General features: G+C 61.9%; 58 protein-coding genes (2 of these 58 running past the window's edge). 30 read left to right on the top strand and 28 right to left on the bottom strand.

Annotated features, from left to right (window positions below):
* Positions 1–16: the start of an accessory factor UbiK family protein gene (locus tag FW796_RS12090; protein ID WP_346633374.1), read on the bottom strand. 245 nt of this gene lie to the left of the window's left edge; the window shows 16 of its 261 coding nt (coding positions 1–16); its start codon is at positions 14–16; the stop codon falls past the left edge of the window.
* Positions 17–432: 416 nt separating this feature from the next.
* Here FW796_RS12090 and glnK point away from each other — a divergent pair, with 416 nt between their 5' ends.
* The 4 genes from glnK (at position 433) to sutA (ending at position 3,203) form a co-directional block, all read left to right on the top strand.
* The gene (gene glnK / locus FW796_RS12085; RefSeq protein ID WP_002555808.1) at positions 433–771 is read left to right on the top strand and encodes a P-II family nitrogen regulator; all 339 of its coding nucleotides are present in this window, start codon (positions 433–435) and stop codon (positions 769–771) included.
* Positions 772–804: 33 nt separating this feature from the next.
* Positions 805–2,142, top strand: a complete 1,338-nt coding sequence (locus FW796_RS12080) for an ammonium transporter (protein WP_346633373.1) — start codon at positions 805–807, stop codon at positions 2,140–2,142.
* A gap of 209 nt (positions 2,143–2,351) precedes the next feature.
* On the top strand, positions 2,352–2,777 hold the full coding sequence (locus FW796_RS12075) for a secondary thiamine-phosphate synthase enzyme YjbQ (protein ID WP_123726806.1): 426 nt from the start codon (positions 2,352–2,354) through the stop codon (positions 2,775–2,777).
* A gap of 102 nt (positions 2,778–2,879) precedes the next feature.
* Entirely contained in the window at positions 2,880–3,203 is a 324-nt protein-coding gene (gene sutA / locus FW796_RS12070) for a transcriptional regulator SutA (protein ID WP_123726805.1), read from the top strand.
* Positions 3,204–3,327: 124 nt separating this feature from the next.
* Here sutA and FW796_RS12065 read toward each other — a convergent pair whose 3' ends face one another.
* From FW796_RS12065 to lptM, 6 genes are read right to left on the bottom strand one after another with little or no spacing between them, the layout of a single operon-like run.
* The gene (locus FW796_RS12065; protein WP_346633372.1) at positions 3,328–4,032 is read right to left on the bottom strand and encodes an HAD family hydrolase; all 705 of its coding nucleotides are present in this window, start codon (positions 4,030–4,032) and stop codon (positions 3,328–3,330) included.
* Positions 4,032–4,928, bottom strand: a complete 897-nt coding sequence (xerC, locus tag FW796_RS12060) for a tyrosine recombinase XerC (RefSeq protein WP_346633371.1) — start codon at positions 4,926–4,928, stop codon at positions 4,032–4,034. Before xerC ends, FW796_RS12065 begins: the two co-directional genes overlap by 1 nt.
* Before the next feature lie 2 nt (positions 4,929–4,930).
* Positions 4,931–5,656, bottom strand: a complete 726-nt coding sequence (locus tag FW796_RS12055; RefSeq protein ID WP_446439391.1) for a DUF484 family protein — start codon at positions 5,654–5,656, stop codon at positions 4,931–4,933.
* A gap of 13 nt (positions 5,657–5,669) precedes the next feature.
* Positions 5,670–6,500 (bottom strand): diaminopimelate epimerase, encoded by an 831-nt coding sequence (gene dapF, locus FW796_RS12050; RefSeq protein WP_346633369.1) that lies wholly within the window; start codon positions 6,498–6,500, stop codon positions 5,670–5,672.
* 4 nt (positions 6,501–6,504) lie between these two features.
* Complete coding sequence (gene lysA / locus FW796_RS12045) at positions 6,505–7,752, bottom strand: diaminopimelate decarboxylase (protein ID WP_346633368.1); 1,248 nt, start codon at positions 7,750–7,752, stop codon at positions 6,505–6,507.
* A 9-nt stretch (positions 7,753–7,761) separates the two neighbouring features.
* On the bottom strand, positions 7,762–7,920 hold the full coding sequence (lptM, locus tag FW796_RS12040) for an LPS translocon maturation chaperone LptM (protein ID WP_011064184.1): 159 nt from the start codon (positions 7,918–7,920) through the stop codon (positions 7,762–7,764).
* Between the two features lie 239 nt (positions 7,921–8,159).
* Between lptM and cyaY the strand changes: the two genes are divergently transcribed.
* The 3 genes from cyaY to rnk all read left to right on the top strand — a co-directional run bounded on the left by cyaY (position 8,160) and on the right by rnk (position 9,286).
* Positions 8,160–8,492 carry an iron donor protein CyaY gene (cyaY, locus tag FW796_RS12035; protein WP_011064183.1) on the top strand — a complete coding sequence of 111 codons (333 nt, stop codon included), beginning with the start codon at positions 8,160–8,162 and terminating at the stop codon, positions 8,490–8,492.
* Positions 8,493–8,496: 4 nt separating this feature from the next.
* A complete protein-coding gene (locus FW796_RS12030; protein ID WP_346633367.1) occupies positions 8,497–8,730 on the top strand; it encodes a DUF1289 domain-containing protein in 234 nt (77 codons plus the stop codon).
* 142 nt (positions 8,731–8,872) lie between these two features.
* The gene (rnk, locus tag FW796_RS12025) at positions 8,873–9,286 is read left to right on the top strand and encodes a nucleoside diphosphate kinase regulator (protein ID WP_011064182.1); all 414 of its coding nucleotides are present in this window, start codon (positions 8,873–8,875) and stop codon (positions 9,284–9,286) included.
* 7 nt (positions 9,287–9,293) lie between these two features.
* On the opposite strand, the gene FW796_RS12020 is transcribed toward rnk, so the two are convergent.
* The 3 genes from FW796_RS12020 to FW796_RS12010 form a co-directional block, all read right to left on the bottom strand.
* On the bottom strand, positions 9,294–12,140 hold the full coding sequence (locus tag FW796_RS12020) for a class I adenylate cyclase (RefSeq protein ID WP_404937891.1): 2,847 nt from the start codon (positions 12,138–12,140) through the stop codon (positions 9,294–9,296).
* Between the two features lie 167 nt (positions 12,141–12,307).
* Entirely contained in the window at positions 12,308–12,553 is a 246-nt protein-coding gene (locus FW796_RS12015; protein WP_123726799.1) for a TIGR02647 family protein, read from the bottom strand.
* A gap of 193 nt (positions 12,554–12,746) precedes the next feature.
* The gene (locus FW796_RS12010; protein ID WP_102862226.1) at positions 12,747–13,031 is read right to left on the bottom strand and encodes a hypothetical protein; all 285 of its coding nucleotides are present in this window, start codon (positions 13,029–13,031) and stop codon (positions 12,747–12,749) included.
* A gap of 125 nt (positions 13,032–13,156) precedes the next feature.
* Here FW796_RS12010 and FW796_RS12005 point away from each other — a divergent pair, with 125 nt between their 5' ends.
* Positions 13,157–13,804 (top strand): glutathione S-transferase family protein, encoded by a 648-nt coding sequence (locus FW796_RS12005; protein WP_404937890.1) that lies wholly within the window; start codon positions 13,157–13,159, stop codon positions 13,802–13,804.
* Between the two features lie 60 nt (positions 13,805–13,864).
* On the opposite strand, the gene argH is transcribed toward FW796_RS12005, so the two are convergent.
* The gene (gene argH / locus FW796_RS12000) at positions 13,865–15,259 is read right to left on the bottom strand and encodes an argininosuccinate lyase (protein ID WP_346633364.1); all 1,395 of its coding nucleotides are present in this window, start codon (positions 15,257–15,259) and stop codon (positions 13,865–13,867) included.
* Positions 15,260–15,884: 625 nt separating this feature from the next.
* On the opposite strand from argH, the gene FW796_RS11995 reads away from it, so the two are divergent.
* The 7 genes from FW796_RS11995 (at position 15,885) to FW796_RS11965 (ending at position 22,208) form a co-directional block, all read left to right on the top strand.
* Positions 15,885–16,631, top strand: a complete 747-nt coding sequence (locus tag FW796_RS11995) for a LytR/AlgR family response regulator transcription factor (protein ID WP_123726797.1) — start codon at positions 15,885–15,887, stop codon at positions 16,629–16,631.
* A gap of 127 nt (positions 16,632–16,758) precedes the next feature.
* Positions 16,759–17,700 carry a hydroxymethylbilane synthase gene (hemC, locus tag FW796_RS11990; protein ID WP_446439390.1) on the top strand — a complete coding sequence of 314 codons (942 nt, stop codon included), beginning with the start codon at positions 16,759–16,761 and terminating at the stop codon, positions 17,698–17,700.
* Positions 17,697–18,464, top strand: a complete 768-nt coding sequence (locus FW796_RS11985) for a uroporphyrinogen-III synthase (RefSeq protein WP_346633362.1) — start codon at positions 17,697–17,699, stop codon at positions 18,462–18,464. Before hemC ends, FW796_RS11985 begins: the two co-directional genes overlap by 4 nt.
* 16 nt (positions 18,465–18,480) lie before the next feature.
* Entirely contained in the window at positions 18,481–19,620 is a 1,140-nt protein-coding gene (locus FW796_RS11980) for a uroporphyrinogen-III C-methyltransferase (RefSeq protein ID WP_346633361.1), read from the top strand.
* Positions 19,617–20,855, top strand: a complete 1,239-nt coding sequence (locus tag FW796_RS11975; protein ID WP_346633360.1) for a heme biosynthesis protein HemY — start codon at positions 19,617–19,619, stop codon at positions 20,853–20,855. Before FW796_RS11980 ends, FW796_RS11975 begins: the two co-directional genes overlap by 4 nt.
* A gap of 165 nt (positions 20,856–21,020) precedes the next feature.
* Positions 21,021–21,542: a disulfide bond formation protein B gene (locus FW796_RS11970; RefSeq protein ID WP_346633359.1), complete on the top strand. Its 522-nt coding sequence runs from the start codon at positions 21,021–21,023 to the stop codon at positions 21,540–21,542.
* Between the two features lie 207 nt (positions 21,543–21,749).
* Positions 21,750–22,208 (top strand): Rsd/AlgQ family anti-sigma factor, encoded by a 459-nt coding sequence (locus FW796_RS11965; RefSeq protein WP_011064170.1) that lies wholly within the window; start codon positions 21,750–21,752, stop codon positions 22,206–22,208.
* A gap of 61 nt (positions 22,209–22,269) precedes the next feature.
* On the opposite strand, the gene FW796_RS11960 is transcribed toward FW796_RS11965, so the two are convergent.
* On the bottom strand, positions 22,270–22,935 hold the full coding sequence (locus tag FW796_RS11960) for an FKBP-type peptidyl-prolyl cis-trans isomerase (protein ID WP_346633358.1): 666 nt from the start codon (positions 22,933–22,935) through the stop codon (positions 22,270–22,272).
* A gap of 193 nt (positions 22,936–23,128) precedes the next feature.
* Between FW796_RS11960 and FW796_RS11955 the strand changes: the two genes are divergently transcribed.
* Positions 23,129–24,229, top strand: a complete 1,101-nt coding sequence (locus FW796_RS11955) for an AlgP family protein (protein ID WP_446439389.1) — start codon at positions 23,129–23,131, stop codon at positions 24,227–24,229.
* Here FW796_RS11955 and FW796_RS11950 read toward each other — a convergent pair.
* A complete protein-coding gene (locus tag FW796_RS11950; RefSeq protein WP_346633356.1) occupies positions 24,226–24,690 on the bottom strand; it encodes a TIGR02444 family protein in 465 nt (154 codons plus the stop codon). The genes FW796_RS11955 and FW796_RS11950 overlap by 4 nt on opposite strands.
* A 50-nt stretch (positions 24,691–24,740) precedes the next feature.
* Between FW796_RS11950 and FW796_RS11945 the strand changes: the two genes are divergently transcribed.
* From FW796_RS11945 to FW796_RS11935, 3 genes are all read left to right on the top strand, one after another.
* On the top strand, positions 24,741–26,651 hold the full coding sequence (locus FW796_RS11945; RefSeq protein ID WP_404937885.1) for an ATP-binding cassette domain-containing protein: 1,911 nt from the start codon (positions 24,741–24,743) through the stop codon (positions 26,649–26,651).
* Entirely contained in the window at positions 26,651–27,232 is a 582-nt protein-coding gene (locus tag FW796_RS11940) for a mechanosensitive ion channel family protein (RefSeq protein ID WP_123726787.1), read from the top strand. The genes FW796_RS11945 and FW796_RS11940 overlap by 1 nt, the downstream gene beginning before the upstream one ends.
* Positions 27,233–27,347: 115 nt before the next feature.
* The gene (locus tag FW796_RS11935; protein WP_123726786.1) at positions 27,348–27,980 is read left to right on the top strand and encodes a LysE family transporter; all 633 of its coding nucleotides are present in this window, start codon (positions 27,348–27,350) and stop codon (positions 27,978–27,980) included.
* Between the two features lie 57 nt (positions 27,981–28,037).
* Here the strand turns inward: FW796_RS11935 and FW796_RS11930 are convergent, their stop codons facing one another.
* The 5 genes from FW796_RS11930 to FW796_RS11910 all read right to left on the bottom strand — a co-directional run bounded on the left by FW796_RS11930 (position 28,038) and on the right by FW796_RS11910 (position 32,877).
* Positions 28,038–28,781, bottom strand: coding sequence for a penicillin-binding protein activator LpoB (locus FW796_RS11930; protein ID WP_123726785.1), 744 nt, complete (start codon positions 28,779–28,781; stop codon positions 28,038–28,040).
* A 3-nt stretch (positions 28,782–28,784) separates the two neighbouring features.
* On the bottom strand, positions 28,785–29,372 hold the full coding sequence (lpoB, locus tag FW796_RS11925) for a penicillin-binding protein activator LpoB (RefSeq protein ID WP_123726784.1): 588 nt from the start codon (positions 29,370–29,372) through the stop codon (positions 28,785–28,787).
* 33 nt (positions 29,373–29,405) lie between these two features.
* Positions 29,406–29,777: a YcfL family protein gene (locus FW796_RS11920; protein WP_346633354.1), complete on the bottom strand. Its 372-nt coding sequence runs from the start codon at positions 29,775–29,777 to the stop codon at positions 29,406–29,408.
* 12 nt (positions 29,778–29,789) lie between these two features.
* Positions 29,790–31,283, bottom strand: a complete 1,494-nt coding sequence (locus FW796_RS11915) for a COG3014 family protein (RefSeq protein ID WP_346633353.1) — start codon at positions 31,281–31,283, stop codon at positions 29,790–29,792.
* 220 nt (positions 31,284–31,503) lie between these two features.
* Positions 31,504–32,877, bottom strand: a complete 1,374-nt coding sequence (locus FW796_RS11910; protein WP_404937883.1) for a COG3014 family protein — start codon at positions 32,875–32,877, stop codon at positions 31,504–31,506.
* 242 nt (positions 32,878–33,119) lie between these two features.
* Here FW796_RS11910 and FW796_RS11905 point away from each other — a divergent pair, with 242 nt between their 5' ends.
* Both FW796_RS11905 and FW796_RS11900 read left to right on the top strand, forming a co-directional pair.
* A complete protein-coding gene (locus tag FW796_RS11905) occupies positions 33,120–35,018 on the top strand; it encodes a cytochrome c/FTR1 family iron permease (protein WP_346633351.1) in 1,899 nt (632 codons plus the stop codon).
* A gap of 82 nt (positions 35,019–35,100) precedes the next feature.
* On the top strand, positions 35,101–35,556 hold the full coding sequence (locus FW796_RS11900; RefSeq protein ID WP_346633350.1) for a YaiI/YqxD family protein: 456 nt from the start codon (positions 35,101–35,103) through the stop codon (positions 35,554–35,556).
* Between the two features lie 42 nt (positions 35,557–35,598).
* On the opposite strand, the gene elbB is transcribed toward FW796_RS11900, so the two are convergent.
* Both elbB and FW796_RS11890 read right to left on the bottom strand, forming a co-directional pair.
* Positions 35,599–36,267: an isoprenoid biosynthesis glyoxalase ElbB gene (gene elbB / locus FW796_RS11895; RefSeq protein ID WP_346633349.1), complete on the bottom strand. Its 669-nt coding sequence runs from the start codon at positions 36,265–36,267 to the stop codon at positions 35,599–35,601.
* Positions 36,268–36,316: 49 nt separating this feature from the next.
* Entirely contained in the window at positions 36,317–36,943 is a 627-nt protein-coding gene (locus FW796_RS11890; protein WP_346633348.1) for a DedA family protein, read from the bottom strand.
* 207 nt (positions 36,944–37,150) lie between these two features.
* On the opposite strand from FW796_RS11890, the gene hemB reads away from it, so the two are divergent.
* Together hemB and ppk1 are read left to right on the top strand one after the other, a co-directional pair.
* Positions 37,151–38,164, top strand: coding sequence for a porphobilinogen synthase (gene hemB, locus FW796_RS11885; RefSeq protein WP_060841658.1), 1,014 nt, complete (start codon positions 37,151–37,153; stop codon positions 38,162–38,164).
* Between the two features lie 18 nt (positions 38,165–38,182).
* The gene (ppk1, locus tag FW796_RS11880) at positions 38,183–40,396 is read left to right on the top strand and encodes a polyphosphate kinase 1 (RefSeq protein ID WP_346633347.1); all 2,214 of its coding nucleotides are present in this window, start codon (positions 38,183–38,185) and stop codon (positions 40,394–40,396) included.
* A 173-nt stretch (positions 40,397–40,569) separates the two neighbouring features.
* Here ppk1 and ppx read toward each other — a convergent pair whose 3' ends face one another.
* The 5 genes from ppx to FW796_RS11855 all read right to left on the bottom strand — a co-directional run bounded on the left by ppx (position 40,570) and on the right by FW796_RS11855 (position 45,070).
* Positions 40,570–42,072, bottom strand: coding sequence for an exopolyphosphatase (gene ppx, locus FW796_RS11875; RefSeq protein ID WP_346633346.1), 1,503 nt, complete (start codon positions 42,070–42,072; stop codon positions 40,570–40,572).
* Positions 42,073–42,226: 154 nt separating this feature from the next.
* Entirely contained in the window at positions 42,227–42,961 is a 735-nt protein-coding gene (locus tag FW796_RS11870) for an amino acid ABC transporter ATP-binding protein (protein ID WP_446439388.1), read from the bottom strand.
* Positions 42,948–43,598: an amino acid ABC transporter permease gene (locus tag FW796_RS11865; RefSeq protein WP_346633344.1), complete on the bottom strand. Its 651-nt coding sequence runs from the start codon at positions 43,596–43,598 to the stop codon at positions 42,948–42,950. The genes FW796_RS11870 and FW796_RS11865 overlap by 14 nt, the downstream gene beginning before the upstream one ends.
* Positions 43,595–44,263, bottom strand: coding sequence for an amino acid ABC transporter permease (locus tag FW796_RS11860; RefSeq protein ID WP_213665230.1), 669 nt, complete (start codon positions 44,261–44,263; stop codon positions 43,595–43,597). The genes FW796_RS11865 and FW796_RS11860 overlap by 4 nt, the downstream gene beginning before the upstream one ends.
* 21 nt (positions 44,264–44,284) lie before the next feature.
* Positions 44,285–45,070: a transporter substrate-binding domain-containing protein gene (locus FW796_RS11855; RefSeq protein ID WP_404937880.1), complete on the bottom strand. Its 786-nt coding sequence runs from the start codon at positions 45,068–45,070 to the stop codon at positions 44,285–44,287.
* Between the two features lie 255 nt (positions 45,071–45,325).
* Between FW796_RS11855 and FW796_RS11850 the strand changes: the two genes are divergently transcribed.
* The 6 genes from FW796_RS11850 to FW796_RS11825 all read left to right on the top strand — a co-directional run bounded on the left by FW796_RS11850 (position 45,326) and on the right by FW796_RS11825 (position 51,409).
* Positions 45,326–46,030, top strand: a complete 705-nt coding sequence (locus FW796_RS11850) for a FadR/GntR family transcriptional regulator (RefSeq protein WP_346633341.1) — start codon at positions 45,326–45,328, stop codon at positions 46,028–46,030.
* Positions 46,031–46,150: 120 nt separating this feature from the next.
* Complete coding sequence (gene trxA / locus FW796_RS11845; RefSeq protein ID WP_016967174.1) at positions 46,151–46,480, top strand: thioredoxin TrxA; 330 nt, start codon at positions 46,151–46,153, stop codon at positions 46,478–46,480.
* 247 nt (positions 46,481–46,727) lie between these two features.
* Positions 46,728–47,987 carry a transcription termination factor Rho gene (gene rho, locus FW796_RS11840; RefSeq protein WP_017125454.1) on the top strand — a complete coding sequence of 420 codons (1,260 nt, stop codon included), beginning with the start codon at positions 46,728–46,730 and terminating at the stop codon, positions 47,985–47,987.
* Between the two features lie 125 nt (positions 47,988–48,112).
* Positions 48,113–49,579 (top strand): 4-hydroxy-3-polyprenylbenzoate decarboxylase, encoded by a 1,467-nt coding sequence (ubiD, locus tag FW796_RS11835; RefSeq protein WP_123726769.1) that lies wholly within the window; start codon positions 48,113–48,115, stop codon positions 49,577–49,579.
* Complete coding sequence (locus FW796_RS11830) at positions 49,579–50,547, top strand: CDP-6-deoxy-delta-3,4-glucoseen reductase (protein ID WP_346633340.1); 969 nt, start codon at positions 49,579–49,581, stop codon at positions 50,545–50,547. Before ubiD ends, FW796_RS11830 begins: the two co-directional genes overlap by 1 nt.
* 211 nt (positions 50,548–50,758) lie before the next feature.
* Positions 50,759–51,409, top strand: a complete 651-nt coding sequence (locus FW796_RS11825; protein ID WP_346633339.1) for a gamma-glutamylcyclotransferase — start codon at positions 50,759–50,761, stop codon at positions 51,407–51,409.
* Between the two features lie 16 nt (positions 51,410–51,425).
* Here the strand turns inward: FW796_RS11825 and FW796_RS11820 are convergent, their stop codons facing one another.
* The gene (locus tag FW796_RS11820) at positions 51,426–52,403 is read right to left on the bottom strand and encodes an NADPH:quinone oxidoreductase family protein (RefSeq protein WP_446439387.1); all 978 of its coding nucleotides are present in this window, start codon (positions 52,401–52,403) and stop codon (positions 51,426–51,428) included.
* Positions 52,404–52,561: 158 nt separating this feature from the next.
* On the opposite strand from FW796_RS11820, the gene FW796_RS11815 reads away from it, so the two are divergent.
* On the top strand, positions 52,562–52,969 hold the full coding sequence (locus FW796_RS11815; RefSeq protein ID WP_123726765.1) for a flagellar basal body-associated protein FliL: 408 nt from the start codon (positions 52,562–52,564) through the stop codon (positions 52,967–52,969).
* Between the two features lie 102 nt (positions 52,970–53,071).
* Here the strand turns inward: FW796_RS11815 and FW796_RS11810 are convergent, their stop codons facing one another.
* Both FW796_RS11810 and rbbA read right to left on the bottom strand, forming a co-directional pair.
* A complete protein-coding gene (locus tag FW796_RS11810) occupies positions 53,072–54,190 on the bottom strand; it encodes an ABC transporter permease (protein WP_123726764.1) in 1,119 nt (372 codons plus the stop codon).
* Positions 54,190–54,794, bottom strand: the end of a protein-coding gene (rbbA, locus tag FW796_RS11805; RefSeq protein ID WP_446439386.1) for a ribosome-associated ATPase/putative transporter RbbA. Its footprint extends 2,113 nt past the window's final position; only the last 605 of its 2,718 coding nucleotides appear in the window; its start codon lies off the right edge, out of view — the gene reads right to left on this strand; the stop codon is at positions 54,190–54,192. The genes FW796_RS11810 and rbbA overlap by 1 nt, the downstream gene beginning before the upstream one ends.

Below are 54,794 nucleotides of genomic sequence, written 5' to 3'. Positions count from 1 at the left end.
CTTTGGGCGCGAGCATGGGAGTGTCCTGAATAGCAGATGGGCCGCAGTGTATCACGCACGGCTCAAGGGCTTGGTGATGCCCGGTCTGCACGTTTTTCGCGCATTCGGGCGGGCGCTCACGCACCGTTATTGTGCGTATCCGCAGTGCCGATTTGTGGCAAGCCCGGGCGGCCCTGGGCAAAGGATTGAAATCACTGATTTTTCCCGAGCTGGCAAGCTTTCTGCTTAGACCCTGGTGACCCATGCACTGATGCAGTCGCTGTGACGAATGCAGTGCGGCAGGCGGAGCGGGGAGTGTTTCGTCAGAAGCGGTTAGCTGGCGTCGGTCTGGCTGAGGAAGGCCGACGATGCGTTACAAAGCCAGGCACTGCGCTTAGACTTGAGTCGGGTTTGTTTTCCTGGGGCAAGTCCACCAATTCGGGAGAGAGTTTCATGAAGCTAGTCACTGCCATCATCAAGCCGTTCAAATTGGACGACGTGCGCGAGTCGCTGTCCGAGATCGGCGTGCAGGGCATTACCGTCACTGAGGTCAAAGGCTTCGGCCGGCAGAAGGGTCACACCGAGCTGTATCGCGGTGCGGAGTATGTGGTGGATTTCCTGCCCAAGGTGAAGATCGATGTCGCCATTGACGACAAGGATCTTGACCGGGTTATCGAGGCGATAACCAAGGCCGCCAACACCGGCAAGATCGGTGACGGCAAGATCTTCGTGGTCAATCTGGAACAGGCTATTCGCATCCGTACCGGCGAAACCGATACCGACGCAATCTAAGCCGCCAAACCCAACGCCCCAGGAGAAAACAATATGACTCTGCGTAAATTCGCAGGGCTAGGAGCCCTTTTGTCCCTCGTAATGCCTGGCCTGGCCATGGCAGCAGACGAAGTGGCAGCTCCAGTCCTCAATTCCGGCGACACCGCCTGGATGCTGACTTCCACAGCCTTGGTGCTGTTCATGACCATTCCTGGCCTGGCGCTGTTCTACGGCGGCATGGTGCGGTCGAAAAACATTCTTTCGGTGATGATGCAGTGCTTCGCCATTACCGGCCTGATCAGCATTCTGTGGGTCATCTATGGCTACAGCATTGCGTTCGACACGACGGGCATGGAGCAGGGAGTCGTCAACTTCAACTCCTTCTTCGGGGGCCTGGGCAAGGCTTTCCTGGCGGGCGTGACCCCAGCCAGCGTAACCGGCCCGGCGGCGCTGTTCCCTGAAGCGGTGTTCATCACCTTCCAGATGACTTTCGCCATCATTACTCCGGCGTTGATTGTCGGTGCCTTCGCCGAGCGGATGAAATTCTCCGCCATGCTGATCTTCATGGGTGTCTGGTTCACCCTGGTGTATGCACCGATCGCGCACATGGTCTGGTCCGGCAACGGCGGCCTGATGTGGGACTGGGGCGTGCTGGACTTCGCCGGCGGCACCGTGGTCCACATCAACGCCGGTATCGCAGGCCTGGTGGCTTGCCTGGTGCTGGGCAAGCGCAAAGGTTTCCCTACCACGCCAATGGCTCCCCACAACCTGGGTTACACCCTGATGGGCGCAGCCATGCTGTGGGTCGGTTGGTTCGGCTTTAACGCCGGTTCCGCTGCTGCGGCCAACGGCACTGCCGGCATGGCCATGCTGGTGACACAGATCGCTACTGCCGCCGCGGCTCTGGGCTGGATGTTTGCCGAGTGGATCACCCACGGCAAGCCAAGCGCACTGGGTATCGCTTCGGGTGTGGTCGCCGGTCTGGTGGCAATCACTCCGGCAGCTGGCACGGTTGGCCCGATGGGCGCCCTGATTATTGGCCTGGCCGCTGGCGTGGTGTGCTTCTTCTGCGCCACCAGCCTCAAGCGCAAGCTGGGTTATGACGACTCCCTGGATGCCTTCGGCGTTCATGGCATCGGCGGTATTCTCGGCGCGATCCTTACCGGTGTGTTCGCCGCTCCATCTCTGGGCGGCTTCGGCACCGTGACCGACATCGCCGCGCAAGTCTGGATTCAGTGCAAAGGTGTGGGCTTTACCGTGATCTACACCGCGATCGTTACCTTCATCATTCTCAAGGTCCTGGATGCCGTCATGGGGCTGCGGGTTACCGAGGAAGAGGAAGCGGTCGGTCTCGATCTGGCGCAACACAACGAGCGTGGTTACAACCTGTAATCGCGGCTGAAAAAAAGCCCGGCTCCGGCCGGGCATTTTTTTGCCTGGCGTTTGTCATTGAGAAAGGCTGAAAGGTTTTTCTGATAGGCATTGGCGTGTTTGCCATGGCGATATCCAGCAGGGCAAATGCTTACACTAAAGCAGGATTATTCGGCGCTTTGTTTTTTCCCTGAGCGCGCTAGAATGCGCGCCGAAGCGTGGAGAACGGTATGTGGCAACAGACCCTGATTACCCTGCGGGCCAGGCCCCGGGGCTTTCATCTGGTGACGGACGAGTTGCTCGCCGGCCTGCCCGAGTTGAGGGCATGTCGGGTTGGTCTGCTGCATTTATGGCTACAACATACCTCGGCCTCGTTGACCATCAACGAGAACGCCGATCCGGCGGTACGGCGTGACTTCGAGCGTTTCTTCAACACCCTGGTGCCTCAAGGCATGGCCGGGTACGAACATGACGACGAGGGCGCGGACGACCTTCCGGCGCACTTCAAAGCCAGTTTGCTAGGCTGTCAGCTGACTTTGCCGGTAGCGGCGGGGCGCTTGGCGCTAGGCACCTGGCAAGGTGTTTATCTGGGCGAGCATCGCGATCATGGCGGTGCTCGCAAAGTCCTTGCCACCCTGCAGGGTGATGAGGCATAAGCCGCTGAGTATCAGTGGACGTTGATTTTTTTCCGGCAGCCTTCGACAGTCGGCGCAGCTGGGCTATAACTAATCTGCTTTTCGCAAGTCATGAGGTAGAACATGAGCGACGATGATCTGGAAAACGACGACCTCGAAGTAGGTGACGAAGACGATACCGAAGAAGGTCTTGAAGCGGCCGCCGAAGATGTGGCGGAAGACGATGGCAGTGATGTTCCTGCTCCGACCGCCAAAGGCAAGGCCAAGGCCGCCGTCTCGGTAGACGAGCTGCCGAGTGTCGAAGCCAAGAACAAGGAGCGTGATGCACTGGCGCGTGCCATGGAAGAGTTCCTGGCCCGTGGCGGCAAAGTGCAGGAAGTCGAGGCCAATGTGGTCGCCGATCCGCCCAAGAAGCCTGATAACAAGTACGGCAGCCGGCCTATCTGAGCCTTGCTACTTGCTTGCTGAAAAAGCCCGCCGTCGCTGCGGGCTTTTTCATGGGCGCGTGCCGGGTGAATGGCGCCGCATGGCGGCGATCGCGAGCAAGCTCGCTCCTACAGAACGAGCCGCATCAGGCACCGCTGTGCCAGCGGCCCAGCAGTGCTGGAAGCTCTTTGAGGCTGCGAATCTCGGCATCAGGGGCGCGTTCGGCTTCCCAGGTCTTGCCCGCAGGATTGAACCAGATGGCACGCAGGCCCGCCTGCTGGGCGCCGGCAATGTCGTCGCCCGGGTGATCGCCGATATGCACAGCAGTATCCGCAGTGGCGCCACCGCGCTGCAGGGCTTCATGGAACAGCCGGGCGTCCGGCTTGGCGATGCCAATGTCTTCGGCGCACAGTGCGAACTTGAAGTAGTCCGCCAGGCCCAGGCGACGCACGTCGGCATTGCCGTTGGTGACGACCCCGAGGGCGAAGTGATTGGCCAGGGCTTCCAGGGTCGGCTGGACCTCGGGAAAGATCTCCAGCTGATGCCGCGCATGCAGGAATACTTCGAAGCTCTGATCGGCCAGCTGGTTGGCTTGACTGTGCTCATACCCGGCCTCTTCCAGGGCATGAAACAGCACCTGGCGGCGCAGGGCGCTGATCCGGTACTTGAGGTGTGGTTGTTCGAGCAGCACGCGCTCGCGAATGGCCCACAGGTGTTCCACCGGTACGCCGCCAAGATTCGGTGCGTGGTCCGTCAGCCACTGACGCAGAGTGGCTTCGGCGCTGACGATCACTGGAGCGGTGTCCCACAGGGTGTCATCGAGGTCGAAGGTGATCAGCTTGATGGTCATTACTCACCGCCTTTGTTGCGTTTGGCCCGTGGATGGGCGCTGTCGTAGACCGCTGCCAGGTGCTGGAAGTCCAGGTGGGTATAGATCTGTGTGGTCTTGATGTCCGAATGCCCCAGCAGCTCTTGCACAGCGCGTAGGTCCTGGGAGGATTCCAGCAAATGGCTGGCAAAGGAATGGCGCAGCATGTGCGGGTGCAGGTTCTGTCCCAGTTCCCGCTCGCCGGCGGCCTTGACCCGCAACTGGATGGCCCGTGGCCCCAGGCGCCGGCCCTTTTGGCTGACGAACAGGGCGCCATCGGGCGGGTTGCTCAGGGCTCGCAGCGGCAGCCACAGCGCCAGGGCTTCCCGGGCCTTCTTGCCCACCGGCAGGACCCGGGTCTTGCTGCCCTTGCCCAGGACCTGCACCAGGCCGTCCGCCAGATCCAGCTGTTCGAGGTCAAGGCTGGTCAGCTCGGAAAGGCGCAAGCCGCAGGAGTAGAACAGTTCCAGGATCGCCTGGTCGCGATGGGCCAGGAAGTCGTCTTCCACCGCACCATCGAGCAGTTGCAGGGCGCGATCGGTATCCAGGGTCTTGGGCAGGCGACGTTCGCCCTTGGGCGGCGCCAGGCCGTTGGCCGGGTCGTGATTGCACAGCCCTTCGCGGTTCAGGTAGTGGTAGAGCCCGCGCACTGCGGACAGTAGCCGTGCGAGGCTGCGCGATGACTGACCTTGCTGGTGCAGGCGGGCAATCATGCTGCGCAAGCCCTGGATATCCAGGTCGGTCCAGCTGCGCACCTGCTGCTTTTCACAGAACCCCAACACCTTGTCGAGATCGCGACGGTAGGCCAGCAGGGTGTGGGGCGACACCTGGCGCTCACTGCGCAGGTGCGCGCAGTAGGCGTCCAGCTGTTGTTGCATGGTCAGCGTACCGAGCGCAGCGAGTGGGTGAAGCGCGGCAGTACGCGGCCTGTGACTTCGGCGATGTAATTGAGGAACAGGGTGCCTACCGAGCTCTTGTAGTGCTGCGGATCACGGCTGGCGATGGCCAGTACCCCGTGCATGCCCTGGTGCGCCAGGGCGACTACCGCCGTGGAGCCGATCTGCTTGCGCTGCTCTTCGCCAAAGAGAAAGTCCAGTTCGTGCTCGCGCAGGCTGCCACTGACACTCTTGCCTTCCGACAGCAGGCCGCCGATGGCGCCCTGAGCTTCGGCGGCCGAGACCCAGCGGCCTACCGGCATGGCGCTGTCGCTGAACAGGATCAGGCTGACGAAGGGCACCTGGAAATCCTGGCGCAGGCTGTCTTCGACACTCATCACCACCTCTTCCAGGCTGGTGGCATCCATCAGGGCGAGAATCAGGCGGCGGGTCTTGTCGAACAGCCGGTCGTTGTCCCGGGCCACGTCCATCAACTGCGACAGGCGATGGCGCATCTCGATGTTGCGCTCGCGGAGGATCTTCATCTGCCGCTCCACCAGCGACACGGTATCGCCGCGCTGGTGGGGGATGCGCAAGGCCGGAAGCAATTCGTCGTGGTCGACGAAGAAATCCGGGTGGGCTTCCAGGTAGGCGGCGACGGTCGCCGCCTCCAGGTTTACGGACGGTGACTCGTCGGGCTTTTCGGCGGGAACCTGAGGCTGATCAGTCATGGATTTCGCTCACTTAAAGACGCACCTGTCCTTCGTATACGCGGACTGCCGGGCCGGTCATCATCACCGGTTGGCCAGGGCCTGCCCATTCAATGGACAGGCGCCCGCCCGGCAGGTCGATCAATAGGGGCGAATCCATCCACCCCTGGCTGATCGCGGCCACAGCCGCTGCACAGGCGCCGGTACCGCAGGCCTGGGTTTCCCCGGCGCCACGTTCCCAGACCCGCAATTGCGCGCGCTGGCGGTCCAGGACCTGAAGAAAGCCCACGTTGACCCGCGCCGGGAAGCGCGGGTGATGTTCGATCTTCGGCCCCAACTCGTGCACCGGCGCGCTGTTGATGTCATCCACCCGCAACACAGCGTGGGGGTTGCCCATGGACACGGCTGCCAGCTCGACCTGACGGCCGTCGACGTCCAGCGTGTAGCTGTCGGCCTGGGCCGGTGCCTGGAACGGAATGTCCGCTGGCACCAGGCGCGGAGCACCCATGTTGACGCTGATCTGTCCGTCGTTGCGGATATCCAGTTCGATGACGCCGCTCTTGGTCTCGACGCGGATCTGACGCTTGGTGGTCAGGCGCTTGTCCAGTACGAAGCGGGCGAAGCAGCGGGCACCGTTGCCGCACTGTTCCACTTCGGAGCCGTCGGAGTTGAAGATCCGATAGCGGAAGTCCACGTCCGGGTTGCTCGGAGCCTCGACGATCAGCAGTTGATCGAAGCCGATTCCGGTATTGCGATCACCCCATTGTTTGGCGTGCTTGGGCAGAATATGCGCGTGCTGGCTGACCAGGTCGAGAACCATGAAGTCATTGCCCAGACCGTGCATCTTGGTAAAACGCAGCAGCATGGTCTTACTCCGGCAGCAGGCTTTCGCCAGCGAATAACTCGGCTACCGTCTCGCGGCGACGCACTTCAACAGCCTGGTCACCATCGACCAGTACTTCTGCGGCACGGCCGCGGGTGTTGTAGTTCGAGCTCATGACGAAACCATAGGCGCCGGCGGAATGCACCGCCAGCAGGTCGCCCTCGGCCAGGGCCAGGTAGCGCTCCTTGGCGAGGAAGTCGCCGGTTTCGCAGATCGGTCCGACAATGTCGTAGGTGCGGGGTTCGGCATCCCGTGGCTGGACGGCACTGACATCCATCCAGGCCTGGTAAAGCGCTGGGCGGATCAGGTCGTTCATGGCGCCGTCGACGATGGCGAAATCCTTGTGTTCGGTGTGTTTGAGGTACTCGACCCGGGTCAGCAGTACACCGGCGTTGGCCACGATGAAGCGACCCGGTTCGAACACCAGGGCCAGGTCGCGGCCATCGAGGCGTTCACGCACGGCCTTGATGTAGTCGGCGGCCAGTGGTGGCTCTTCGTCGCGATAACGCACACCCAGACCGCCACCCAGATCGATGTGGCGCAGGTAGATGCCGCACTCGCCAAGGCGATCCACCAGATCCAGCAGGCGGTCGAGGGCGTCGATGAAAGGGGCCAGGGTGGTCAGCTGAGAACCGATGTGGCAGTCGACACCGACGATGTCCAGGTTCGGCAACTGTGCGGCGCGGATATACACGTCCTCGGCAGTCGCAATGTCGATGCCGAACTTGTTTTCCTTGAGGCCGGTGGAGATGTATGGGTGGGTACCGGCATCGACGTCGGGATTGACCCGCAGCGAGATCGGCGCGCGAACACCCAGCTCGGCGGCCACCAGCTGCAGGCGCTCAAGCTCTTCGGCGGACTCGACGTTGAAGCAATGGACGCCCACTTCCAGGGCCCGGCGCATGTCGTCACGGGTCTTGCCGACGCCGGAAAAGACAATCTTGTCGGCTTGGCCGCCAGCGGCCAGGACACGCTCCAGCTCGCCCCGGGAGACGATGTCGAAACCAGCGCCCAAGCGCGCCAGGACATTCAGCACGCCCAGGTTGGAGTTGGCTTTTACCGCGAAGCAGACCAGGTGCGGCATGCCGGCAAGCGCCTCGGCATAGGCCAGGTACTGGGCCTCGATGTGCGCTCGGGAATAGACGTAGGTCGGCGTGCCGAAACGCTCGGCAATGGCGGACAGGGCTACGCCTTCCGCGAACAGCTCACCGTCGCGGTAGTTGAAAGCGTCCATGGTGAGCCCTTAGTAGGTGTCGTGCTTGTGCGACTGCGATTGCGATTTCGCCTGTTCTTCAGGGGATTTGCTGTCATCAGGCAGATACAGCGGGCCTTTCTGGCCGCAGGCGGTAACAAGGCAGGCAACCGCGACGAGCGCAGCAAGGGAAGAGATCAGGCGCTTCATGGCGAAATCCTTGAGAATGCGTAAATTGCGCCCGAGTATACCGGCCACCCGGCAGCTTGCCTATGCAGCGTAACTCCCGTCCAGCGGGCCTTTGCCAGGGGCTGCTGAGAGGCTTTGGTCGGCTTCCGGCACAATGGACGTCGCATTTATCCGCCTGTTCGGTATCCTTTGCATTCGCCGGGGAGCGCCCGTATCTTGCGGCGCTTGAGCGTGAGTAGACACTTTTTGAGGTTCCCGCAATGAGTTTGACCGAAGCCCGTTTTCACGACCTGGTGGACGCCACCCAGCAGACGCTGGAGGATATTTTCGATGAGAGCGACCTGGACATCGACCTGGAAAGTTCCGCCGGGGTGCTCACCGTCAAGTTCGACAACGGCAGCCAGGTGATCTTCAGCCGCCAGGAGCCTTTGCGCCAACTGTGGCTGGCCGCCCGCTCCGGTGGTTTCCACTTCGACTACGACGAGGAAAGCGAGCGCTGGATGTGCGACAAGAGTGAAGAGCAGTTGGGGGAGATGCTGGAGCGCATCGTTCTCGAACAGGCAGATATCAAACTCGAGTTCGAAGGTCTCTGAAATCGTGACTCAGCCTGCCGCAGCCCGACCGCCCAAGCCGCTGTACAGCAACGTCAGTCCGGCGGTCAGTTCGCCATGCATCAGCCTGTGCCGTCTCGATGAGGAAAAGGTCTGCCGTGGCTGTTTCCGCCATGTGGAGGACATTCGCGAGTGGCGTTCGGCCGATGACGAGCGGCGCCGAGTGATCTGCGCACAAGCGTTGCAGCGCAAACAGAGCGCTACAGCCGGGGGGCTTTAGGTTCGTACTGGTACGGTTTGTTTATTCAGTGTGCTGTGATAGTGTCCGACTTCGCCTCGCTACATCGAGGCCGGTGAGAACCCCGTCTTATTTGGCGGGGTTTTGCTTTTTTGTGCAGAAAAAATAGGAGTCAGCCAGGATCATGAGTACTGCACCATCCATCATCCTTACCCGCCTTGACGTGCAACGTCTGGAGCGCCTGATCGACAGCCTGGACGACTCGCTGCCAGGCGTCATTGCACTGCAAACCGAGTTGGATCGTGCCGAAACGCTGGTGGGTCACGATGAAGTCCCGGCCGGTGTCGTAACCATGAACTCGCGTGTGCATTGCCGTGAAGAAAGCAGTGGCAAGGACTACCACCTGACCCTGGTTTATCCACAGGACGCCAACGCCGACGAAGGCAAGATTTCGATCCTTGCACCCGTGGGCAGCGCCTTGCTGGGCTTGCAGGTTGGTCAATACATCGACTGGCCGGCGCCGGGTGGCAAGACTCTGAAGCTGACCCTGCTGGAAGTGGAATACCAGCCGGAAGCCGCAGGCGACTACCACCTCTGATTTGCGGCTAGACCTGCTCGAGCGCGTCGTTCAGTGCGCGCTCCAGGCTGGCCTTGTAGCGCAGATATACAATGCTCGAACTTTGCCCATCACCGAGCAGGCCGGACAGGTCCAGATCGGTGATGTAGCAGCGGTAGCGCTCCGGTTCACGGCGCTGTCCGACGATTTCCTGGGCCACCACGCTGAACAGCTGGTTGCCATATTCCAATTCGGAAAACTCCCGTTGATTGCAGTACAGCGAGACTTGCACCTGGCCAGGTGCAGCTTTGCCGATGATCGCCTGCACGTCATAAAAGGCCTTGTCCACGGGTGTCGCAGGTGCTGGTCGCGCCTCTACCCGGCGCGCCCGACCGGTGCCTGAGGGCAGTATCTGCAAGTAGAGTGTGTCCAAAGGTTTCTCGTCCTGACTATTGTCCATCGACAGTAGCGCCTCGCGGCGGTAGAGGATCGACTGCAGGAAGCGCTGCAGGGGCACCAGCAGGCTTTGTTCGTCGTGGTAGGGCAGGGTCTGCTGCCACAGAGCGTTGTGCTCATCGAGGACATAGAGCTCGGCATTGTGCTCGATGATCCGGTAGAACACCTGAATGCAATCCGGCTGGCCCATGGGCAGGATCAGCGCCAGATCGTGATCTTCCAGGGCCATCGGATCGAGGTGCAGGGGGCTGTAGCGGGCTTGTTCCTGGCCCAGGTATTCAAGCAGCGCGGCGGCTGTCGCCATGGCCCGATGCCGAACCTGGCCGGGCACCAGTTCGAGGACGTGAAAGTGCTGCTGAACCTGGATCAGGTAGCGGTAATTGAGCTGACTGAGCAGGAGGTGGTGCGCAGTTTCGAACAGCTCCTCCACCCGTCGGGCGATGAACTGCGCGCGGTTGTGGCAGAAGCAGCGGACCCGCAGCCGTGGTTGTGAGTCGGACGGCAGGTTGTTGAGGTAGTCCCGCAGGCAATCGAGCAATGCATGTTCAGCGTCGTAACGACCGACCATGACCTCGTTCCAGCTATTGAGGGTGACCTGATCCAGGGTCAGCACCAGGTTCTCTCGCACCCCGGCGTAGCTCAGAGAGTCGGTGCGCTCGGTGGTCATGAGAATGTTCAGGTCGCGGTGATGCTTGAGTGGGTCGACTCCGACGTTCACCAGAATCAGCACTTCGCCGGGCACGCTGGCATGCAGCAACTGCTCTTCGCCGACGGTGGTCAATGGCAGGGCCACGGTCTGTTGCAGGCTGCCGAGCAAGTTGAACAGTTCGAATTCGCTCAGGTCGCTGCTGCCAGGGTGCAGGGCCAGGCGCGTGCTGCTGTCGATCACCCCGTTGCGATGGCACCAGGTCAGCAGCTCAAGCAATTCACGGCTGCGCTTGATAGGGGCGAAGTGTTCCCACTCCAGGGCGGTCAGGTTGCCGTTGTACAGGCCCCAATGAGTCTGCCCCGGTTCTTTCTTGTTTGGTGACTGCACCAGGGTCAGGGTGTCTTCCGCGAGGTCCGGGGCGATGCCGGGGTTGATGAACTCGATTTTCCCCGCCTTGCGTTCGAATGCCGCGTACAGGCGCCGGCCCAGCACGTTCAAGTCACGTTTGTTGATCAGGCTGGCGGCCTGTTCGGTGCGGGCGAACTGGGTCAGGAAGCGGTAGCTGTAGTTGAGCTCGTTGACCAGCGCCCGGCGCTCACTGCTGACCTGGCGTACCTTCCATTGGCTGCGGCTGTCCAGCAGGGCCAGTTGGCGCTGATCCCAGCCCCATTCGCTGGCCAGGCGCTCAAGCAGCGCTCGCTGCCAGCTCGGACTGCGAGCGCCATTGCCGCTGGAAAGCTTGCGGTTGACCTTGAGATACAGGCTGCGCCGCACCAGCTCCAGACGCTCGGGCTCACCACGAGCCTTGAGGTATTCCTCGATGCGTCGATAGACCACGATATAGGGGTCCAGCTCGTCCAGATCCAGGCGGTTGGCGAATACCGCCTGCTTGAAGCGCAGGCTCAGGCACTGGACCTTGGGATGCTCGCTGGCGTAGACCTCGATCAGCAGCAGCTTGAGCACCGACTTGTAGGGCGACTCGATGCCTTTGAATAGCTGCCAGAGTCCAGCGCCGATGAATTCCCCGGGAGGGATGCGGGCCATGTGGCCCAGGTCGAGGTTTTCCTCGGCGGGGACAAAACGTTTGGACAGCAGCGTGTGGATATACCGCTCGTAGCGACCTTCTTCATACACCGGTACCAACCACCACAGGGGCGTGCGTCCGGCCAGCCAGATGGCGGTGCGGTAGAACTCGTCCAGCAGCAGGTAGTGCTGGGTGGTGCCGCAATCGTCCGAACTCAACTGTGTATCCCGCTCGCCGCGGATAAAGCGGCTGGGGTCGATCAGGAAAAAATGCGCCTCGGCGCCCTGGCCCGCAGCCCAGGCTTCCAGCAACTGGCATTTCTTCTGCAGTTCCGCCAGCTCGGTTTCGTTCAGGTCTGGGGCATGGCAAACCCAGACATCCATGTCGCTTTGGTCGGCCTGGGCCAGGGTGCCCAGGCTGCCCATGAGAAACAGGCCGTGGATAGGTCGAGGTGGGTTGCCATGACGAGGCTTGTAGGAAAAGGAACGAGTCAGGCGCTGGGCTTCAGCCAGGGCTTGCGGGTCGGGCTCGTAGTTGGACAACCCCGCCGGGGTAGCGCCGGAAACATAGCCGGGCAGCAGTGGATGATTGACGTGAAAGAACAGTGGCAGCAGGTTGAGGACCAACTGCTGGCGTGCCGACAACCCTTCCATTGCCCGAGCCATGCGTCCTGCATTGAGGGTGAGAAAGCGCGCGCGCAGTTGACTGAGAACCTTGCGATCGATTCCTTCATCCAGATCGGGACGGATTTCATGGGTATGGGGCATTTCAAGCGAAGCTCGAACGTGGCGGTTTGAGGACGGCAGCAGTTTATCGTCAGACAAGGCTGAGCCTTAAGCTGATTTTGTTTTTTGACGCCAGATTTCTAGCGTATTGGCGGGAGGGTGCCTACGGAATCCGACAGACGGGAACCCCGCAGGCCGAGGAGCAGTGTTCAGGCGGTTTCTTTGACGCTCAGGATGGTCAGCAGGCCTTGAGCATGCTCGGCTGCATCCCGGCCAAGGCTGGTCAGGTAGCCCCCATCGGGTTGGGTCAGCAGTTCTTTGTCAAACAGGCGTTGGGCGGCGGCGATGGCAGAAGGGGCAGCGGTCTGATGGATTTTCAGGCCTTCCTGGGAGTTGTCCAGGTTGAAGAGTGCAAGGATTTCCAGTTCGGCAACCAACTCAGGGGTATACGACATAAGGACTCCAGACTTTCTAGGAATGAGAGGTCAGCGTTCTTAAGGTGACCGCAGAACGGCGGCGTGTCCAGCGTTCGCTGAGGACTTTTGTACCTGAGGGCAGCGGTCTTTGGCCGCAGGGTGCCTGCAGTGTAGTCAGGTCGGCAGTGGCGTGCCGGAACGTTGCTGCGGGCAGCGCTCCGGTGGTACCGGCTTACTGCTTCTCTGGAGGCAGTTCTGGCAGGGCGCGCAGCGCGGCTTCGTACCATTGGGTATCGAAGGCGCGGTCTTCCTCGAGGATCGCATCGATCTCGACAGCCAGGACGTGGGCCATCAGGTTGAGGATTTCTTCGCGCTCGTAACCCACCAGGGTCAGCTTGTTGAAGGTGGCCTTGGCTGCTGGCGGATTGTCGCTTTCGATCTGGTTCTCGATCGCTTCGATCAGGGTGTTTTCGGCGAACTCTTCTTCGTCGTTGTCGATATCGGTTGGCTCGCTCATGGCAGGCTCCTCAAGGAAAGGTCGCCAGTTTACTCGTATTCAGAGGCTGGATGCTGCTGGTCAGAAGCGGATTAACCTTCTATAAAAAGTCCTGCCGACCCCCTGCACGGCCTGGAGGCTATGGGATGTTCAAGCTTTATGGGTTCGCCATCAGCAACTACTACAACATGGTCAAACTGGCCCTGCTGGAAAAGGGCCTGCCCTTCGAGGAGGTGCTGTTCTACGCCGGCCAAAGCCCCGAGGCGCTGGCCATCAGTCCCCGGGGCAAGGTTCCGGTGCTGGAAGTGGAGCAGGGCTTTATCAGCGAAACCAGCGTGATTCTTGATTACCTGGAGCAGGTCCATCCTGAGCCGGCGCTGCTGCCGGGAGATGCCTTCGAACGAGCTCAGGTGCTGGCACTGGCCAAGGAGATCGAACTCTATATCGAGCTGCCGGCCCGGGCCTGTTTCCCCGAAGTGTTCTTTGGTGCGACGCTGCCCGAGGCGATCAAGGAAAAGGCCGGAATCGAATTGCTGCAGGGCTTTGCCGCATTGCGCCGGCATGCCCGGTTCGCGCCTTATGTGGCGGGTACCAGCCTGAGCGTGGCGGACCTGTATTTCCAGTACAGCGTGAACCTGGCCCTGGTAGTCGGGGACAAGCTGTTCGGGATCGACTTACTGGCCGATATGCCAGAGGCCAAGGCCCTGTTGGAGCGCCTGGAACAGACGCCCAACGCCAGGCGGATTGCCGCTGACAAGGCTGCGCTTATTACCGCCAGGCGATCGGGACGCTAGCGCCGGGCAGCCAGTTTGCAAGGACCGGCAGAGGGTTGCCGGCCCCTGCGGGCAGGGTGCTTAGCGGCTGGCCAGCAACGCCTGGCCGCGAGCCACCGCAGCCCGGACCTGAGTTGGAGCGGTGCCGCCGATGTGGTTACGGGCATTGACCGAGCCTTCCAGGGTCAGCACGGCAAACACGTCCTGCTCGATCTGGTCGCTGAATTTGCGCAGTTCTTCAAGGCTCATTTCTGCCAGGTCCTTGCCAGTCTCCACACCGTACTTCACGGCGTGGCCGACGATTTCGTGGCAGTCACGGAACGGCAGGCCACGGCGCACCAGATAGTCCGCCAGGTCAGTGGCGGTGGAGAAGCCGCGCAGGGCCGCTTCACGCATGATGGCGTGCTTGGGCTTGATGGCTGGGACCATGTCGGCAAAGGCCCGCAGCGAGTCGCGCAGGGTGTCGGCGGCGTCGAACAGCGGCTCCTTGTCTTCCTGGTTGTCCTTGTTGTACGCCAGGGGCTGGCCCTTCATCAGGGTCAGCAGGCCCATCAGTGCGCCAAACACCCGGCCACTCTTGCCCCGTACCAGCTCCGGCACGTCGGGGTTTTTCTTTTGCGGCATGATCGAGCTGCCGGTGCAGAAGCGGTCCGGCAGATCGATGAACTGGAATTGCGCGCTGGTCCACAGCACCAGCTCTTCGGAGAAGCGCGACAGGTGCATCATCGCCACGCTGGCGGCGGCGCAGAATTCGATGGCGAAGTCACGGTCCGAAACGCTGTCCAGGGAGTTGCCGCCCACGGCTTCGAAGCCCAGCAGCTGGCAGGTCAGCTCGCGGTCGATGGGGTAGGTGGTGCCGGCCAGCGCAGCGCTGCCCAGGGGCATGCGGTTGGTGCGCTTGCGGCAGTCCACCAGGCGCTCGTAGTCGCGGCTGAGCATTTCGAACCAGGCCAGCATATGGTGGCCGAAGGTCACGGGCTGGGCGGTCTGCAGGTGAGTGAAGCCCGGCATGATGCTCTCGGCTTCGCGCTCGGCCAGCTCCAGCAGGCCTTTCTGCAAGCGGGTGATTTCGGCCAGGATCAGGTCGATTTCGTCCCGCAGCCACAGGCGGATGTCGGTGGCCACCTGATCATTGCGGCTGCGACCGGTGTGCAGCTTCTTGCCGGTGATACCGATGCGATCGGTCAGGCGCGCTTCGATGTTCATGTGCACGTCTTCAAGGTCCACGCGCCAGTCGAAGCTGCCGGCCTCGATCTCGCCCTGAATGGTCTTCAGGCCGTCGATGATGCTGTCACGCTCGGCGTCGGTGAGCACACCAACCTTGGCCAGCATTGTGGCATGAGCGATGGAGCCCATGATGTCGTGGCGATACAGGCGCTGGTCGAAAGTGACAGAGGCGGTGAAGCGGGCGACGAAGGCGTCGACGGGTTCACTGAAGCGGCCGCCCCAGGACTGATTGGTCTTGTCAGTGCTCATGAATTCGCTCGTGATCTGCTGAAGGAAGATGGCGTGAAAAACAGGCGCCGATAATAACAGGGTTGCCTGGGCTGTCGCTGGCACTGGTCGGCAGCTTTTTTTCTCCTGGCCTGCGCTGCATGGCTTGTCGCCGGCCCCGAGGGCGCAGAGACTGAGATCGGCACAATTCGGAGCGCACCTGGGCAGGGGCGCCTTGAGTGCGGAAGGTGATATCGATCAAACGATATTTATCGATTGAGCAATATCGTCTTGGCAACCGTCTACAGTTGGACAGGAGGACCGGCACAATTGCGTAACACCCCTCGCGTGTTCGCACTGGGTCTGTCCATCGAGTTCACTCCGCGCAGGTCCATGCAACCCGTCCACGAAACGAGGCGGGTGTGGCCAGGGTGGACGCCGACCACAGTAACGAGGGGGGCTTTGTGTTGAATACCAGCATTCCCTGCGACGCCGTCGCGCATCCACCGACCTGGGGCGGTATCGGGCAGGTACGGGTAAATATTGGTGCCCGACTTGCGGCACTTTTTGGCCTTAGCACTAGTCTTAGCGTGGATCGCCGTGACGGACGTCACTCCACCTGTCTACGCTATCCTTGTGCGAGACTCACGCAGGAATCCAGCGCAATATGAATGTCCTGATCGTTGATGACGAACCCCTAGCCCGCGAGCGCCTGAGCCGAATGGTCAGTGAGCTTGAGGGATACAGTGTCCTGGAGCCCAGCGCCACCAATGGCGAAGAGGCGCTGAGCCTGATCGAGAGCCTGAAGCCGGATATCGTCTTGCTCGATGTCCGCATGCCGGGCCTGGACGGTCTGCAGGTCGCCGGTAAATTGTGCGAGCGCGAGACGCCTCCGGCGCTGGTGTTTTGCGCGGCCCCGGACGAATTTGCCTTAGAGGCTTTCAATGCCAGTGGGGTCGGCCACCTGGTCAAGCCCGTGCGCCCAGAGCTGCTGCTGGAGGCGCTGAAAAAGGCCGAGAAACCCAATCGTGTGCAGTTGGCGGCCCTGACCCGGCCGGCGGCGGAAAGCGGCAACGGCCCACGCAGTCACATCAGTGCCCGCACCCGTAAGGGGATCGAGCTGATTCCTCTGGCTCAGGTGGTATATTTCATTGCTGACCACAAGTACGTGACCTTGCGCCATGAAAGCGGCGAAGTACTTCTGGATGAGCCATTGAAGGCATTGGAAGACGAGTTTGGTGAACGCTTTGTGCGTATTCATCGCAATGCGCTGGTGGCCCGCGAGCGGATCGAGCGTCTGCAACGTACGCCCCTGGGGCATTTTCAGCTGTACCTCAAGGGGCTCAATGGCGATGCCCTGATCGTCAGCCGGCGCCATGTGGCGGGTGTGCGCAAGATGATGCAGCAGCTCTAGACCGAGACTCAAGGCCCGCAATAAAGGCAAGCCTGGCGTCGGGAGGACGCTGCGTTTCTGATACAAGTCAAAGCTGCTTTGGCTGAGCTGTTATTATCTGCCGTATCTATTCAGTACGGATTGATCCATGTCCTCTCGCGAAATCCGCATCGCTACCCGCAAAAGTGCACTGGCCTTGTGGCAGGCCGAATACGTCAAAGCCCGTCTGCAAGAGGCCCATCCGGGCCTCGTCGTGACCCTGGTGCCCATGGTCAGTCGCGGCGACAAACTGCTGGACTCGCCCCTGTCGAAAATCGGCGGCAAGGGCCTGTTCGTCAAGGAACTGGAAACCGCACTGCTGGAAAACCAGGCCGACATCGCCGTGCATTCGATGAAAGACGTGCCCATGGACTTCCCCGAAGGCCTGGGGTTGTTCTGCATCTGCAAGCGCGAAGACCCACGTGACGCTTTCGTCTCCAATACCTACGCCAGCCTCGAGCAATTGCCGGAAGGCAGTGTGGTGGGTACCTCCAGCCTGCGCCGCCAGGCCCAACTGCTGACCCGTCGCCCAGACCTGCAGATTCGTTTTCTGCGGGGCAACGTCAATACCCGGCTGGCCAAGTTGGACGCCGGCGAGTACGACGCCATTATCCTGGCCGCCGCCGGCCTGATTCGCCTGGGCTTCGAAGACCGCATCAGTTCGTCCATCAGTGTCGATGACAGTCTGCCCGCCGGTGGCCAAGGCGCTGTCGGTATCGAGTGTCGTCGTGTCGATACTGAAATTCACGCGTTGCTGGCGCCTCTGCACCATGCCGACACGGCCAGCCGGGTGACTGCCGAGCGAGCGCTGAACAAGCATTTGAACGGCGGCTGCCAGGTTCCGATTGCCTGCTACGCAGTGCTGGAAGGCGATCAGATCTGGCTGCGTGGCCTGGTCGGCGAGCCTAGCGGCGGCCTGCTGTTGAGCGCCGAAGCGCGAGGCCCGCGAGCGTCGGCCGCTGAACTGGGGGTGAAGGTGGCAGATGACCTGCTGGCCCAAGGCGCCGATGACATCCTGCGCGCGGTCTACGGCGAGGCGGGCGAAGAGTGATCGGGTGGCGCCTGCTGCTGACCCGGCCGAGCGAGGATAGCGCTGCATTGGCAGCAACCCTGGCCGAGGTCGGTGTCTTCAGCAGCAGCCTGCCGTTACTGGAGATTCAAGCCTTGCCCGTCAGCGATTCGCAGCGGGCGACCCTGCTGGAACTGGATCGTTACTGTGCGTTGATCGTGGTCAGCAAGCCTGCCGCGTACCTTGGTCTGGGCCTGCTGCGAGCCTATTGGCCCCAGCCCCCCGCTCAAAGCTGGTTCAGTGTCGGTGCCGGCACCGGGCAGATCCTTGCGGATGCAGGCCTGCAAGTGTTTTATCCCCAAGCAGGCGATGACAGCGAAGCCTTGCTTGAACTTCCCCAATTGCGCGAGGCTATCCGGCGCCCTGAGCCAAGGGTGCTGATCGTGCGTGGAGAGGGCGGTCGCGAGCTGCTCTCTGAGCGCTTGCGTGACCTAGGTGCTAGTGTCGATTATCTGGAACTCTACCGCCGGTGCCTGCCGCATTACCCCGAGGATGCGCTGCTTGAGCGGATTCAGGGGGAACGCTTGAACGGCCTGGTGGTCAGCAGTGGACAGGGTTTCAGCCACTTGCAGCAGTTGGCCGGCCCAGCCTGGTCGCAGTTGGCGAAGATGCCGTTGTTTGTTCCAAGCCCCCGGGTTGCCGAAATGGCACGTGCCGCCGGGGCGGAAAAAGTTGTGGATTGTCGCGGCGCCAGTGCCGCGGCTTTGCTAACGGCGTTACGGGAGCAACCCGTGCCCGTTCTCTAACGCAAAGGATGGATACGTGAGCGAAACAGCCTTGCCTAAAGATGAAGTCCGGCCGGTGCCTGAAGCACCTGCTGAACCCACGACCCCAACCGTTGAACGTCGTGGCAACGGGTTGGCGATACTGGCCCTGCTGCTGGGGGCGGCGGGTGTCGCCGCCGGCGGTTGGGGGATCTGGCAGGTGCGTAGCCTGCAAGCCAACAACCAGCAGCAACTGAGCCAGCTGCAGGCCCTGGGGGATCAGGCGCAGAGTTTCAAACTCAGTGAACAGCGTCTGAGTGCGCGCTTGGAACAACTGCCGGCAGCCGATGAGCTGGAGGACCGGCGACGGCTGGTGGCCCAGTTGCAAGCTGATCAGCAGCGCTTGAATCAGCGTCTGGAAACCGTGCTCGGCGCCAGCCGCAAGGACTGGCGTTTGGCCGAGGCCGAGCATCTGCTGCGTCTGGCCAGCCTGCGTCTGTCTGCGCTGCAGGACATCAGCAGCGCTCAGGCGCTGGTCCAGGGCGCCGACGATATCCTGCGGGAGCAGAACGACCCGGGTTCCTTCGCTGCACGCGAGCAGTTGGCCAAGAGCCTGGCGGCCCTGCGCAGCACCGAGCAACCGGATCGCACCGGGCTGTTCCTGCAACTGGGTGCCCTGCGTGATCAGGTCCTAGAACTCAGCGCCGTGGCTCCCGAGTACAAGGATCGCGGCGAATCATTGCTGGGGCTGACCGCCGACGGTGACGGCGCAAGCCGTTGGGCGCAGTGGTGGGATCAGGTCTCCCGCTATTTCCGCATCGACTTCAATGCCGACAAGAACATCCGTCCATTGCTGGCCGGCCAAGGGCTGACTCAGGTACGCCTGGCCCTGAGCCTGGCACTGGAACAGGCCCAGTGGGCCGCCTTGAATGGTCAGGCGGCGGTCTATACCCAGGCACTGACCGAGGCACGTGATGTGCTGACTGGCAACTTCAATCAGGACAATCCGCAAAGCAAGATCATGCTTGAGCGCTTGTCCGAACTGAGCAAGCAGCCGGTGACTGTTGTCACCCCGGATCTGGCCAAGACCCTGAGCACGGTCCAGGCCTATCTCGAGCGGCGCAATCTGAACGCTGAGGATTCAGTCAAGCCTCTGGCCAAACCTGCGGCGAACACCGCCCAGGAGACGAGCCCATGAAGCGCGCCTATGTGATCGTTCTACTGGTCATCGCAGCCATCGGCCTGTTGGGACTGGCCATTGCCGAGCATCCCGGGTACGTACTGATCGCCTACAGCAACTTCCGCTACGAATCGAGCCTCTGGGCAACCCTGGCCCTGGTGGCGCTGATCTGGTTGGTGATCTGGGGCATCAAGTTGCTGATTGAATTGGTGATGGTCTCCGGTGGTGTGGTCAACCCCTGGTCGCGGCGCAATCGTAGCCGCCGAGTGCAAATCGCCATCGAGCAGGGCCAGATGGACCTTGCCGAAGGTCGTTGGGCCAGCGCGCAAAAACACCTGCACCGTGCCGCGGAAGCCGAACGTCAACCGCTGTTGTATTACCTCGGTGCGGCCCGTGCCGCCAACGAGCAAGGCCACTATGAAGAGTGTGATCAGTTGCTGGAGCGGGCGCTGACCCGCCAGCCCCAGGCCGAGCTGGCGGTGGCTCTGAGTCATGCCCAGTTGCAGACCGACCGCGGTGATACCGAAGGTGCCCTGAGCACCCTGCAAGCGATGCATGAGCGCCATCCCCATAGCGTTCAGGTCCTGCGCCAGTTGCAGCGCCTGCATCAACAGCGTGGCGACTGGTCGGCGCTGATCCGTTTGTTGCCCGAGTTGCGCAAGGACAAGGCACTGCCGGCCAGCGAGTTGCAGGAGCTGGAACGTCGCGCCTGGGGTGAGAACCTGACCCTGGCGGCGCGGCGCGAAGAGGATCAGGTGGCGGGCCTGCAGTCTCTCAACCGGGCCTGGCAGCAACTGACTTCGGCGCAACGCCAGGAGCCACAACTGGTGCTGGCCTACGCCGAGCAACTGCGTCAGCTGGGGGCGGGAGCCGAGGCTGAAGAGGCCCTGCGCACAGCCCTCAAGCGTAAATATGAAAGCCATCTGGCACGGCTTTACGGGCTGGTGCGGGGCAGCGATCCATCTCGTCAGTTGCAGACTGCCGAGCATTGGCTGAAGGAGCATGCGGACGACCCGAGCCTGCTGCTGACCCTGGGCCGTCTGTGCCTGCAGAACAGTCTGTGGGGCAAGGCCCGGGACTATCTGGAAAGCAGCCTGCGCCTGCAACGCAATCCTGAAGCCTGTGCCGAGCTGGCTCGTTTGCTGGCTCAGTTGGGTGATACCGAGCGCAGCAACCAGCTGTTCCAGGAAGGCCTGGGAATGCTCGACGAGCGCCTGCTGGCGTCACCGTTGCCGGTTCCGGTACGGATCTGAAGCGTCTTCGGGGCCGGTTGCCTGTTGCAGGTAACCGGCCTTTTTTGTCCGGGTTTGATGGCTCATTCACTTTCAATCGTCGACCCACTGCGGCATAGCGCTCCTTGAAAGGAGCGAGCGCTTTCTCTACCGTGGCTGCCTGTTTCTCTCCGTTACGGATATCTCATGTCGCTGGCCGGCTCCCGCTTGCTGTTCTCCCTGGTGTTCCTGGTGGGGGCTTTTGCCTCGTGGGCGGCGTTCAACCTGCAATCTGGTGGTGGCCTGGAATCCTGCCCCTTGTGGGGCGTGCAGCGCTTGCTGCTGATGATGTTTACTGGCGTCAATCTACTGGCCGTGGTGCAGGGGCCGGGGCGCATGGGACGAGCGGTCTACTGGGCGCTCAACCTGATACTGGGCCTGTTCGGAGTGATCACCGCCGGGCGTCATGTGTTGCTGCAGAACATTCCTTCCGAGCAACTCCTGGCCTGCCTGCCGGACATGCCGTTCATGCTGCGCAACCTGTCCTGGTGGCAGGCGTTGCAATTGACCTTCATGGGGACGTCGGACTGCGCGGAGGTCACCTGGACCCTGCTCGACATGAGTCTGCCCGAATGGAGCCTGCTGTTTTTCGTCATCATGCTGATCTTCAGCGGCTACCGTCTGCTGCGCCTGTCTCGAGCCAGGCGCAAGGCTGCGGTGTTGCCCTGAGTCATTGTTTGGTGGGAGGGCGCGGATTAAACGCTTGTATGAACTTTATCTCCTGCGTACCTTGATGCTGTTGTCGAGCGGGCATAATCTGGCCCGCACGCGTCACTGGAATTATGTTGCTCGATGCCGTTGCGCCTGACCGGATCCAGAGTCTCCAAAGGGGGGCGGCGGGCAAGTGGCATGACCCATAAGGGAAGAGAGATCACCATGCTCGAAAGTTGTCAGAATGCTCAGGAACGCTGGGGTGGAGTGCATCTGCTGATCGACCGCTGGTTGCAGGAGCGTCACGAACTGGTTCGAGCCTATGATGCGTTGGGCGCCGAGCCTGAAGCCCTGAGCGAGAGCAAGAAACCGCTGCAGGAATTCTGCGGGATTCTGGTGGACTACGTTTCCGCCGGTCATTTTGAAATCTACGAACAGCTCACCAGCGAGGCCAAGGCCTTTGGCGACAAGCGCGGGCTCGAGCTGGCCGATACCCTCTATCCGCGCATCGACGTGATCACTGAAAAGCTCCTGGCGTTCAACGACCTGTGTGATGCGGGTCAGTGCGTGGCGCAGAAGTTCAAGGAGTTGGGCGGTCTGTTGCACGAACGCTTCGAACTGGAAGATTGCCTGATCGAAGTGCTGCATAACGCCCACAAGCAGGAAGCGGTAGCTCAAGCCTGAGAACAGGGCCGAGCAATACAGGAACGGCACGCCTTGGCGTGCCGTTTTTCGTTTCTGTGCCTTAGCCGGCGACGCCCAGCAGTTCGATCTCGAATACCAGCGGTGTGTAAGGCGCGATCAGGTCGCCCGCGCCTTCGGTGCCGTAGGCCTGATTCGAAGGAATCACCAGTCGCCATTTGGCGCCGGTGGGCATCTGCGACAAGGCGCTGCGCCAGCCTTCGATCACACTGTCCAGGCGAAACCACTGCGGTTGCTGGGTCTGATCGAACACGGTGCCATCGGGCAGGCGTCCGGTGTAGCGCACCTGGACGGAGCCGTTGGGGCTGGCCTTGTTACCACTGCCGGGTGCCAGTTCGGTCAGGAGAATGCCATCGGCCAGTTGGCGAACGCCGGGCTTGGCTTTTTCCTGGTCGAGAAAGCGTCGTTCGTTTTCCAGGGCCGCTTCAGTTTTCGACTTGGTCGACTGCTCACTGATCTGCGCATCGTGCTCAGTCAGGATCTGTTCGATGCGTTCGGTTTTTAGGGCCAGTGGCTTGCCTTGATAAGCGGCTTTCAAACCCTCGACCAATGCCTGGATCTGCAGATCGGGCACTTCGTCGCGCAGTCGTTCACCGAGGCTTGCGCCCAGGCTGTAGGCAAGGTCGTGAGCGTCATTGGGCGGCGCTTCGGCAGCAGCCTGAGCCAGTGGCAAGAACAGGCTCAGGGATAAAAACAGGTAACGCGACATGGGCACTCTCCGGCCTGAGTAGCGGTGGATTATGCCAGCGACAAAGCACGGGTTGGTGAGCAACTTCGATGACGGCGAAGAACATTTTCAATCCGCTGCAACGCCGGGCTTTCGATACTGTCAACATGCCCTAGCGGCGGTAGCAGCAGAGGTCTAGTATGAGCCGCAACTCACGTCAGCCAGGAGGTAAACCATGTCGGCCAATAAGAAGCCTGTAAATACTCCGTTGCATTTGCTCCAACAGCTGTCGGGCAGCTTGCTCGAACATTTGGAAAACGCTTGTTCCCAAGCCTTGGCTGATGCTGAAAAACTGCTCGCCAAGCTGGAAAAACAACGGGGCAAAGCGCAGGAAAAACTGCACAAATCGCGCACCAAATTGCAGGACGCTGCGGCGGCCGGCAAGGCCAAGGCACAAGCCAAGGCCAAGACCGCGGTGAAGGAACTCGAAGACCTGCTGGATGCATTGAAAGAGCGCCAGGCACAGACCCGCAGCTACATTCTGCAACTCAAGCGCGATGCCCAGGAAAGCCTGAAACTGGCCCAGGGCGTTGGTCGTGTGAAGGAAGCAGTGGCCAAGGTATTGAGCACTCGTGATGCCAAGCCGGTAGCTGTCGCAGCGAAGAAACCAGCGGCCAAGCCTGCAGCCAAAGCACCTGCCAAATCTGCCGCCAAGCCAGTGGCGAAAAAAGCGGCTGCCAGTGCAGCTAAACCCGCAGCCAAACCCGCGGCGAGCAAACCCGCAGCGGCTAAACCTGCCGCCAAGCCTGCGCCTGCCAAACCTGTTGCCGCCAAGACCGCTGCCGCCAAGCCTGCAGCCAAAGCTGCCGCCAAGCCAGTGGCTAAACCTGCCGCCAAACCTGTAGCAGCCAAACCTGCCGCTAAACCCGCTGCCAAGCCTGCGGCCAAACCCGCAGCGGCTAAAACAGCCGCCGCAAAACCTGTGGCAGCCAAACCCGCAGCTAAACCTGCCGCCGCAAAAGCGCCGGCCAAACCTGCTGCCAAACCCGCCAGCAAGCCTGCAGTAGCCGCCAAGCCAGCAGCATCGTCGGCTGCGAAACCAGCAGCCAAGCCGGCGGCTAAACCTGCAGCTAAACCGGCTGCGAAAAAGCCGGCGGCAGCCAAGCCAGCAGCCAAGCCTGCTGTAGCCAAACCCGCCACCCCGGCGGCCAAGCCAGCTGCTCCAGCAGCGGTTGCGGTCAAGCCTGCTGCACCCGCGCCTGCCGCCTCGCCAGCAGCTGCGAGCACCGCTCCTGCCGCTCCGGCTCCTGCCGGTACTCCTTCCAGCGCTTCTTAAGCGCCGGTCACCGCGACGCGCAGCACCTGCAGCGCGTCGCGGTTGCGTTCGGCGGCTCCGGCCGCCAATCCTCCAAGCCAGTCTTCCAGGCTCTTCGCTTGAGCTTCCGGCCATTCCCGTACCCGCTCCTGCAGGCGCAACAGCAATTGCCGTTCGGCTTCCAGTTCCAGGGTCTTGACCTGTTCGCGCAAGGCACTCAACTCAAGGTCCTCGCGGGCCGCATCGCGCCAGCCAATGCGTAAGTCGCGCAGGGGCTGAACCACGTCCCGGTGCCAGGGCGCCGCGAACGCTTTCAATTGCTCCAGGCGCTGACTATCGCAGCGGATTCCCCGCTGGCCAAGCCAGGCGCCACAGAGCAACAGGCAGACATTGGCACCCTCGCCCTGCAGTTGCAGACAGGCTTCCTGCACGCCGGGAAGGGCATAGGTGTTCAGGGAAAAACTCCACAGGTCAGAGGACATAGTGCTACTCGCGCCAGTTGCGAGCGAAGCTGGTAGACTCCGCCGCCATTATGATTCGACTTCAGAACCTGACTTTACAGCGTGGCCCGCAACGTCTGCTAGAAGACGCCGAGCTGACTCTGCACGCCGGCCAGAAAGCCGGCCTGATCGGTGCCAACGGCGCCGGCAAATCCAGCCTGTTCGCCTTGTTGCGTGGAGAGCTGCATCCGGATTCGGGTGACTGCTTCCTGCCCGCCGACTGGCGCATTGCCCACATGCGTCAGGAGGTCGATACCCTCGAGCGCCTGGCGGTGGACTATGTGCTCGACGGCGACCTGCGTCTGCGCCAGGTACAGCGAGAGCTGGCCGCCGCCGAAGAGGCCCATGACGGCGCCGCCCAGGCACGGCTGCACGCCGAGCTGGACAGCGCCGACGGTTACACCGCTGACGCCCGGGCGCGCAAGCTGCTGGCTGGACTGGGCTTCACCAACGAACAGATGGACCGCCAGGTCGGTGATTTCTCCGGGGGCTGGCGGATGCGCCTGAACCTGGCCCAGGCGCTGATGTGCCCGTCGGACCTGTTGCTGCTCGACGAACCCACTAACCACTTGGACCTCGATGCCATCATCTGGCTCGAAGACTGGCTCAAGGGTTATCCCGGCACCTTGCTATTGATCTCCCACGATCGGGATTTCCTCGATGCTGTGGTCGATCACGTGGCTCACGTCGACCAGCGCAAGATCACCCTCTATCGCGGTGGCTACAGTGCCTTCGAGCGGGCCCGTGCCGAGCGTCTGGCCCAGCAACAGCAGGCCTACGAGAAGCAGCAGGCGCAACGCGCGCACATGGAAAGCTACATTGCTCGCTTCAAGGCCCAGGCCACCAAGGCTCGCCAGGCCCAGAGCCGGATCAAGGCCCTGGAGCGAATGGAAGAGCTGTCGGCGGCCCATGTGGATTCGCCGTTCGACTTCACCTTCCGCGAATCGACGAAGATCTCCAGCCCGCTGATCGACCTCTCCGATGCCCGTCTGGGTTATGGCGAGCGCGCGGTCCTGGAGAAGGTCAAGCTGCAGCTGACGCCGGGCGCGCGGATTGGCCTGCTGGGCCCTAACGGCGCCGGCAAGTCGACCCTGATCAAGAACCTCTCCGGTGAGCTGCAGCCGTTGTCCGGGCGCCTGACCCGGGGCGAGAACACCGTGGTGGGCTACTTTGCCCAGCATCAGTTGGACTCCCTGGACTCCAAGGCCAGCCCCTTGCTGCACCTGCAGCGGCTGGCACCCACCGAGCGCGAGCAGACCTTGCGTGACTTCCTCGGCGGCTTCGACTTCCGCGGCGCGCGGATCGACGAGCCGGTGCTGAATTTCTCCGGCGGTGAAAAAGCCCGCCTGGCCCTGGCCCTGATCGCCTGGGAACGGCCGAACCTGTTGCTGCTCGACGAACCCACCAACCACCTGGACCTTGAGATGCGCCTGGCCCTGACCATGGCCCTGCAAGAGTTCAGCGGCGCGGTGCTGGTGGTTTCTCACGATCGTCATTTGCTCAAGAGCACCACGGACAACTTCTTCCTGGTAGCCGACGGCAAGGTCGAGGAGTTCGACGGCGACCTGGATGACTACACCCGTTGGCTGGTGGACTACCGCCAGCGCAATGCCCCGGTCAGCAACACGCCGGTCAATCCGGACAAGACCGACAAGAAAGCTCAGCGTCAGGCCGCGGCTGCATTGCGTCAGCAATTGGCACCGCACAAGCGTGAGGCCGACAAGCTGGAAGTCGAACTGGGCAAGGTCCATGAGCGCCTGGCCAAGATCGAGACCAGCCTGGGCGACAGTGGTCTTTACGAATCGGCGCGCAAGGATGAGCTGCGGGATCTGTTGGCTGAGCAAGCCAAGCTCAAGTCCCGTGAGTCCGAGCTGGAAGAGGCCTGGATGGAAGCCTTGGAGTTGCTGGAAAGCATGCAAGCGGAACTTGAGGCGCTGTCCTGATGGAGGCGCTGCAACTGTCTTTGCCGGCGCAATGGATCGCGCCTCTGTGGATCGGCGTGCAGATCTTGCTGATTCTCCTGGCGGGCTACCTGGCTCAGCGTTTTGTCGCCCGTGGCCTCACCCGCCTGGGTGAGCGTTACCCGTTCCCGCCGCAATTGCTGATGCCCCTGCGTGGCGGTCTGCGCTGGCTGATCATGGGCAGCGCGGTGATCTTCGTCCTGGAGCGCCTGGGGGTTTCCGCCACGGTACTGTGGACCGCCCTGTCCGGGTTTGTCGCGGTGGCGGCAGTGGCGTTCTTCGCCATGTGGAGCGTGCTCTCCAACCTGCTGTGCGCGATCCTGATCTTCACCGTCGGTCCGTTCCGTCTGGGTGACGTGGTGGAGTTGGTGGACACTGTCGACAAGCCCGGCGTCAAGGGCCGGGTCGTGGCGATCAACCTGCTGTACACCACCCTGATCGAGTCCGAGGAAGCCGGTACCGGCAGTGCCATGGTCCAGGTGCCTAATAGCCTGTTCTTCCAGCGCTCGGTGCGTCGCTGGCGCGGCAGCGATGTGCTGCCGGTGGGGACTGGCGAAAAGTAGTCCCAGGGGACTGCGGACAGGTTGCGATCAGGAACCATCCGAGAAAAAAATATGGTCAGCCGCGGGTCGGAGGATTAGCTTAGGCAGTCACGACCAATCCAATCCGAGGTGTGCGATGGTGCTTGAGACATGGCTGGCGTTCTTTGCCGCCAGTTGGGTGATCAGTCTTTCCCCGGGAGCCGGCGCCATTGCGTCGATGTCCTGCGGCCTGCAATACGGTTTCTGGCGCGGCTACTGGAACGCCCTGGGCCTGCAATTGGGCCTGGCCCTGCAGATTGTCATTGTCGCCGCCGGTGTCGGCGCCATCCTCGCCGCCTCTGCCACCGCCTTCTATGCAATCAAGTGGTTCGGTGTGGCCTATCTGGTGTACCTGGCAGTCAAGCAATGGCGCGCGCTGCCCAGCGATCTGAGCGATGACGCCGCCATCCGCCCCATCGGCAAGCCTCTGGCCCTGGTGTTTCGCGGCTTCCTGGTGAACATCAGCAACCCCAAGGCCCTGGTGTTCATGCTGGCGGTACTGCCGCAGTTCATCGACCCCCATGCGCCCCTGGTCAAGCAGTACCTGATTCTCGGCGCCACCATGATCGTGGTCGATCTGATCGTCATGGCCGGCTACACCGGGCTGGCGTCCAAGGTCCTGCGCTTGTTGCGTACCCCGGTCCAGCAGCGTCGGATGAACCGTACCTTCGCCGGCTTGTTCCTCGGCGCGGCGGGCTTCCTGGCGACCATTCGCAAAGCGGCGGCCTAGGTTTTTCAGAGACAAAAAAAGGCGACCCACGGGTCGCCTTTTTCGTTTGCGTACGGCTTAGCGCAGGATTACCGGCGCTGTGTCCGGCGGCAGGTTGTTGCGCATCGGCGCTTGCCCCTGTTGCTCGTAGCCACCGCGACCCAGTTGCTCGGCCATCTGCCGGGTAACGTCTTCGCCCAGGGCCTTGGAGACTTCGCGCACCACCCGTGGCCGGTTCAGCGAGACACGGATGTCGCGGCTGTTCACCAGCTTGGTGTCCTGGCCTTCGCCCATGGCGGTGAACGCCGAGGTGATCTCGAAGGTGCGGGTGTTGATCAGGCTGAAATCCGCCACTAGGGTAAGGCCCAGCACCGCCGAGTAGCTGTTGGTATTGGCCAGCTCGTTGATGTCCTGGGTGAAGTCGATGTCCGACACCGTACCGAACAGCACATAGTCGGCACCCTTGAAGTTGCCGGCCTTGATGCGCTTGATGATGTCGTAGACGTTGGTCTTGGACGAATCGGTGTGGGGCGACCCCTGCACCAGCTGGAACATCCCGGACTTGAGAATCCCGCCCTTGATATCACCGGTGAACTTGCGCAGTTCGCCTTCTTCGATGTAGCTGGTGCTGGCTTCCAGTTCGTTGTAGCTGGCCGAACCGCTGGAGCTGTAGTAGCCCTCACGGTAGTTCTGCTGGGCCGAAACCACGTGAATGTATTCCTGCACACGTTCCTGGTAGGCCAGGTCCATGACTGCAACTTTCGGGGCCGCCTGGGCGCTGAACGCACAGGCCAGGGCCAGGATGCCAATCCATGCACGCATTGTTTAGCGCTCCGTGGTCTTGCGGATCTCTTTCTCGTCCATCCACTCGGCCAGACCGCTCTCGACGTCGATCAGTTGCAGGCTGAATTTGTAGAAGACGTCCTTGTAATCGCTGCTGCGCTTGACGATGGAGCTGATGGAGCCCTCAAGACGGTATTTGGCGGCGACCATGTTGCCAGTCTTGGCCACGGTGGACTTCTTGTACAGGCCGCTCTGGTTCTGCAGCTTGAGCTGGTCTACCTGGCTCTGCATGGCGGTGTTATCGCTGGCGAAGCGCGCGGTGCCGGACTTCATCAGTTGGGTCTTGATCGAGGTGGTGATCTCGCGGGTGTCGATGTACTCGCTGGTCTTGTTCTTCACATCGTAGACCTGCACCACCGGGCGACCCTGGAGGATGCCGGACTGGGCCAGGGAGCGAGTCATGGACTCGGCGATCATCTGCAGGTCGGTGGAGCCGAACTCGTTGGTCACCAGTTCCACGGCCTTGCTGTCGCCGTAGCTGATGTTCTTGCCGCCCAGGACCGGGGAGGTATTGGCGCAGCCGCTGGCCAGCAGGGCGACCACGGCGAGGAAGGAAAAGCGTGCAAACATGGAAGTGCTCTCTTGATCGGGTTCAGGAACGGCTTATTGGGTTTTGACTTCCAGGCGGAAGTCAGTGGCCTTGGGCACCGGTGCGATGGCCGGCAGGAAGGTGGCCTGGGCCGCGTACAGGTTGAAGACTTTCCAGCTTTCTTCATCGGCAACCGGGAAACCGTCGTCACCCAGCCAGACAAAGCGGTAGTACATGGTCATGTTGGTGTGGCTGGTGTTGTTCAGCGCCACCTTGACCGTCAGGAAGCCGTTTTCACGGGCGACCCGCATCGCGCCGATGGCGATGTTGTTGAACTTGTTCATCACCACCACCTTGCTCGCGGCGCTGCCGGGAGCAGGAGGTGGTGGGGTGGCGCAACCGGCCAGAACGGCCAGTGCGGCAACAGCGAGGAGTTTCAAGCGCATGGGGGGCTCCGCTTAAGGACGTTGGTTGCTGGCCATGTTCTGGCCGGCGTTGTTCGGGATGACATGAGCGGCCAGGCCGCTGCTGAACACCTGGTTGCCCACCACCCGTAGGGCGATCACCTGATAGCGCTGATCAACCTTGACCTGCACTTGAGTGCCGCCCTGGGCGTTGGGCAGGCTGAGGCTGTGTTCGCCCTGCTTGAGACGCAGGCGGGCTACCTGGGTGTTGTCCGGCAGGGTACGCCAGGTGCGGGTATCGGCACCTTCGGTCACCGCCGAAGCCAGGCCCACGGCCAGGCCGGCCAGGGGATTGACCTCGTTGAGGTTCTTTTGCGCCACGCCACGGGTCACAGCGCGCACGGTGGTGCGCAGGATGATTCCCGGCATGTCGTCACGCAGGGCGCGGCGGGACATGGCGGTGGTGCTGTTGAGCAGGGTCAGGTTCTGCTGCTGACCGTCGATGCCGATCTGGGCAAAGGTCTGGGTCGAGGTGTCGGCCTTGATCACCGGGAACGACAGAGGGGTGATGACCAGGTTGCCGTTGATCGGCAGCGGCAGGGGGATGCGCACCGAGTCCCGGGCCGGGGCCAGGCCGCTTTGCACCACGATCAGCACGTCGCTCTCATCTGCCGCCAGGGCTGCTACCACGGGGGCCTTGACCGGAGCCTTGGCTGCCGTCTTGCGTTTGGACTTGGCCGAGGACTTGCTCGGGGCTTCGACTTTCAGCGGCTCCACGGGGGCGTCCAGATTCAGCAGCGCCTGTTCCAGCAACGGCGTGTTGGGACGCAGTTCCGCGGCCTTGCGATAGCCGGGAGCCGCCAGGTCCTTCTCGCCCAGAGCTTCATAGACAAAGCCGGCCAGGTAGTGGCTGAACGCACTCTGGTAGCTGTTCTTCAGGTTGACCACATCGGGAGCGTCGAGGGCTTCCACCGGGTAGCCCTTGAGGTCCTTGTACTCGGTCTTGACCCCTTGCTTCTCGGCTTCGTCCTCGCGCTTGAGGTATTCCTTGTCCCGCAGTTCGGCGATCACCGCTTCGCGTTCGTGGGTCTTCTTGATCGCCATGCGGGCGCCGTCGAAGTCGTTGCTGGCCAGCAGGTTCATGGCCATCTGGGTCGTCAGCATGACCTTTTCGTAGTCATAGCCTTCGTAGCGACGAACTTTGTCGTTGACCAGGAAACTGCCGAACTGGGCCAGGTACTTGTCGGTGTCGAGCTTGACCGAGTCTTCCCAGTTGCCCACGACTTGATCAGCATGGCCCCAGGCGGCCTGGCTGCCATTGAGGTCGCCCTTGGCTCGCAGCAACTCGCCCTTTTCGAAGTAGTAGAGCAGGTCCTTGTCTTCACCCTTGTTGTTTTTTTCCAGCAGGGTCAGGGCGGCATCGAGGTTGCCGGCGCGCAGTTGCTGGTTGGTTTCCTGAAGCTCGTTGTCGTAGCTACGGAAGGCCGAACAGCCAGCGAGCAGAGTGACTGCGCCAAGCGCAATCGAGGTGAGGACGCGGGATGCCATGGGTACTTCTTCTTCCCTGAATGAGACAGCCTGGCGTGCGGGTCGGGCTGGACGAACCCACTGGCAGGAACAGCGGCTATCCTGCCAATTCCTCATAAAAAGAGGAGCTTAAATGCCGTCTCGCGATAACGAGGGCGCGGCATTATAAACGCGGACTCTGGCGCTGTAATGGCTTTTTAACTTCAATTTGATTGGTGTTTGCCACTATGTGAGCCGCTGCTCATTGGTTGCCGAACCAGGCCGCCAGCGGGTTCTTTTCCAGGGGGGCAGGGGCGATGACGAACAGCTGATCACCCACGCGCCGCAGGCTGATGACCTGGTAGCGCTGGTCCAGCTTGAAGCGCAATTGGCCTGTCTTGCCCAGGGTCAGTCTGTGTTGGCCTTTTTTCAGGCGCAGGCGAGTCACTTGGGTGGTGTCGGGGAGGGTGCGCCAGGTGCGGGTGTCGGCATCTTCTATCAGCACGTTGAGACGCTGACGTTCCTTGGCCCGTTCCGGGTCCTTCTTCAACTGCTGGGCCTGGAAGGATGCGTAGGACTGGGCGCGATAGGTGGTACGCAGGATGATCCCCGGCATATCGTCACGCAGGGCGCGGCGGGACATGGCGCTGACACTGTTGAGGGCTGTCAGCGTCTGTTTGCGGCCATCCACACTGACCTGGCCCAGGGCGCTGGTGGAGTTGTCGGCCACCATGATCGGAAAGGACATCAGTGTGGGGATCGGCTGACCCTCGATGTCCACGGTCACCGGCAATTGCACCGAGCCGCGGGCGGGTGCCAGGCCGTTTTGCACGATGATCAGCAGGTCGCTTTCGTCGGCCTTGGCGGTCGCCCGATCGAGGCTGCCCAGGGCCTGCTCCAGCAGCGGAGTATGGGGGCGCAGCTCGATGGCCTGGCGATAACCGGCGGCGGCCAGGGCTTTTTCCCCCAGGGCTTCGTAGAGGTAGCCGGCCAGGTAATGGCTGAAGGCGCTCTGGTAGCTGTTTTTCAGCGCCAGCACTTCGGGGGCGTCCAGGGTGGCGACCGGATAGCCCTGCAGATCCTGGTAGCGCACGTTGATGCCCTGGTTGCGGGCCTGCTCTTCGAGTTGCAGGTATTGCTTGTCCCGCAGCTCGGCGATCAGCGCTTCGCGCTCATGGGTTTTCTTGATCTCGATGCGCGCGCCGTCGAAGTCCTGCAGGGCCAGGTGGTTGATCGCCATCTGGGTGGTGAGCATGACCTTTTCGTAGTCGTAGCCTTCGTAGCGCCGGACCTTGTCGTTGATCAGGTAGCTACCGAATTGGGCCAGGTATTTGGCGCTGTCGAACTTCACCGATTCCTCCCAGGTGAACACCACCCGGTCGGCCCGGCGCCAGGCCAGCTGGCTGCCAATCAAGTCGCCCTTGGCCCGCAGCAGCTCGCCTTTCTCGAAGTAATAGAGCAGGTCCTTGTCTTGCCAGGGATTGTGCTGCTCCAGCAGGTCCAGGGCGCCGTCGACATTGCCTGCTTGCAGTTGCTGGTTGGTCTGTTGCAGCTCCAGGTCGTAGTTGCGAAAGATCGAACAGCCGCTCAACAGCAGCAGGATCGACATCAGCAAGGGTATGAGGCAGCGGGTCATAGATGGTGTTTCTTCCCTGAACGAGACCTGCAAGAGGTGGCGCATTATCAGTGGCAGGCAGTGGGCAGGGAAGGGCTATCGGGTCGTGGTGGTCGGCTTGAGCGCTTGTCGCACGGTCGGCGGGCGGGTGCCGTTGGGCAGGCGGTGGTCGGCGCAAGTGTTTCAACAGGCGGATAAGCCTTGAGTGAAACTCACTGGGAGTGAACAATATGTTACTTCGTATTTCCATTTGAGATTCGTTCATGACTGGCCCTTCCCGTTTACTGGCATTGCTGGTGCTGCCGGTACTCGCGCTCTGCAGCTCCAACCTGCTGGCCGATACCGTCGATGGCGCGCCCAAGGCCCTGCATCTGCTGGATTACATTGGCGCCGATTACCCGCCCACGGTTGACGCTGGCAAGGTCATCGACGAGTCCGAATACCGCGAGCAGGTGGAGTTTCTTGGAGTCCTGCAGGGGCTGATCGCCGACCTGCCGGCCAAGCCGGAGAAAGCCGAACTGGAGCAGGGCATCGTCAGCCTGCGCAAGGCGGTGGACGATCGCGTCGAGGGTAGCCAAGTGGCACGCCTGGCGCGGCAGATGGGGGCCAAGCTGGCGGTGGCCTATGAGGTCAGTCAGGCACCGGTCATCACCCCGGACCCTGCTCGTGGTGCGCCGCTGTATGCCCAGCATTGCTCGGTCTGCCACGGGGAGAAAGGCGCTGGCGATGGTCCGGCAGGTGTGGGCATGACTCCGCCGCCGGCCAACCTGCGCGATGCCGAGCGTCTTGATCGCCTGAGTCTGTACGCGGTCTACAACACCCTGGGGCTGGGTGTCGAAGGCACCGACATGCCGGCCTTCGCCGATCAGTTGGATGACCGTCAGCGCTGGGACCTGGCCACCTACATCGCCGGGTTCAGCGCCGATCCTGCAGCGGCCAAGGGCGAGCAGAGCTTTAACCTGGCCGACCTGGCCCGGCAGACACCTGCTGAAGTGCTGGCCGCCCAGGGGCCGCAGGCAGCCGCTACGTTCCGCGCGCAGCGGGCCCAGCCGCCTCAGGTCAAGCGTGGCCCGGCGCAGTTGTTGGACTACACCGCTTCGACCCTGGATAAGAGCCTCGCGGCCTATCGCAACGGCGACCATGAGCAAGCCTACGATCTTTCGGTAGCGGCTTATCTGGAAGGTTTCGAGCTGGTGGAAAGCTCCCTGGACAACGTCGATGCCACAGTGCGCAAGGACACGGAGAAGGCCCTGATGGCCTACCGGCAGTCATTGCAGGACGGGCTGCCGGTGGCCCAGGCCGAACAGCGCCTGGACGCCGCCAAGGCCAAGCTCAAGGCGTCCGCCGAGTTGTTGGGTGGCGACAGCCTGAGCTGGTCCCTGAGCTTTATCTCCGGTTTGCTGATCCTTCTGCGCGAAGGCCTGGAAGCCATTCTGGTGCTGGCGGCGATCCTTGCGTTCCTGCGCAATACCGGCCAGCAGTCGGCGGTGCGCAGTGTCAACGTCGGTTGGGGGCTGGCCCTGTTGGCCGGTCTGGCCACCTGGGCCCTGGCGGCCTATGTCATTGATGTCAGCGGGTCCCAGCGGGAGCTGCTGGAGGGGGCCACGGCGTTGTTCGCCAGTGTCATGGTGTTGTGGCTCGGGGTGTGGATGCACGACCGCCGGCATGCAGCGGCCTGGCAGGATTACATCAAGAGCAGCCTGGTGGGCGGCGGCGGACGTTTCGGCTTTGCCGTGCTGGCGTTCTTCTCGGTGTATCGCGAGCTGTTCGAGGTGATCCTGTTCTACGAGACCCTGTGGCTGCAGGCCGGTCCCGCCGGGCATAACGCGGTACTGGCCGGTGGTGCCACCGCTCTGGTGTTGCTGGTGGGCCTGGCGTGGGTGATCCTGCGAGGCTCGGCCAAGCTGCCTCTGGCGCTGTTCTTCGGCATCAACGCGGCGCTGTTGTGTGCCTTGTCGGTGGTATTTGCCGGGCACGGGGTCAAGGCGTTGCAGGAAGCGGGCATCTTCGGCACCCGGCCGGTACCCTTCTTCGACTTCGACTGGCTGGGCATTCATGCTGATGCCTACTCGCTGGGGGCTCAGGCCGTGGCGATCCTGGCGATCGTGGTGCTGTACAGTCGCAGCCGCATGAGTGAGAAGCAGCGACTGCGCGCGTCTTGAGTCGGCAGCGTCGCTGATCGCGGGCAAGCCCGTTCCTGCGGGGGCTGGCTTGCCCGTTTTGCATTTTGTGAGGAGAACATCAATGCGTGTCTGGATCGATGCCGACGCTTGCCCCAAGGCGGCCAAGGAGCAGGTGGTGCGCTTTGCCTTGAAGCGCCAGTTCGAGGTGGTGCTGGTGGCCGGGCAAGCGCAGATCAAGCCGGCCTTTGCCTGCGTCAAATTGATTGTGGTGCCCAGTGGCCCGGATGCTGCCGACGATTACCTGGTGGAGCATGCAGTGCCCGGTGAACTGGTGATCTGCAGTGATGTGCCGTTGGCCGATCGTTTGGTGAAAAAGGGTGTGTCGGCCCTGGACCCGCGAGGCAAGGAGTTCGATGCGCAGAACATGGGGGAGCGCCTGGCGGTGCGTAATCTGTTCACCGATCTGCGGGAGCAGGGGCAGGTCAGTGGCGGGCAGGCGCCTTATGGCGAGCGGGAGAAGCAGGCGTTCGCCAATGCCCTGGACCGGATTCTGACCCGGCTGGCGCGTCAGGCCTGATGGAGGAGCCAGCGGCTCCTCCTGAAGTGGGGGGCTAGGGGATTACTGCTCGCCTTCGTGGGTCAGTTCCAGCACCCGGTCTACCAGTTTGTTGATCCCGGCGGCGGCTTCGCTGATGGATTGCGCCAGCATGTAGGCGGGGGTGCTCACCAGTTTGCGCGCCTTGTCTTCGACGATGTCGCCCACTGCGCATTCGGCGTGGCTGGCGCCCATCTTGCCCAGGGCTGCGGCGGTATCGGCATCGTTGCCGATGGTACAGGTCACGCCAGGACCATAGATTTTCGCCGCCAGGGCCGGGGCGATGCACATCAGGCCCACCGGCTTGCCCGCTTCGGCAAAGGCTTCGGCCAGGGCCAGGACGTCCGCCTGGACTGTGCAGGCCGCGCCTTCGGTGGCAAAGCTGGAGAGGTTCTTGGCCGCACCGAAACCGCCGGGCACGATCAGCGCATCGAAGTCTTCGACATTGGCCTCGCGCAGGTCCTTGACCTGGCCGCGAGCAATGCGCGCCGACTCCACCAGCACGTTGCGGGTCTCGGGCATGGCTTCGCCGGTCAGGTGGTTGAGCACATGCATCTGCGGGATGTTCGGGGCAAAGCACTGCACCTGGGCGCCGCGCTGGTCGAGGCGCAGCAGGGTAATCACGCTTTCGTGGATCTCGGCACCGTCGAACACGCCGCAACCGGAAAGGATCACTGCAACTTTTTTGCTCATGGTTTTTCTCCAGGTTCAGGGTGCTGACAGCATGCCAATGACCGGCGTGTTACTCCACTGGTGTCGTCGGAGCCTTGGCCTTGTCCTGTTCGGCGGCTTGTTCGGCTTCATAGATCTGCTTGGCCAGGCGGGCGTTCTTGAAGCGCCGCCGCAGCCACAGGCCGAAACCCAGTACCAGCAACGCGCCCAGTACCCACAGCTCGTACTTCTTGATGCTGCCGAGCATGCCTTCCATGACGGCGCCGAAGTGGTACGCCGCCGAAGCCAGGGCTACCGCCCAGATGGCTGCGCCAATACCGTTGAGCAGCAGATAGCGGCCCGGCGGATAGCCGGACAGGCCAATGGCCACCGGCATCACGGTACGCAGGCCATAGACGAAGCGGAAGCTCAGCACCCAGATATCCGGATGCTTGCGGATATGTTCCAGCGCCCGATCGCCCATCATCTGCCAGCGCGGTTTGCGCGCCAGCAACTTGCGGCCATGCTTGCGCCCCAGGAAGTACCACAGCTGGTCACCGGCGTAGCTGCCGAAGAAGGCAACCACCATCACCAGGTTGATATCCATGTATCCGCGGAACGCTAGAAACCCGGCTAGAACCAGAATGGTTTCGCCTTCGAAAAACGTGCCGAGAAAGAGGGCGAAGTAGCCGAAATCCTGAAGAAATTGTTGGAGCATTGTCTGGATGCTGGCGAAATGAACGCGCAGCCTACCCCTTCGACGACGTTCGGGAAAGTATCGAAATGTGTCTCGACGTGAACAATTGGGCCAATGACAATGAGTGTTGCTGCCGGTCAACAGCTTGAGCACAACTGTCATCTGTTCGTCATAATGCCCGCTTATAACTGTCACGCTCGCCCGCCAGCGCGGGCCCTGGAGTCCGCCGTGAGCTTTACCCCTGCCAGCCGTCTGTTCCCTGCCACTCGCCTGCGGCGTAACCGTCGTGATGATTTCTCGCGCCGTCTGGTGCGCGAAAACCGGTTGAGCGTGGACGACCTGATCCTGCCGGTGTTTGTGCTCGACGGTGAGAATCGCCGCGAGGCGGTGGCCTCGATGCCGGGTGTGGAGCGCTTGACCATTGACCTGTTGCTGGAAGAGGCGGCGCACTGGGTCGAGCTGGGGATTCCGGCCCTGGCGCTGTTCCCGGTGACGCCGGCCGGGCTCAAGTCCCTGGATGCGGCCGAGGCCTGGAACCCTGAAGGTATTGCCCAGCGCGCCACCCGCGCCTTGCGCGAACGCTTCCCGGCGCTGGGCGTCATCACCGACGTGGCCCTGGACCCGTTCACCACCCATGGCCAGGACGGGATCCTCGACGAACAGGGTTATGTACAGAACGACATCACCGTCGATGCCCTGGTGCGTCAGGCCCTGTCCCACGCCGAGGCCGGAGCCCAGGTGGTGGCACCGTCGGACATGATGGACGGGCGGGTCCAGGCGATTCGCGAAGCCCTGGAGCTGGCGGGGCATGTCAATGTGCGGATCATGGCCTACTCGGCCAAGTATGCCAGTGCCTACTACGGCCCCTTCCGCGATGCGGTGGGCTCGGCGCTGAACCTGGGCAAGGCCGACAAGGCCTCGTACCAGATGGACCCGGCCAACGGTGACGAAGCCCTGCATGAAGTGGCGGCGGACCTGGCTGAAGGGGCGGACATGGTCATGGTCAAACCGGGCATGCCGTACCTGGATATCCTTTTTCGGGTCAAGGATGAATTCAAGGTGCCGACCTTTGTCTATCAGGTCAGCGGCGAATACGCCATGCACATGGCGGCGATCCAGAATGGTTGGTTGGGTGAAGGGGTTATTCTTGAATCCCTGACCGCTTTTAAACGTGCAGGTGCCGATGGCATCCTGACTTACTTTGCCGTTCGTGCTGCTCAATTGTTACGAGAGCAAAAATAGCCCTCCCAGGAACACGCGATGAATACTGAAGGACTCTCAGAAGTTGCCGTAAAAGACGCTCAGCCGGTGGTCGAGCAAGTGGTTGAAACCCCGCCGGAGCTCGAGCCCGCGCCCGTGGTGGCCGAGGCGCAACCGACGCCGGCCATTGTCATTCCCAACCTGGATGACAGTAGCCTTTATATCCACCGCGAGCTGTCGCAACTGCAGTTCAATATCCGTGTGCTGGAACAGGCGCTGGACGAGTCCTACCCGCTGCTGGAACGCCTGAAGTTTCTGCTGATCTTCTCCAGCAACCTGGACGAGTTCTTCGAGATTCGCGTCGCGGGTCTGAAGAAGCAGATCACCTTTGCCCGGGAACAGGCCGGTGCCGACGGCCTGCAACCGCACCAGGCTCTGGCCCGCATCAGCGAGCTGGTACATGGTCACGTCGATCGCCAGTACGCGATCCTCAATGACATCCTGCTGCCGGAACTGGAGAAGCATCAGATCCGCTTCATCCGTCGCCGTCACTGGACCACCAAGCTCAAGACCTGGGTCCGGCGCTTCTTCCGCGACGAGATCGCGCCGATCATCACCCCCATCGGCCTCGATCCGACGCACCCGTTCCCGCTGCTGGTGAACAAGAGCCTGAACTTTATCGTCGAGCTGGAAGGCATCGATGCCTTCGGTCGCGATTCCGGCCTGGCAATCATCCCGGCGCCGCGCCTGCTGCCGCGGATCATCAAGGTCCCGGAAGAAGTCGGCGGCCCTGGCGACAACTATGTGTTCCTCTCGTCGATGATCCACGCCCACGCCGATGACCTGTTCCAGGGCATGAAGGTGAAAGGCTGCTATCAATTCCGCCTGACCCGTAACGCCGACCTGGCGGTGGACACCGAAGACGTCGAAGACCTGGCCCGCGCACTGCGCGGCGAGCTGTTCTCCCGTCGCTACGGTGATGCGGTGCGTCTGGAAGTGGCTGACACTTGCCCGAAACACCTGTCGGACTACCTGCTCAAACAGTTCAACCTGCACGAGACCGAGCTCTATCAGGTCAACGGTCCGGTGAACCTGACGCGGTTGTTCAGCATCACCGGCCTGGACAGTCATCCGGAGCTGCAATACACCCCGTTCACCCCGCAGATCCCGAAACTGCTGCAGAACAGCGAGAACATCTTCAGCGTCATCAGCAAGCAGGACATCCTGCTGCTGCACCCGTTCGAGTCCTTCACCCCCGTGGTCGACCTGCTGCGCCAGGCCGCCAAGGACCCGCATGTGCTGGCGGTGCGCCAGACCCTGTACCGCAGCGGCGCCAACTCGGAGATCGTCGACGCCCTGGTGGACGCGGCGCGCAACGGCAAGGAAGTCACCGCGGTGATCGAGCTGCGTGCGCGTTTCGATGAAGAGTCCAACCTGCAGATGGCCAGCCGTCTGCAAGCTGCCGGCGCGGTGGTGATCTACGGCGTGGTGGGCTTCAAGACCCACGCCAAGATGATGCTGATCCTGCGTCGCGAGGCGGGTGAAATCGTGCGTTACGCGCACCTGGGTACCGGCAACTACCACGCGGCCAACGCCCGCCTGTACACCGACTACAGCCTGCTGACCTCCGACGATGCCCTGTGCGAAGACGTCGGCAAGCTGTTCAGCCAGCTGATCGGCATGGGCAAGACCCTGCGCATGAAGAAGCTGCTGCATGCGCCGTTCACCCTGAAGAAGGGCATGCTCGACATGATCGCCCGGGAGACCCAGTTCGCCCTGGACGGCAAGCCGGCGCACATCATCGCCAAGTTCAACTCGCTGACCGATCCGAAGATCATCCGCGCGCTGTACAAGGCCAGCCAGTCCGGCGTGCGCATCGACCTGGTGGTGCGGGGCATGTGCTGCTTGCGTCCGGGGATTGCCGGGGTTTCCCACAACATCCATGTGCGCTCCATCATCGGTCGCTTCCTAGAGCACACTCGGGTGTTCTACTTCCTCAACGGTGGCGAGGAGCAGATGTTCCTTTCCAGTGCCGACTGGATGGAGCGCAACCTCGACAAGCGGGTCGAGACTTGCTTCCCGGTGGAAGGCAAGAAGCTGATCCTGCGGGTCAAGAAAGAGCTGGAAAGTTATCTCACCGATAACACCCACAGCTGGAGCCTGCAGTCCGACGGTCGTTACATCCGCAACACGCCGACCGGCAACCAGAACCCGCGCAGTGCCCAGGCGACCCTGCTGGAGCGACTCGGCAGCCCGGTGTTGCCAGTGCGCTAAGCGCTACAGGCGCCAATGAAAAAGGCCAGCCCGATCACCGGGCTGGCCTTTTTTATTGGCTTGCGTTGGGCGTTTGGTAGGAGCTGGCTTGCCAGCGAAGGCGGCCTTGAGAACTATGCAGGGTTTCCCGGCCTCTTCGCCGGCAAGCCGGCTCCTACAGGTCTGTGGCGGGGTCAGCGGACGTTGAGCACGATGCCGACCCGGGTCAGCCATTCGGCTTCAAGAGCGAAGTCGGCCTGGGTCAGCTGGTTTTCATCCAGCCAGTTTTCCGGGAACTCCACATCCAGATGATCGCCTTCGGCGCTCAGGCTCACCTGAGGCATCTGCTGGGTGCCACGGATGTGATGGAACAGGATGGCGAAGCGCAGCAGCACGCAGAGGCGGATCAGCTTGATGCCGTCATCGCCGAACTCGGCGAATTTCTCCTTGGGAATGTTGCGGCGGTGGCCGCGCACCAGCAGGGCCAGCATCTGCTGGTCTTCCCGGGAGAAACCGGCCAGGTCCGAGTGCTCGATCAGGTAGGCGCCATGCTTGTGGTAGTGGTAATGGGCGATATCCAGTCCCACTTCGTGAACCTTGGCGGCCCAGCCCAGCAGCTCGCGCCAGACACCGTCCTCCAGGTCCCAGTCCGCCGCCACCTGGTCGAAGGCGCGCAGGGCCTTGCCTTCGACGCGGGAGGCCTGCTCCAGGTCTACGTGGTAGCGCTCCATCAGTGAGCCGAGGGTGCGTTCACGGACGTCTTCATGGTGGTGGCGGCCCAGCAGGTCGTAGAGCACGCCTTCACGCAGGGCGCCTTCGCAGTGGTCCATGCGCTGCAGTTCCAGGGCGTCGAAGATCGCTTCGAGAATCGCCAGGCCGGCGGGGAAGATCGCCCGGCGATCGGGCTTGATGCCTTCGAAGTCGATCTTCTCGGCATCACCGAGCTTGAACAGTTTGCGCTTGAGCCAGGCCAGGCCTTCGGCATTGACTTCGCCGCTGCCCTGGCCGCCGGCCTTGAGGGCCAGGCCAATGGCACGGATGGTCCCGGAGGAGCCGATGGCTTCGTCCCAGGTCAGGCGATGCAGGGCATGCTCGATGCTCATGATCTCCAGCCGCGCTGCGGTGTAGGCCTGGGCGTAGCGGGCGGGGGTGATCTTGCCGTCGCGGAAGTAGCGCTGGGTGAAGCTGACGCAGCCCATCTGCAGGCTTTCCCGCAGCAGGGGCTCGAAGCGCTGGCCGATGATGAATTCGGTACTACCGCCACCGATGTCGGCCACCAGGCGCTTGCCCGGGGTATCGGCGAGGGTGTGAGACACCCCGAGGTAGATCAGTCGGGCCTCTTCACGGCCGGAGATGACCTCGACCGGGTGGCCGAGAATCTCCTCGGCCCGGCGAATGAACTCACCGCGGTTGCGGGCTTCACGCAGGGCGTTGGTGCCGACGATGCGCACTGTGCCCGGCGGCATGCCATTGATCAGTTGGGCGAAGCGCTTGAGGCAGTCGAGCCCGCGCTGCATGGATTCTTCGTTGAGCTGGCGTTCTTCGTTGATTCCGGCGGCCAGTTGAACCTTTTCACCGAGCCGCTCGAGAATGCGGATTTCACCGTTCCGGGCCTTGGCCACGACCATGTGAAAGCTGTTGGAGCCCAGATCGATCGCGGCGATCAGGGACAGATTCTTGGCTTGGGATTGGGGCATGGTTGGGGGTCTCGGTCGATAACCTCGCCATCCTGCCACGATCAACGGCTCGCGCCAACGCGCAGTGTCCAATGCGTTGATTCAACGCATAAAACCCTCGGCAGGCTGCGCTGTCGCTGTTCGCCGGCCAGCCGGATCCTGCGACACGGGAGCCTCAAGCCTGTTCGGTGCTGCCAATGAAGTTCGCCAGCTCGGCGGTCTGCGGATGAGCGAACAGCTGCTTGGGATCTCCCGCTTCATGCACTTTGCCCTGATGCATGAACACCAGCTTGTCGCCCACTTCTCGGGCAAAGCGCATCTCATGGGTGACCATGATCAGGGTCATGCCGTCCCGGGCCAGCTGACGCACCACGCTGAGCACTTCATTGACCAGTTCCGGGTCCAGGGCCGAGGTGATCTCATCGCACAACAGCACCTTGGGCGACATCGCCAAGGCTCGGGCAATGGCAACCCGCTGCTGCTGGCCGCCGGACAATCGATCCGGAAAGGCATCGAACTTCTCCGCCAGACCGACCCGGGCCAGCATCTGCCGCGCCAGTTCGGCAGCCTGGGCCTTGGGCACTTTCTGCACCACTTGCGGGGCCAGCATCACGTTCTCGCCCACGGTCAGGTGAGGGAACAGGTTGAACTGTTGGAACACCATGCCGACCTTCTGTCGCAGGCTGCGCAGATCGGCGCGGGCGGCGTCCAGGTATTCCCCATCGACCTCGATCACGCCATCGTTGATCGACTCCAGGCCGTTGAGGGTACGCAGCAGGGTGCTCTTGCCCGAGCCGCTGCGACCGATGATCGCCACTACCTGGCCCTCCTCGATGCTCAGGTCGATGCCTTTGAGCACATGGTGCTCGCCGTAATATTTATGCAGGGCGGAAATTCTAAGCAGAGGCATGCAGTCTCCTTTCCAGGTAGCGCGCGCTGAGGGACAGGGGGTAGCAGAGCAGGAAGTAGCCGAGGGCCACCAGGCCGTAGACCATGAAGGGCTCGAAGGTGGCATTGGCCAACATGCCGCCGGTCTTGGTCAGCTCGGTGAAACCGATGATCGAGGTCACCGCGGTGCCTTTGACCACTTGCACCGAGAAACCCACGGTGGGCGCCACGGCGATGCGCAGCGCTTGAGGCAGGATCACGTAGCGCAGCTGTTCATAGGGATTGAGCGCCAGGCTCGACGAAGCTTCCCACTGCCCGTGGGGGATCGATTCGACGCAGCCGCGCCAGATCTCCGCCAGGTAGGCGCTGGTGAACAGGGTCAGGGCGATGGCGGCCGCCAGCCAGGGCGAGATATCCACACCCAGCAAGGCAATACCGAAGAACACCAGGAACAGCTGCATCAACAGCGGCGTGCCCTGGAACAGTTCTATATAGGTGCGGGCGAAGGCGCAGGCAAAGGTCTTGTCGGAGATCCTCAGGGTCATGACCAGCAGGCCGATCACACCGCCGCCGACAAAGGCCACCAGGGACAGCAACAGGGTCCACTGCAAGCCGCTGAGCAGGTTGCGCAGGATGTCCCAGAAGGTGAAGTCGCTCATCGGCCGTTCCTCAGGATGTAGCGCTGGCCGAACCAGTTCAGCAACTGGCGGATGAGCAGGGCCATGCACAGGTAGATCAGGGTGGTCAGGGCGTAGGTTTCAAAAGCGCGGAAGTTGCGCGACTGGATGAAGTTGGCGGCGAAGCTCAGTTCCTCGGTGGCGATCTGCGAGCACACTGCCGAGCCCAGCATGACGATGATGATCTGGCTGCACAGGGCCGGCCAGACCTTGCCCAGGGCCGGCAGCAGCACCACGTGGCGAAAGGCTTCGAAGCGGCTCATGGCCAGGGCCGCTGCGGCCTCCAGCTGGCCCTTGGGAATCGCCTGGATGCCGGCACGGATGATTTCCGTGGAGTAGGCACCGAGGTTGATCACCATCGCCAGCACCGCCGCCTGCCACTCGGAAATCTGCAGGCCCAGGGATGGCAGCCCGAAGAAGATGAAAAACAACTGCACCAGGAACGGCGTGTTGCGGATCAGCTCGACGTAGACGCCGAAAATCGCCGCCAGGGGCTGGATCTTCCAGGCCCGCACCAGGGCCCCGGCTATCCCCAGGCTGACCCCCAACAGGGTGCCTATGGCGGTCAACTCCAGGGTGAACAGGGCGCCGCGCAGCAGCAGGCCGGTATTTTCCAGCACCGGCAGGAAGTCGAACTGATAAGCCATGCTCAAGCTCCGGGGCGACGATCAGAGGTCAGCCGGCAGTGGCTCTTTGAGCCACAGCTGGGAGTTCTTCTCCAGGGCGCCGTCAGCCTTGGCGGCACTGAGGATCTGGTTGACCTTGTCCAGCAACTCCGGCTGGTTCTTGTTGACGCCGACGTAGACCGGGGAGTCCTTGAGCTTGATCTTCATCGCCGGAATGCGTTTGGGATTGCGTTGGCTGATGGCGACCATCACCACGTTGCCGCTGGCGATCAGGTCCACCTGGCCGGCAAGGTAAGCGGCGATGGTGGAGTTGTTGTCCTCGAAGCGCTTGATGATCGCGCCTTGTGGGGCCACGGCGCTCAGCTCGATGTCCTCGATGGCGCCCCGGGTGACGCTGATGGTCTTGCCCTTGAGGTCGTCGAGGCCGGCGATGGCCGCGTCGGGCGCGCCGAAGACTGCGAGGTAGAAGGGCGCATAGGCCTTGGAGAAATCGATGACTTTCTCCCGCTCCGGGTTCTTGCCGAGGCTGGAGATCACCAGGTCCACCTTGCCGGTGGTGAGGAACGGAATGCGGTTGGTGCTGTTGACCGGGGTCAGCTCCAACTTGACCTTGAGCTGCTCGGCCAGCAGGCGCGCGGTGTCGATGTCCAGGCCACGGGGCTGCATGTCCGGGCCTACCGAGCCGAAGGGCGGGAAGTCCTGAGGCACCGCGACCTTGAGGGTGCCGCGGGCCACCACGTCGTCCAGGGCATTGGCCTGGGCCGGGGCCTGGGCCAGCAGCAGGCTGGCAAACAGGGCAGAGAGCAGGGCGCTGCAGCGTTTGGTCATGGCGAATCTCCGCAAGTCGTGGGAAGTGATTTCTGTGTGGCGACAGAGCACAGGCCATGCCAACACGCGGAAAAGGTCCTGGAAATACGGGTTTTACTGGCTTCTGTCGGTCTTACTGGTCTGAACAGTTGCGTGTTTTTTCGCACTCGGATCGGGCATAGGGTCGTGCCGTCGAACCCCCTTGGGGCACGACTTGCCGGGTTCGGCGAATAGCTTTACAAGGGAGCTTTTCCTGCACCGGCCAGCCTCAAGCCCATGAATTCGATTACCCGTGCCGTACCCGAAGTGGCGCTGCAAGCCATTCGCCAATTGATCAGCGAGCAGGGCTTCGGCCCGGGGGATGCGCTGCCTTCGCAGCGGGATCTGGCGCTGCAGTTGGGAGTCAGTCGGGCGTCGCTGCGTGAGGCGCTGTCATCCTTGAGCGCGCTGGGGGTGATCAGTGTGCAGCCGGGCAAGGGCGTGTTCGTCCAGGCTCCCGAGGCTCCGGCAGCCGGTGTCGGCTTGAGTTGGCCGTTCGCCGCCCAGGCTTCACCTGTGGATATCTTCCAGTTGCGCTATGCCCTGGAGGGTTTTGCCGCGGGGTTGGCGGCGGTGACCCTGACCGCTGATGAGCTGGATGCCCTGGAAGACAATGTCGAGGCCATGCGTCGCGAGTTGCGGTCCGGGGATTTTGAGGCGGCGGCGCGGCTGGATTTCGAGTTTCACCGAAAAATCCTCCTGGCCAGCGGCAACCAAGCGATGCTGAGTATCCTCAGCACCAGCGCCGAGATTTTCCTGGAAAGTCAGAAACTACCGTTCATCCGACCCGAACGGGCCATGGAAACTTGGCAGGAACACCGCAAGATCCTCCGCGCCCTGGCCCGGCACGCCTCGGGAGCGGCACAAAAGGCCATGCAGGAGCATGTGCGCAATGCGGCCTTGCGCACCGGAATCGCCTTTGTCACCCCCGCTTCTTCTTGAGCTGAGCTATACCCAAACTCATGGGGCACCATAGTTAGAGTCAATCATCTCCGGCTTCCTGAACGCGGGAAGGGCAGATATGATGGGCCACGTTTTTTTGCTTACAACCTGGAGAATTCCATGAGCAGCGATCTTATCAAACACGTCAGCGATGCCAGCTTCGAGGCCGACGTACTCAAAGCCGAAGGCGCTGTACTGGTCGACTACTGGGCTGAGTGGTGCGGCCCATGCAAAATGATCGCTCCGGTTCTGGACGAAATTGCTGAAACCTACAAAGGCAAACTGACCGTTGCCAAGCTGAACATCGACGAAAACTCGGAAACCCCGGCCAAGCATGGCGTGCGTGGTATCCCGACCCTGATGCTGTTCAAGAACGGCAATGTCGAAGCCACCAAGGTCGGCGCACTGTCCAAGTCGCAATTGGCAGCTTTCCTCGACGCGAACATCTAAGCGTCGATTTTCAGTGCCCTGGAAAAGCCCCGCAAAATGCGGGGCTTTTTCGTAATTGAGGGCTAGACGCTCCGAAACTCAGGTGTTACATTCGGCCCCGCACTGGTTTCTCCAGTGCCCCCTGCAAGCCGTCGCCGACGCTCTCCTTTTCGAATAAGTACGCGATCCTGTCGCCTTCTCTGCGGCGCGGCCTCATTAAGCCAAAAGCTTAATTTCCCCCCTCTATAAATGATTACGTCATTCCTATATGAATCTGACTGAACTCAAGCAAAAGCCGATTACCGAACTGCTCGAATTGGCCGAACAGATGGGCATAGAAAATATGGCCCGTTCGCGCAAGCAGGACGTGATTTTCTCCCTGCTGAAAAAGCACGCGAAAAGCGGTGAGGAAATTTCCGGTGATGGCGTGCTGGAGATCCTCCAGGACGGCTTCGGCTTCCTCCGCTCCTCCGACGCCTCCTACCTGGCCGGCCCGGACGATATCTACGTCTCGCCAAGCCAGATCCGTCGCTTCAACTTGCGCACCGGTGACACCATCGTTGGCAAGATCCGCCCTCCGAAGGAAGGCGAGCGGTACTTCGCGCTGCTCAAGGTCGATACCATCAATTACGACCGTCCCGAGAACGCCAAGAACAAGATTCTGTTCGAAAACCTGACGCCGCTGTTCCCGACCGTGCGCATGAAGATGGAAGCCGGCAACGGTTCCACCGAAGACCTGACCGGTCGTGTCATCGACCTGTGCGCTCCGATCGGTAAAGGCCAGCGTGGTCTGATCGTTGCTCCGCCAAAGGCGGGCAAGACCATCATGCTGCAGAACATTGCTGCGAACATCACCCGTAACAACCCTGAAGTTCATCTGATCGTGCTGTTGATCGACGAGCGTCCGGAAGAAGTGACCGAAATGCAGCGCACCGTGCGCGGCGAAGTGGTCGCCTCCACCTTCGACGAGCCGCCAACCCGCCACGTACAAGTGGCCGAGATGGTGATCGAGAAGGCCAAGCGCCTGGTTGAACACAAGAAGGATGTGGTGATCCTGCTGGACTCCATCACCCGTCTGGCCCGTGCCTACAACACCGTGATCCCGAGCTCCGGCAAGGTTCTGACCGGTGGTGTCGACGCCCACGCCCTGGAAAAACCGAAGCGTTTCTTCGGCGCCGCGCGGAATATCGAAGAAGGCGGCTCGCTGACCATCATCGCCACCGCACTGGTTGAAACCGGTTCGAAGATGGACGAAGTGATCTACGAAGAGTTCAAGGGTACCGGCAACATGGAACTGCCCCTGGACCGCAAGATCGCTGAAAAGCGCGTCTTCCCGGCAATCAACATCAACCGTTCCGGCACCCGCCGCGAAGAGTTGCTGACCGCCGACGACGAGCTGCAGCGCATGTGGATCCTGCGCAAGCTTCTGCATCCCATGGATGAAGTTGCAGCCATCGAGTTCCTGGTCGACAAGCTGAAACAGACCAAGACCAACGATGAGTTCTTCCTGTCGATGAAACGCAAGTAAATCGATCAGGCCAGCAAGAGCCGGGGAAACCCGGCTTTTTGCTATCTGACATTCTCTATTCTGAACCTGTGGGTTCGGCGCTAAACTGCCTGCCCCGAATGCCACGGCGAAAACGAGGCTCACGCATGCAGTATCGCGACTTGCGCGACTTTATCAGCGGCCTGGAACAGCGCTCGGAACTCAAGCGCATCCAGGTTCCGGTGTCCCCAGTGCTGGAAATGACCGAGGTCTGCGATCGCACCTTGCGTGCCAAAGGCCCGGCCCTGTTGTTTGAGAACCCCACCGGTTATGACATCCCCGTGCTCGGCAACCTGTTCGGTACCCCCGAGCGCGTGGCCCTGGGCATGGGCGCCGAAGCCGTCAGCGAACTGCGCGAGATCGGCAAGCTGCTGGCTTTCCTCAAGGAGCCGGAGCCGCCCAAGGGCTTGAAGGATGCCTGGTCCAAGCTGCCGATCTTCCGCAAGATCATTTCCATGGCACCCAAGGTGGTCAAGGATGCGGTCTGCCAGGAAGTGGTGATCGAAGGCGACGACGTCGACCTTGGCATGCTGCCGGTACAGACCTGCTGGCCAGGCGACGTCGGGCCGCTGATCACTTGGGGCCTGACCGTGACCAAGGGTCCGAACAAGGACCGGCAGAACCTCGGTATCTATCGTCAGCAGGTGATCGGCCGCAACAAGGTGATCATGCGCTGGTTGAGCCATCGTGGCGGCGCCCTGGATTACCGCGAGTGGTGCGAGAAGCATCCGGGCACGCCGTTCCCGGTGTCCGTTGCCCTGGGCGCCGACCCGGCAACTATCCTGGGTGCCGTGACCCCGGTGCCGGACAGCCTCTCCGAATACGCCTTCGCCGGCCTGCTGCGGGGCAACCGCACCGAACTGGTGAAGTGCCGTGGTAATGACCTGCAAGTGCCGGCCACCGCCGAAATCATCCTTGAAGGGGTGATTCATCCCGGCGAGATGGCCGATGAAGGCCCGTACGGCGACCATACTGGCTACTACAACGAAGTCGACAGCTTCCCGGTGTTCACCGTGGAGCGCATCACCCACCGCATCAAGCCGATCTATCACAGCACCTACACCGGCCGGCCGCCGGATGAGCCAGCGATTCTCGGCGTGGCGCTGAACGAAGTATTCGTGCCGATCCTGCAGAAGCAGTTCCCGGAAATCACCGACTTCTACCTGCCGCCAGAAGGCTGCTCGTACCGCATGGCGGTGGTGACCATGAAGAAGCAGTACCCGGGCCACGCCAAGCGGGTAATGCTGGGTGTCTGGTCGTTTTTACGACAGTTCATGTACACCAAGTTCGTTATCGTCACCGACGACGATATCAATGCCCGGGACTGGAACGACGTGATCTGGGCCATCACCACACGCATGGACCCCAAGCGCGACACGGTGATGATCGACAACACCCCGATCGACTACCTCGACTTCGCCTCGCCGGTGTCTGGCCTTGGCTCGAAGATGGGGCTCGATGCCACTCACAAGTGGCCCGGAGAAACCACCCGAGAGTGGGGCCGGGTCATCGTCAAGGATGAGGCGGTCACCCGCCGGATCGATGCCATCTGGAATCAGTTAGGAATAGATTGATGCGTGTAACCTTGCAGCCCTCCGGAGCGGTGCTTGAGACGCTGCCCGGCGAGCGGATTCTCGATGCGGCGCGGCGCCTGGGCTATGAATGCCCGCAGAGCTGCCGCAATGGCAACTGTCACGTGTGCGCGGCCCTGCTGGTGGAGGGCAGCGTGCAGCAAGCCGGCGATGTGCGTGACCACGGTGAGTTCTACACTTGCATTGCAGAGCCGCTGGAAGACTGCATTGTGCTGTGGGATGGCGTCCTTGCGCTGGGAGAGTTGCCGGTGCGCAGCTTGTCGTGTCAGCTCACTGAGTGCCTTGAGGTCGGCGGCGATGTCTGGCGGGTCAGGCTGCGGGCGCCGGCCGGCAAGCCACCTCGCTATCACGCGGGCCAGTACCTGATGCTGGAGCGGGATAACGGTGAGAAGTCGGCCTTTTCCCTGGCTTCGGCGCCCCATTGCGGGCGTGATCTGGAACTGCATGTGCTGGTGCGCGAAAACAGTGCGCAGAGCTTGATGGAGCAGTTGCAGCGCAACCGCATGGCTCGGGTCGAATTGCCTTTTGGCGACACTCACCTGGCCGAGTTACCGGAGGGACCGCTGGTGCTGATCGCTGCCGGTACCGGTATGGCACAGATGCACAGCCTGATCGAGCACTGCCGGGCCAAAGGCTTCAAGTATCCGGTGCACCTGTATTGGGGTGTACGCCGGCCGGAAGATTTCTATCAGCTGGAACACTGGGATGAGTGGCAGCAACTGCCCAATCTCTATCTGCACAAGGTGGTCAGCGACCTGTGCGGTTGGGAGGGGCGCTGCGGCATGCTGCATGAGGCGGTTTGCGAGGACATCGCCGACCTGTCGTCGGTGCATGTCTACGCCAGCGGTTCGCCAGCCATGATCTACGCCACCTTGGACGCTCTGGTGAACGCCGGTATGGATGCCCATCAAATGCGGGCGGACGTGTTTGCCTACGCCCCGCGGCCCTGACTGCATCGGCCCCGTCCTTTCGTTATAACTCTGTATATAGCCCATCGGTATTTAGATAATTAAATAAATGCCGGTAGGTTATATATAAGCCTTCAACTTGAGTGCTGCTCTAGTGGCACTTAACTTGCCTTGAAACTTATGTGTCTTGTAGTTACTGCCAAGCGTTCTATTAAGTAACTTCTTTTACGCGGGGAGCCGAACGCTATTCGCCATGACAGCCCTTGAATCCAGTTATCTGAATCTGGCTTACCCTCCGCGGCTCGATCTGGGACCGCAGCTGACACACGAACAACTTCTCAGCTCCATGCAGTCCACCATGGCCCGGCACAAGGGCGGCCCGGTCTGGTTGTTCGCCTACGGTTCATTGATCTGGCGCCCGGAGTGTTCGGCGGTCGAGCGCATGCGTGGCCGGGTGCATGGCTATCATCGCGGTCTCTACTTGTGGTCCCACGAGCATCGCGGTACTCCGGAGCTGCCGGGGCTGGTGTTCGGTCTGGATCGCGGGGGCTCCTGCAGCGGCTTTGCCTATCGGCTGCCGGAGGAGCAATTGGATGCGTCGCTGTATGCCCTGTGGCAACGTGAAATGCCTTATCCCTCTTACCGTCCGCACTGGCTCAACTGCCGCCTTGAGGACGGCAGCCAGGTCCAGGCCCTGGGCTTTGTGCTGGAACGGCACCTGCCCAGCTATGCCGGCAATCTGCCGGATCATGTACTGAGTCAGGTGTTCGAAAGCGCTTGCGGGCGTTATGGCACCACCCGCGATTATGTCGAGCAGACGGTCCAGGCCCTGCGCAGCCACGCCATGCCGGATCGCAACCTGGAAGCGCGGCTCAAGCGCTGCAAGGGCGCTGTCGCCCATTGAGCCTCGGCAGAGGCTCTTAGCGAACCTGTACCACGACTTTACCCACTGCTTTGCGCTGACCGAGGTCATCAATGGCCCGGGCGGCTTCGATCAGTGGGTAGACCTGGGATACCAGCGGTTTCAGTTTGCCTTCGGCGAACCAGCCGAACAGCTGCTGGAAATTCGCGGCGTTGTCCTGGGGTTGGCGTTGGGCGAAGGAGCCCCAGAACACACCCACCACAGCCGCTCCCTTGAGCAGCGCCAGGTTCACGGGCAGTTCGGGAATGCGCCCGCTGGCAAAGCCCACCACCAGCAGGCGGCCATTCCAGGCAATGGAGCGGATGGCCTGGTCGAACAGGTCACCGCCCACCGGATCGTAGATCACGTCGGCACCGTTGCCATCGGTCAGGCGCTTGATCTCGTCCTTCAGGTTGCTTTCGCTGTAGTTGATCAGCTCATCGGCGCCGGCGGCCTTGGCCACGGCGAGCTTTTCCGCGCTGCTGGCGGCGGCGATTACCCGGGCGCCCATGGCCTTGCCGATTTCCACCGCCGCCAGTCCGACTCCGCCCGAGGCACCGAGCACCAGCAGGGTTTCACCGGGTTGCAGGTTGCCCCGCTGCTTGAGGGCGTGCATCGAGGTGCCGTAGGTCATGCTGAAGGCGGCAGCGGTGTTGAAGTCCATGGCGGCAGGAATCGGCAGCACGTTGTAGCCCGGCACCGCCACCTGCTCGGCGAAGCTGCCCCAGCCGGTCAGGGCCATGACTCGGTCGCCAACCTTGAGATGGCTGATCTTCTCGCCCACTGCACTGACCACACCGGCCGCTTCGCCGCCCGGGGAGAAAGGGAACGGCGGCTTGAACTGGTATTTGCCCTCGATGATCAGGGTGTCCGGGAAGTTGACCCCTGCGGCATGCACGTCCAGCAGGACCTCGTTCTTCTTCGGCACGGGACTTGCGACCTCTTCCAGCACCAGCGTTTCGGCGGGGCCGAAGGCTTTGCACAGCACGGCTTTCATCAGGGCTATTCCTTTGGGAGTGGTGGCCGATAAGTGTAGGAGTGTGAATCAGGCGGTCAACGAGCATGCCCAGCCCTGATGGTCAGCCATAAGCTTGTGCTTGGGCTCAGGCGGGCGGGCCTTTATGCTAGGCCGCAAACCGGATTAAGGAGCGAATTGTGAAAGCGTGGATCATGTTGCTGCTGGCCCTCTCTCTGCCGATGGCAGCCGGGGCTGAAGAGGCCAAAGAAGGCGAAGCACCGAAAGTCAGCTACATCAGCCTGAGCCCACCATTCGTAGGCAACTACGGCCTGGATGGCGGCCCCAAGCTTAAGGTCTACAAGGCTGACGTGGCTCTGCGGGTGACCGGCGATGCCTCGGCCCAGGCGGTCAAGGCCAACGAGCCACTGATTCGCAATCAGTTGGTGGCGCTGTTCGCCCAGCAGACCACCGACACCATGAACAACGTCGAGGCCAAGGAAAAGCTGCGCCAGGAAGCCCTCAAGCAGGTGCAACAGGTGATGAACGATGAAACCGGCAAGCCGGTGGTGGAAGATCTGCTGTTCAACAACCTAATCATCCAGTAACCCTGCCAGCAGTAGGAGCTGGCTTGCCAGCGAAGACGTCCTAGCGGGCGATGCAGGGCTGAAGGGTCCTTCGCCGGCAAGCCGGCTCCTACCGGGTGCGAGTCATGAGGCGAGGCTTTTGCGAAAGCGCGCCAGGGCGATGGCGAAGAACAGCAGGCCGATTGCTGTCAGCGCCAGCAGGTCCGGCCAGACGACGTTGACCCCGGCATCGCGAAACAGGATTGCCGCGCTGAGGCTGACGAAATGGGTCGAGGGTGAGCCCTGCATGACCCATTGCAGCCATTGCGGCATGCTGTCCAGCGGCGTGCTGCCACCGGACAACAGCAGCATGGGAATGATCACCGGGATCGCCAGCAGGCCGAACTGCGGGGTTGAGCGGGCCAGGGTGGCAAGGAAGATCCCCAAGGCGGTGCTGGCGAACAGATACAACGCGGTGACCATCAGGAACAGCCCCATTGAGCCCGCCAGTGGTACCCCCAGCACGCCTTTGACTATCACCTCCAGCGATATCCAGGTGCACAGCACCACCACCAGCATATTGCTCCAGATTTTCGCCAGCATGATCTCCAGGGCCGTCAGCGGCAGTACCAGCAAGTGGTCGAGGGTGCCGTGCTCGCGCTCGCGCAGCAGCGCGGTACCGGTGAGCACGATCGCCAGGATGGTGATGTTGTTGACGATCTGGATCACCGCAAGAAACCAGCCTCCCTCCAGGTTAGTGTTGAACAGCGCGCGGGTGGTGAGCAGGGCCGGGGCCTTGCTCGCGGCATCCGCCTGGTTGGCATAGTTGAGCAACTCGCGCTGGAAGATCCGGCCAATGTAGCCGGCGCCCATGAACGCCTGGCTCATGGCGGTGGCGTCGACGTTGACCTGCACCGCCGGCTGGCGGCCGGCCAGCAGGTCGCTCTGGAAGTTGGCGGGGATGTTGATCACAAAAGTGTACTGACCGCTGTCCATCACCTTGTCCAGTTGGTCGTAGGGCAGGGCGACCGGGTTCTGGAACTCCGGTGGTTGCAGGGCTTCTGCCAATTGTCGTGACAGTGCGCTGTGGTCTTCATCCACCAGGGCCACGCTAGCGTTGTGTACGCCAATGACCGAGCCGGCTGCCGGCAGGTAGATGGCCACGGTGAAGGCATACAGCAGGAACAGCAGCAAGACGCTGTCGTGACGCAGGCTGGTGAGCTCCTTGAGCCCCAGGCGCAGGATGTGGGCGAGTCGATTCATCAGACCTCCTGCTTTTTCAACATGATCAGGCTGAGCCCGGTGAAACCGAGGAAGAACCCGATCAGTGCCAGGCATTGAGGCCACAGCTCCCGTAGGTCCAGGGCCTTGGTGAAGGTGCCGACGGCGATGTCGAGGAAGTACCCGGCGGGGAATAACTGCCCCATGATCGCCGCCGATCCTTCCAGGGATGAGCGCGGTACGATCAGCCCGGAGAACTGGATCGTGGGCAGGCTGGTGATGATCATGGTGCCGAGAATCGCCGCGATCTGCGTGCGGGTGAAGGCCGAGATCAGCAGACCCATGCTGGTGGTGGCCAGCACGTAGAGTACGCCGCCCAGGGCCAGGGTCAGGCCGCTGCCCTTGAAGGGCACGCCGAACAGCCAGCGGTTCATGGCCACCAGCAATCCCAGGTTGACCAGGCTCACGGCCAGGTACGGCGCCTGCTTGCCAAGGAGGAACTCCAGGCGGGTCAGCGGGGTGGCATAGAAGTTGGTGATCGAGCCCAGTTCCTTTTCGCGAACGATGCCCAGGGCGGTAAGCATGGCCGGAATGAACGCCAGGATCAGCGCCATGACCCCGGGGCCGATGGCGTTGACGCTGACTA

This window comes from Pseudomonas sp. 910_21 (assembly GCF_052850735.1).
This window is presented reverse-complemented; position numbering and strand designations above follow the sequence as displayed.

Excerpts from the sequence above, each read along its gene's own strand:
- ppk1 (WP_346633347.1), top strand. The coding sequence starts at position 38,183 with ATGAATACTGAAGGACTCTCAGAAGTTGCCGTAAAAGACGCTCAGCCG.
- argH (WP_346633364.1), bottom strand. The coding sequence starts at position 15,259 with ATGAGCACTGACAAGACCAATCAGTCCTGGGGCGGCCGCTTCAGTGAA.
- FW796_RS12010 (WP_102862226.1), bottom strand. The coding sequence starts at position 13,031 with ATGAGCGAGCCAACCGATATCGACAACGACGAAGAAGAGTTCGCCGAA.
- FW796_RS11950 (WP_346633356.1), bottom strand. The coding sequence starts at position 24,690 with ATGTCCTCTGACCTGTGGAGTTTTTCCCTGAACACCTATGCCCTTCCC.
- FW796_RS12015 (WP_123726799.1), bottom strand. The coding sequence starts at position 12,553 with ATGTCGTATACCCCTGAGTTGGTTGCCGAACTGGAAATCCTTGCACTC.
- FW796_RS12065 (WP_346633372.1), bottom strand. The coding sequence starts at position 4,032 with ATGACCATCAAGCTGATCACCTTCGACCTCGATGACACCCTGTGGGAC.
- FW796_RS11870 (WP_446439388.1), bottom strand. The coding sequence starts at position 42,961 with ATGCCTCTGCTTAGAATTTCCGCCCTGCATAAATATTACGGCGAGCAC.
- FW796_RS12075 (WP_123726806.1), top strand. The coding sequence starts at position 2,352 with ATGTGGCAACAGACCCTGATTACCCTGCGGGCCAGGCCCCGGGGCTTT.
- FW796_RS11865 (WP_346633344.1), bottom strand. The coding sequence starts at position 43,598 with ATGAGCGACTTCACCTTCTGGGACATCCTGCGCAACCTGCTCAGCGGC.
- ppx (WP_346633346.1), bottom strand. The coding sequence starts at position 42,072 with ATGCCCCAATCCCAAGCCAAGAATCTGTCCCTGATCGCCGCGATCGAT.
- cyaY (WP_011064183.1), top strand. The coding sequence starts at position 8,160 with ATGAGTTTGACCGAAGCCCGTTTTCACGACCTGGTGGACGCCACCCAG.
- FW796_RS11960 (WP_346633358.1), bottom strand. The coding sequence starts at position 22,935 with ATGTCGCGTTACCTGTTTTTATCCCTGAGCCTGTTCTTGCCACTGGCT.
- FW796_RS11995 (WP_123726797.1), top strand. The coding sequence starts at position 15,885 with ATGAATGTCCTGATCGTTGATGACGAACCCCTAGCCCGCGAGCGCCTG.
- FW796_RS12005 (WP_404937890.1), top strand. The coding sequence starts at position 13,157 with ATGTTCAAGCTTTATGGGTTCGCCATCAGCAACTACTACAACATGGTC.
- FW796_RS12080 (WP_346633373.1), top strand. The coding sequence starts at position 805 with ATGACTCTGCGTAAATTCGCAGGGCTAGGAGCCCTTTTGTCCCTCGTA.
- rnk (WP_011064182.1), top strand. The coding sequence starts at position 8,873 with ATGAGTACTGCACCATCCATCATCCTTACCCGCCTTGACGTGCAACGT.
- hemC (WP_446439390.1), top strand. The coding sequence starts at position 16,759 with ATGTCCTCTCGCGAAATCCGCATCGCTACCCGCAAAAGTGCACTGGCC.
- FW796_RS11965 (WP_011064170.1), top strand. The coding sequence starts at position 21,750 with ATGCTCGAAAGTTGTCAGAATGCTCAGGAACGCTGGGGTGGAGTGCAT.
- FW796_RS11900 (WP_346633350.1), top strand. The coding sequence starts at position 35,101 with ATGCGTGTCTGGATCGATGCCGACGCTTGCCCCAAGGCGGCCAAGGAG.
- sutA (WP_123726805.1), top strand. The coding sequence starts at position 2,880 with ATGAGCGACGATGATCTGGAAAACGACGACCTCGAAGTAGGTGACGAA.
- FW796_RS11820 (WP_446439387.1), bottom strand. The coding sequence starts at position 52,403 with ATGAAAGCCGTGCTGTGCAAAGCCTTCGGCCCCGCCGAAACGCTGGTG.
- FW796_RS11850 (WP_346633341.1), top strand. The coding sequence starts at position 45,326 with ATGAATTCGATTACCCGTGCCGTACCCGAAGTGGCGCTGCAAGCCATT.
- trxA (WP_016967174.1), top strand. The coding sequence starts at position 46,151 with ATGAGCAGCGATCTTATCAAACACGTCAGCGATGCCAGCTTCGAGGCC.
- FW796_RS12020 (WP_404937891.1), bottom strand. The coding sequence starts at position 12,140 with ATGCCCCATACCCATGAAATCCGTCCCGATCTGGATGAAGGAATCGAT.
- FW796_RS11930 (WP_123726785.1), bottom strand. The coding sequence starts at position 28,781 with ATGCGTGCATGGATTGGCATCCTGGCCCTGGCCTGTGCGTTCAGCGCC.
- elbB (WP_346633349.1), bottom strand. The coding sequence starts at position 36,267 with ATGAGCAAAAAAGTTGCAGTGATCCTTTCCGGTTGCGGCGTGTTCGAC.
- FW796_RS11940 (WP_123726787.1), top strand. The coding sequence starts at position 26,651 with ATGGAGGCGCTGCAACTGTCTTTGCCGGCGCAATGGATCGCGCCTCTG.
- glnK (WP_002555808.1), top strand. The coding sequence starts at position 433 with ATGAAGCTAGTCACTGCCATCATCAAGCCGTTCAAATTGGACGACGTG.
- FW796_RS11830 (WP_346633340.1), top strand. The coding sequence starts at position 49,579 with ATGCGTGTAACCTTGCAGCCCTCCGGAGCGGTGCTTGAGACGCTGCCC.
- FW796_RS11905 (WP_346633351.1), top strand. The coding sequence starts at position 33,120 with ATGACTGGCCCTTCCCGTTTACTGGCATTGCTGGTGCTGCCGGTACTC.
- rho (WP_017125454.1), top strand. The coding sequence starts at position 46,728 with ATGAATCTGACTGAACTCAAGCAAAAGCCGATTACCGAACTGCTCGAA.
- FW796_RS11890 (WP_346633348.1), bottom strand. The coding sequence starts at position 36,943 with ATGCTCCAACAATTTCTTCAGGATTTCGGCTACTTCGCCCTCTTTCTC.
- FW796_RS11955 (WP_446439389.1), top strand. The coding sequence starts at position 23,129 with ATGTCGGCCAATAAGAAGCCTGTAAATACTCCGTTGCATTTGCTCCAA.
- xerC (WP_346633371.1), bottom strand. The coding sequence starts at position 4,928 with ATGCAACAACAGCTGGACGCCTACTGCGCGCACCTGCGCAGTGAGCGC.
- ubiD (WP_123726769.1), top strand. The coding sequence starts at position 48,113 with ATGCAGTATCGCGACTTGCGCGACTTTATCAGCGGCCTGGAACAGCGC.
- dapF (WP_346633369.1), bottom strand. The coding sequence starts at position 6,500 with ATGCTGCTGCGTTTTACCAAGATGCACGGTCTGGGCAATGACTTCATG.
- FW796_RS11975 (WP_346633360.1), top strand. The coding sequence starts at position 19,617 with ATGAAGCGCGCCTATGTGATCGTTCTACTGGTCATCGCAGCCATCGGC.
- FW796_RS11825 (WP_346633339.1), top strand. The coding sequence starts at position 50,759 with ATGACAGCCCTTGAATCCAGTTATCTGAATCTGGCTTACCCTCCGCGG.
- lpoB (WP_123726784.1), bottom strand. The coding sequence starts at position 29,372 with ATGTTTGCACGCTTTTCCTTCCTCGCCGTGGTCGCCCTGCTGGCCAGC.
- FW796_RS11910 (WP_404937883.1), bottom strand. The coding sequence starts at position 32,877 with ATGACCCGCTGCCTCATACCCTTGCTGATGTCGATCCTGCTGCTGTTG.
- FW796_RS11855 (WP_404937880.1), bottom strand. The coding sequence starts at position 45,070 with ATGACCAAACGCTGCAGCGCCCTGCTCTCTGCCCTGTTTGCCAGCCTG.
- FW796_RS11810 (WP_123726764.1), bottom strand. The coding sequence starts at position 54,190 with ATGAATCGACTCGCCCACATCCTGCGCCTGGGGCTCAAGGAGCTCACC.
- FW796_RS11970 (WP_346633359.1), top strand. The coding sequence starts at position 21,021 with ATGTCGCTGGCCGGCTCCCGCTTGCTGTTCTCCCTGGTGTTCCTGGTG.
- FW796_RS11860 (WP_213665230.1), bottom strand. The coding sequence starts at position 44,263 with ATGGCTTATCAGTTCGACTTCCTGCCGGTGCTGGAAAATACCGGCCTG.
- lptM (WP_011064184.1), bottom strand. The coding sequence starts at position 7,920 with ATGAAGCGCCTGATCTCTTCCCTTGCTGCGCTCGTCGCGGTTGCCTGC.
- FW796_RS12055 (WP_446439391.1), bottom strand. The coding sequence starts at position 5,656 with ATGACTGATCAGCCTCAGGTTCCCGCCGAAAAGCCCGACGAGTCACCG.
- FW796_RS11920 (WP_346633354.1), bottom strand. The coding sequence starts at position 29,777 with ATGCGCTTGAAACTCCTCGCTGTTGCCGCACTGGCCGTTCTGGCCGGT.
- FW796_RS11935 (WP_123726786.1), top strand. The coding sequence starts at position 27,348 with ATGGTGCTTGAGACATGGCTGGCGTTCTTTGCCGCCAGTTGGGTGATC.
- lysA (WP_346633368.1), bottom strand. The coding sequence starts at position 7,752 with ATGGACGCTTTCAACTACCGCGACGGTGAGCTGTTCGCGGAAGGCGTA.
- FW796_RS11945 (WP_404937885.1), top strand. The coding sequence starts at position 24,741 with ATGATTCGACTTCAGAACCTGACTTTACAGCGTGGCCCGCAACGTCTG.
- FW796_RS11915 (WP_346633353.1), bottom strand. The coding sequence starts at position 31,283 with ATGGCATCCCGCGTCCTCACCTCGATTGCGCTTGGCGCAGTCACTCTG.